The sequence below is a fragment of the Actinophytocola sp. genome (assembly GCF_036378875.1).
In the GTDB taxonomy this organism is placed as follows: Bacteria; Actinomycetota; Actinomycetes; order Mycobacteriales; family Pseudonocardiaceae; genus Actinophytocola.
On record NZ_DASUVO010000081.1, the window covers coordinates 1 to 55,290 of the forward strand.

58 protein-coding genes (1 of these 58 only partly in view) are annotated in these 55,290 nt (G+C 70.1%); 31 read left to right on the top strand and 27 right to left on the bottom strand.

Features of this window, described 5'->3' with window-relative positions; genetic code table 11:
* Together VF106_RS22995 and VF106_RS23000 are read left to right on the top strand one after the other, a co-directional pair.
* A partial coding sequence (locus VF106_RS22995) for a winged helix-turn-helix domain-containing protein (protein ID WP_330841864.1) occupies window positions 1–369 on the top strand: 369 nt, incomplete at its 5' end.
* A 56-nt stretch (window positions 370–425) separates the two neighbouring features.
* Window positions 426–1,577 (top strand): sensor histidine kinase, encoded by a 1,152-nt coding sequence (locus VF106_RS23000; RefSeq protein WP_330841865.1) that lies wholly within the window; start codon window positions 426–428, stop codon window positions 1,575–1,577.
* On the opposite strand, the gene VF106_RS23005 is transcribed toward VF106_RS23000, so the two are convergent.
* The gene (locus tag VF106_RS23005; protein ID WP_330841866.1) at window positions 1,549–2,145 is read right to left on the bottom strand and encodes a nucleotidyltransferase family protein; all 597 of its coding nucleotides are present in this window, start codon (window positions 2,143–2,145) and stop codon (window positions 1,549–1,551) included. The genes VF106_RS23000 and VF106_RS23005 overlap by 29 nt on opposite strands.
* Before the next feature lie 59 nt (window positions 2,146–2,204).
* On the opposite strand from VF106_RS23005, the gene VF106_RS23010 reads away from it, so the two are divergent.
* The 11 genes from VF106_RS23010 to VF106_RS23060 all read left to right on the top strand — a co-directional run bounded on the left by VF106_RS23010 (window position 2,205) and on the right by VF106_RS23060 (window position 11,405).
* Window positions 2,205–3,338, top strand: coding sequence for an NAD(P)/FAD-dependent oxidoreductase (locus VF106_RS23010; protein WP_330841867.1), 1,134 nt, complete (start codon window positions 2,205–2,207; stop codon window positions 3,336–3,338).
* Window positions 3,335–3,595, top strand: a complete 261-nt coding sequence (locus tag VF106_RS23015; protein WP_330841868.1) for a (2Fe-2S)-binding protein — start codon at window positions 3,335–3,337, stop codon at window positions 3,593–3,595. The genes VF106_RS23010 and VF106_RS23015 overlap by 4 nt, the downstream gene beginning before the upstream one ends.
* Window positions 3,585–4,916 (top strand): FAD/NAD(P)-dependent oxidoreductase, encoded by a 1,332-nt coding sequence (locus VF106_RS23020; RefSeq protein ID WP_330841869.1) that lies wholly within the window; start codon window positions 3,585–3,587, stop codon window positions 4,914–4,916. The genes VF106_RS23015 and VF106_RS23020 overlap by 11 nt, the downstream gene beginning before the upstream one ends.
* Window positions 4,917–5,073: 157 nt before the next feature.
* Window positions 5,074–5,964 (top strand): dihydrodipicolinate synthase family protein, encoded by an 891-nt coding sequence (locus tag VF106_RS23025; RefSeq protein ID WP_330841870.1) that lies wholly within the window; start codon window positions 5,074–5,076, stop codon window positions 5,962–5,964.
* A gap of 3 nt (window positions 5,965–5,967) precedes the next feature.
* Window positions 5,968–6,969, top strand: coding sequence for a proline racemase family protein (locus tag VF106_RS23030; protein WP_330841871.1), 1,002 nt, complete (start codon window positions 5,968–5,970; stop codon window positions 6,967–6,969).
* Window positions 6,966–7,853 carry an ornithine cyclodeaminase family protein gene (locus VF106_RS23035; protein ID WP_330841872.1) on the top strand — a complete coding sequence of 296 codons (888 nt, stop codon included), beginning with the start codon at window positions 6,966–6,968 and terminating at the stop codon, window positions 7,851–7,853. Before VF106_RS23030 ends, VF106_RS23035 begins: the two co-directional genes overlap by 4 nt.
* Complete coding sequence (locus tag VF106_RS23040; protein WP_330841873.1) at window positions 7,850–8,509, top strand: GntR family transcriptional regulator; 660 nt, start codon at window positions 7,850–7,852, stop codon at window positions 8,507–8,509. Before VF106_RS23035 ends, VF106_RS23040 begins: the two co-directional genes overlap by 4 nt.
* Before the next feature lie 3 nt (window positions 8,510–8,512).
* Complete coding sequence (locus VF106_RS23045) at window positions 8,513–9,034, top strand: AAA family ATPase (protein WP_330841874.1); 522 nt, start codon at window positions 8,513–8,515, stop codon at window positions 9,032–9,034.
* Window positions 8,977–9,753: a tRNA(His) guanylyltransferase Thg1 family protein gene (locus tag VF106_RS23050; protein WP_330841875.1), complete on the top strand. Its 777-nt coding sequence runs from the start codon at window positions 8,977–8,979 to the stop codon at window positions 9,751–9,753. Before VF106_RS23045 ends, VF106_RS23050 begins: the two co-directional genes overlap by 58 nt.
* Window positions 9,750–10,208 carry a GNAT family N-acetyltransferase gene (locus VF106_RS23055; protein WP_330841876.1) on the top strand — a complete coding sequence of 153 codons (459 nt, stop codon included), beginning with the start codon at window positions 9,750–9,752 and terminating at the stop codon, window positions 10,206–10,208. The genes VF106_RS23050 and VF106_RS23055 overlap by 4 nt, the downstream gene beginning before the upstream one ends.
* A gap of 12 nt (window positions 10,209–10,220) precedes the next feature.
* The gene (locus VF106_RS23060) at window positions 10,221–11,405 is read left to right on the top strand and encodes a metal-dependent hydrolase family protein (RefSeq protein WP_330841877.1); all 1,185 of its coding nucleotides are present in this window, start codon (window positions 10,221–10,223) and stop codon (window positions 11,403–11,405) included.
* A 44-nt stretch (window positions 11,406–11,449) separates the two neighbouring features.
* Here VF106_RS23060 and VF106_RS23065 read toward each other — a convergent pair whose 3' ends face one another.
* Window positions 11,450–12,655: a serine hydrolase domain-containing protein gene (locus VF106_RS23065; RefSeq protein ID WP_330841878.1), complete on the bottom strand. Its 1,206-nt coding sequence runs from the start codon at window positions 12,653–12,655 to the stop codon at window positions 11,450–11,452.
* 194 nt (window positions 12,656–12,849) lie between these two features.
* Here VF106_RS23065 and VF106_RS23070 point away from each other — a divergent pair, with 194 nt between their 5' ends.
* A complete protein-coding gene (locus tag VF106_RS23070) occupies window positions 12,850–13,215 on the top strand; it encodes a hypothetical protein (protein ID WP_330841879.1) in 366 nt (121 codons plus the stop codon).
* Between the two features lie 3 nt (window positions 13,216–13,218).
* Here the strand turns inward: VF106_RS23070 and VF106_RS23075 are convergent, their stop codons facing one another.
* The 3 genes from VF106_RS23075 to VF106_RS23085 form a co-directional block, all read right to left on the bottom strand.
* Window positions 13,219–14,853 (bottom strand): DUF6461 domain-containing protein, encoded by a 1,635-nt coding sequence (locus tag VF106_RS23075; protein WP_330841880.1) that lies wholly within the window; start codon window positions 14,851–14,853, stop codon window positions 13,219–13,221.
* Between the two features lie 76 nt (window positions 14,854–14,929).
* On the bottom strand, window positions 14,930–16,645 hold the full coding sequence (locus VF106_RS23080; protein WP_330841881.1) for a hypothetical protein: 1,716 nt from the start codon (window positions 16,643–16,645) through the stop codon (window positions 14,930–14,932).
* Window positions 16,646–16,659: 14 nt separating this feature from the next.
* Window positions 16,660–17,868 carry a lipase family protein gene (locus tag VF106_RS23085; RefSeq protein ID WP_330841882.1) on the bottom strand — a complete coding sequence of 403 codons (1,209 nt, stop codon included), beginning with the start codon at window positions 17,866–17,868 and terminating at the stop codon, window positions 16,660–16,662.
* A gap of 135 nt (window positions 17,869–18,003) precedes the next feature.
* Between VF106_RS23085 and VF106_RS23090 the strand changes: the two genes are divergently transcribed.
* Window positions 18,004–18,993: an NAD(P)-dependent alcohol dehydrogenase gene (locus VF106_RS23090; RefSeq protein ID WP_330841883.1), complete on the top strand. Its 990-nt coding sequence runs from the start codon at window positions 18,004–18,006 to the stop codon at window positions 18,991–18,993.
* Between the two features lie 36 nt (window positions 18,994–19,029).
* Here VF106_RS23090 and VF106_RS23095 read toward each other — a convergent pair whose 3' ends face one another.
* The 8 genes from VF106_RS23095 to VF106_RS23130 form a co-directional block, all read right to left on the bottom strand.
* On the bottom strand, window positions 19,030–19,242 hold the full coding sequence (locus VF106_RS23095; protein WP_330841884.1) for a hypothetical protein: 213 nt from the start codon (window positions 19,240–19,242) through the stop codon (window positions 19,030–19,032).
* A 541-nt stretch (window positions 19,243–19,783) separates the two neighbouring features.
* Entirely contained in the window at window positions 19,784–20,017 is a 234-nt protein-coding gene (locus tag VF106_RS23100) for a ferredoxin (RefSeq protein WP_330841885.1), read from the bottom strand.
* Complete coding sequence (locus VF106_RS23105; protein ID WP_330841886.1) at window positions 20,014–21,156, bottom strand: NADH-ubiquinone oxidoreductase-F iron-sulfur binding region domain-containing protein; 1,143 nt, start codon at window positions 21,154–21,156, stop codon at window positions 20,014–20,016. Before VF106_RS23105 ends, VF106_RS23100 begins: the two co-directional genes overlap by 4 nt.
* Window positions 21,153–21,716 (bottom strand): ferric reductase-like transmembrane domain-containing protein, encoded by a 564-nt coding sequence (locus tag VF106_RS23110; RefSeq protein ID WP_330841887.1) that lies wholly within the window; start codon window positions 21,714–21,716, stop codon window positions 21,153–21,155. The genes VF106_RS23105 and VF106_RS23110 overlap by 4 nt, the downstream gene beginning before the upstream one ends.
* On the bottom strand, window positions 21,706–22,638 hold the full coding sequence (locus VF106_RS23115; RefSeq protein ID WP_330841888.1) for an FAD:protein FMN transferase: 933 nt from the start codon (window positions 22,636–22,638) through the stop codon (window positions 21,706–21,708). The genes VF106_RS23110 and VF106_RS23115 overlap by 11 nt, the downstream gene beginning before the upstream one ends.
* On the bottom strand, window positions 22,638–22,892 hold the full coding sequence (locus tag VF106_RS23120; protein WP_330841889.1) for a hypothetical protein: 255 nt from the start codon (window positions 22,890–22,892) through the stop codon (window positions 22,638–22,640). The genes VF106_RS23115 and VF106_RS23120 overlap by 1 nt, the downstream gene beginning before the upstream one ends.
* A gap of 17 nt (window positions 22,893–22,909) precedes the next feature.
* Window positions 22,910–23,536, bottom strand: coding sequence for a hypothetical protein (locus tag VF106_RS23125; protein ID WP_330841890.1), 627 nt, complete (start codon window positions 23,534–23,536; stop codon window positions 22,910–22,912).
* A 148-nt stretch (window positions 23,537–23,684) separates the two neighbouring features.
* Complete coding sequence (locus VF106_RS23130; protein ID WP_330841891.1) at window positions 23,685–23,852, bottom strand: hypothetical protein; 168 nt, start codon at window positions 23,850–23,852, stop codon at window positions 23,685–23,687.
* 163 nt (window positions 23,853–24,015) lie between these two features.
* On the opposite strand from VF106_RS23130, the gene VF106_RS23135 reads away from it, so the two are divergent.
* From VF106_RS23135 to VF106_RS23170, 8 genes are all read left to right on the top strand, one after another.
* Entirely contained in the window at window positions 24,016–25,293 is a 1,278-nt protein-coding gene (locus VF106_RS23135) for an extracellular solute-binding protein (protein ID WP_330841892.1), read from the top strand.
* The gene (locus VF106_RS23140; protein WP_330841893.1) at window positions 25,293–26,174 is read left to right on the top strand and encodes a carbohydrate ABC transporter permease; all 882 of its coding nucleotides are present in this window, start codon (window positions 25,293–25,295) and stop codon (window positions 26,172–26,174) included. Before VF106_RS23135 ends, VF106_RS23140 begins: the two co-directional genes overlap by 1 nt.
* The gene (locus VF106_RS23145; RefSeq protein ID WP_330841894.1) at window positions 26,171–27,001 is read left to right on the top strand and encodes a carbohydrate ABC transporter permease; all 831 of its coding nucleotides are present in this window, start codon (window positions 26,171–26,173) and stop codon (window positions 26,999–27,001) included. Before VF106_RS23140 ends, VF106_RS23145 begins: the two co-directional genes overlap by 4 nt.
* Window positions 26,998–27,999 (top strand): LacI family DNA-binding transcriptional regulator, encoded by a 1,002-nt coding sequence (locus tag VF106_RS23150; RefSeq protein ID WP_330841895.1) that lies wholly within the window; start codon window positions 26,998–27,000, stop codon window positions 27,997–27,999. Before VF106_RS23145 ends, VF106_RS23150 begins: the two co-directional genes overlap by 4 nt.
* A gap of 17 nt (window positions 28,000–28,016) precedes the next feature.
* Complete coding sequence (locus VF106_RS23155; protein ID WP_330841896.1) at window positions 28,017–29,129, top strand: glycoside hydrolase family 53 protein; 1,113 nt, start codon at window positions 28,017–28,019, stop codon at window positions 29,127–29,129.
* 92 nt (window positions 29,130–29,221) lie between these two features.
* Window positions 29,222–29,851 carry an L-2-amino-thiazoline-4-carboxylic acid hydrolase gene (locus VF106_RS23160; RefSeq protein WP_330841897.1) on the top strand — a complete coding sequence of 210 codons (630 nt, stop codon included), beginning with the start codon at window positions 29,222–29,224 and terminating at the stop codon, window positions 29,849–29,851.
* Between the two features lie 44 nt (window positions 29,852–29,895).
* Window positions 29,896–30,762 carry a class I SAM-dependent methyltransferase gene (locus VF106_RS23165; protein WP_330841898.1) on the top strand — a complete coding sequence of 289 codons (867 nt, stop codon included), beginning with the start codon at window positions 29,896–29,898 and terminating at the stop codon, window positions 30,760–30,762.
* A gap of 207 nt (window positions 30,763–30,969) precedes the next feature.
* Complete coding sequence (locus tag VF106_RS23170) at window positions 30,970–34,638, top strand: nSTAND1 domain-containing NTPase (RefSeq protein ID WP_330841899.1); 3,669 nt, start codon at window positions 30,970–30,972, stop codon at window positions 34,636–34,638.
* A gap of 2 nt (window positions 34,639–34,640) precedes the next feature.
* On the opposite strand, the gene VF106_RS23175 is transcribed toward VF106_RS23170, so the two are convergent.
* Entirely contained in the window at window positions 34,641–35,525 is an 885-nt protein-coding gene (locus VF106_RS23175) for a LysR family transcriptional regulator (protein ID WP_330841900.1), read from the bottom strand.
* Between the two features lie 88 nt (window positions 35,526–35,613).
* On the opposite strand from VF106_RS23175, the gene VF106_RS23180 reads away from it, so the two are divergent.
* A complete protein-coding gene (locus VF106_RS23180) occupies window positions 35,614–36,822 on the top strand; it encodes a serine hydrolase domain-containing protein (RefSeq protein ID WP_330841901.1) in 1,209 nt (402 codons plus the stop codon).
* Window positions 36,823–36,838: 16 nt separating this feature from the next.
* On the opposite strand, the gene VF106_RS23185 is transcribed toward VF106_RS23180, so the two are convergent.
* The gene (locus VF106_RS23185; protein ID WP_330841902.1) at window positions 36,839–38,743 is read right to left on the bottom strand and encodes a heavy metal translocating P-type ATPase; all 1,905 of its coding nucleotides are present in this window, start codon (window positions 38,741–38,743) and stop codon (window positions 36,839–36,841) included.
* Window positions 38,744–38,809: 66 nt separating this feature from the next.
* On the opposite strand from VF106_RS23185, the gene VF106_RS23190 reads away from it, so the two are divergent.
* The gene (locus VF106_RS23190; protein ID WP_330841903.1) at window positions 38,810–39,148 is read left to right on the top strand and encodes an ArsR/SmtB family transcription factor; all 339 of its coding nucleotides are present in this window, start codon (window positions 38,810–38,812) and stop codon (window positions 39,146–39,148) included.
* Here VF106_RS23190 and VF106_RS23195 read toward each other — a convergent pair.
* A complete protein-coding gene (locus VF106_RS23195) occupies window positions 39,125–39,292 on the bottom strand; it encodes a hypothetical protein (RefSeq protein ID WP_330841904.1) in 168 nt (55 codons plus the stop codon). The genes VF106_RS23190 and VF106_RS23195 overlap by 24 nt on opposite strands.
* A 139-nt stretch (window positions 39,293–39,431) precedes the next feature.
* Between VF106_RS23195 and VF106_RS23200 the strand changes: the two genes are divergently transcribed.
* Genes VF106_RS23200 through VF106_RS23210 form a run of 3 tightly spaced genes read left to right on the top strand, consistent with a single transcriptional unit; the run spans window position 39,432 to window position 42,061 of the window.
* Window positions 39,432–40,304 (top strand): helix-turn-helix domain-containing protein, encoded by an 873-nt coding sequence (locus tag VF106_RS23200; protein WP_330841905.1) that lies wholly within the window; start codon window positions 39,432–39,434, stop codon window positions 40,302–40,304.
* Complete coding sequence (locus VF106_RS23205) at window positions 40,258–40,419, top strand: DUF397 domain-containing protein (protein ID WP_330841906.1); 162 nt, start codon at window positions 40,258–40,260, stop codon at window positions 40,417–40,419. Before VF106_RS23200 ends, VF106_RS23205 begins: the two co-directional genes overlap by 47 nt.
* 22 nt (window positions 40,420–40,441) lie before the next feature.
* Window positions 40,442–42,061 (top strand): glycoside hydrolase family 13 protein, encoded by a 1,620-nt coding sequence (locus VF106_RS23210; RefSeq protein ID WP_330841907.1) that lies wholly within the window; start codon window positions 40,442–40,444, stop codon window positions 42,059–42,061.
* Between the two features lie 345 nt (window positions 42,062–42,406).
* Here the strand turns inward: VF106_RS23210 and VF106_RS23215 are convergent, their stop codons facing one another.
* From VF106_RS23215 to VF106_RS23250, 8 genes are all read right to left on the bottom strand, one after another.
* Window positions 42,407–43,378 (bottom strand): oligopeptide/dipeptide ABC transporter ATP-binding protein, encoded by a 972-nt coding sequence (locus VF106_RS23215; RefSeq protein ID WP_330841908.1) that lies wholly within the window; start codon window positions 43,376–43,378, stop codon window positions 42,407–42,409.
* Window positions 43,375–44,193, bottom strand: a complete 819-nt coding sequence (locus VF106_RS23220; RefSeq protein WP_330841909.1) for an ABC transporter ATP-binding protein — start codon at window positions 44,191–44,193, stop codon at window positions 43,375–43,377. The genes VF106_RS23215 and VF106_RS23220 overlap by 4 nt, the downstream gene beginning before the upstream one ends.
* A 16-nt stretch (window positions 44,194–44,209) precedes the next feature.
* On the bottom strand, window positions 44,210–44,893 hold the full coding sequence (locus tag VF106_RS23225; protein ID WP_330841910.1) for a GntR family transcriptional regulator: 684 nt from the start codon (window positions 44,891–44,893) through the stop codon (window positions 44,210–44,212).
* 3 nt (window positions 44,894–44,896) lie between these two features.
* Window positions 44,897–45,727, bottom strand: coding sequence for an ABC transporter permease (locus VF106_RS23230; protein ID WP_330841911.1), 831 nt, complete (start codon window positions 45,725–45,727; stop codon window positions 44,897–44,899).
* Window positions 45,714–46,655: an ABC transporter permease gene (locus VF106_RS23235; RefSeq protein WP_330841912.1), complete on the bottom strand. Its 942-nt coding sequence runs from the start codon at window positions 46,653–46,655 to the stop codon at window positions 45,714–45,716. The genes VF106_RS23230 and VF106_RS23235 overlap by 14 nt, the downstream gene beginning before the upstream one ends.
* Before the next feature lie 107 nt (window positions 46,656–46,762).
* Complete coding sequence (locus VF106_RS23240; protein ID WP_330841913.1) at window positions 46,763–48,040, bottom strand: NAD(P)/FAD-dependent oxidoreductase; 1,278 nt, start codon at window positions 48,038–48,040, stop codon at window positions 46,763–46,765.
* Between the two features lie 19 nt (window positions 48,041–48,059).
* A complete protein-coding gene (locus VF106_RS23245) occupies window positions 48,060–48,734 on the bottom strand; it encodes a haloacid dehalogenase type II (protein WP_330841914.1) in 675 nt (224 codons plus the stop codon).
* Between the two features lie 9 nt (window positions 48,735–48,743).
* A complete protein-coding gene (locus VF106_RS23250) occupies window positions 48,744–50,282 on the bottom strand; it encodes an ABC transporter substrate-binding protein (RefSeq protein ID WP_330841915.1) in 1,539 nt (512 codons plus the stop codon).
* Window positions 50,283–50,634: 352 nt separating this feature from the next.
* Here VF106_RS23250 and VF106_RS23255 point away from each other — a divergent pair, with 352 nt between their 5' ends.
* The 3 genes from VF106_RS23255 to VF106_RS23265 are packed head-to-tail and all read left to right on the top strand — an operon-like array spanning window position 50,635 to window position 53,771.
* The gene (locus VF106_RS23255) at window positions 50,635–51,144 is read left to right on the top strand and encodes a GNAT family N-acetyltransferase (protein ID WP_330841916.1); all 510 of its coding nucleotides are present in this window, start codon (window positions 50,635–50,637) and stop codon (window positions 51,142–51,144) included.
* Window positions 51,141–52,313 carry an N-methyl-L-tryptophan oxidase gene (gene solA / locus VF106_RS23260; RefSeq protein WP_330841917.1) on the top strand — a complete coding sequence of 391 codons (1,173 nt, stop codon included), beginning with the start codon at window positions 51,141–51,143 and terminating at the stop codon, window positions 52,311–52,313. The genes VF106_RS23255 and solA overlap by 4 nt, the downstream gene beginning before the upstream one ends.
* Before the next feature lie 9 nt (window positions 52,314–52,322).
* The gene (locus VF106_RS23265; protein ID WP_330841918.1) at window positions 52,323–53,771 is read left to right on the top strand and encodes an NAD-dependent succinate-semialdehyde dehydrogenase; all 1,449 of its coding nucleotides are present in this window, start codon (window positions 52,323–52,325) and stop codon (window positions 53,769–53,771) included.
* A gap of 9 nt (window positions 53,772–53,780) precedes the next feature.
* Here the strand turns inward: VF106_RS23265 and VF106_RS23270 are convergent, their stop codons facing one another.
* The 3 genes in view from VF106_RS23270 to VF106_RS23280 are tightly spaced (at most 9 nt apart) and all read right to left on the bottom strand, a layout consistent with a single transcriptional unit that may run on beyond the window.
* Complete coding sequence (locus tag VF106_RS23270; protein WP_330841919.1) at window positions 53,781–54,185, bottom strand: hypothetical protein; 405 nt, start codon at window positions 54,183–54,185, stop codon at window positions 53,781–53,783.
* A gap of 9 nt (window positions 54,186–54,194) precedes the next feature.
* Window positions 54,195–54,806, bottom strand: a complete 612-nt coding sequence (locus VF106_RS23275) for a hypothetical protein (RefSeq protein WP_330841920.1) — start codon at window positions 54,804–54,806, stop codon at window positions 54,195–54,197.
* A gap of 7 nt (window positions 54,807–54,813) precedes the next feature.
* Window positions 54,814–55,290, bottom strand: the 3' portion of a protein-coding gene (locus VF106_RS23280) for a WXG100-like domain-containing protein (RefSeq protein ID WP_330841921.1). It continues 225 nt past the right edge of the window; only the last 477 of its 702 coding nucleotides appear in the window; its start codon lies beyond the right edge, outside the window; the stop codon is at window positions 54,814–54,816.

Sequence of the window (55,290 nt, forward strand, 5' to 3'; positions counted from 1 at the left end):
GACTACCTGCCCAAGCCGTTCGCGTTCGTCGAGCTGTCCGCGCGGGTGCACGCGTTGCTGCGCCGCGCCCGGCCCGCGACGCCGCCGGTGCTGAACCGCGCCGGCATCCGGCTGGACCCCGCCCGCCGCGAGGTGAGCCGCGACGGCCGGACGGTTCCCTTGGCGAACAAGGAGTTCGCGTTGCTGACCGAGCTGATGCTGGCCGGCGGCGCCGTGGTGTCGAGCGAGCGGCTGCTGGAGAAGGTGTGGGACGAACACATCGACCCGTTCACCAACGTGGTGCGGGTGACGACGATGAAACTGCGCCGCAAGCTCGGCGACCCACCGGTGGTGGAGACCGTGCCCGGCGTCGGCTACCGCATCCCATGATGTTCTTGCCAAGGAACTGGACCATTCGCGGACGCCTGACCGTCCTTTATGGTGGCTTGTTCTTCCTTGCTGGCGCGGTGTTGTTGGCGCTCACCTATGTGTTGGTGTGGCAGGGGCTCAACGCCCGGCTGGGGACCAGCACCGACCTGCCCGCGTTCCGGCTCGGCGCGAACTTCCCCGGCATGACGGACGGCATGCTGGAGCTCGCCGACGGCACGAAGGTGAGCGTCACCGAGCTGGCGACGCTGATCCGGGAACGCGAGGAGGCCACCCGCGACGCCGTCCTGGGCAACCTCCTGGCGCAGGGCGCGGTCGCGCTCGCCGGGGTGGGTCTGGTGGCGATCACGCTCGGCTGGCTGCTCGCCCGGCGTGCCCTCGCGCCGGTGTACCGGATCACCGAGACCGCCCAGCGCATCGGCCGGGCCGACGGGCGAGGACTGCACGAGCGCATCCAGTGGACCGGTCCGCGCGACGAGGTGGCGAAGCTCGTCACGACGTTCAACGCGATGCTCGAACGGCTGGACCGCTCGTTCGACGGGCAGCGCCGGTTCGTCGCCAACGCCTCGCACGAGATGCGCACCCCACTCGCCGTGCAGCGGGCACTGATCGAGGTCACCACCACCCGGCAGGGCACCTCGGCGGACGCGAAGCAACTCGGCGACGGGCTGCTGGAGATCAACGTCCGACACGAGAGCCTCATCGACGGCCTCCTCACGCTGGCTGACAGCCAGAACGAGGTGACCGAGTCCGTGCCCGTAGACCTCGCGGAGGTCGCCGCGCGTGCGCTGGAGGTGGCGGCGGAGCCGGCGCGGGCACGAACACTGCGCGTCGAGTCGTCGTTGGAGGAGGCCACCGTGCACGGCGACCCGGTGCTGCTGGAACGGCTGGCGCACAACCTGGTGGAGAACTCCGTGCGGCACAACGGTTCTGGAGGTTGGCTGCTGGTCGAGACCGAGGTCCGCGCCGGGGCCGGGGTGCTGGTGGTGAGCAACAGCGGACCGGTGATCCGTGCCTACGACGTGGAGACGATGTTCCAGCCGTTCCGCCGGCTGGACCGCGAGCGGCTCAGCGGGGAACGCGGGTTCGGGCTCGGCCTGTCGATCGTGCGGGCCATCACGCACTCACACGGCGGCGAGGTGACCGCCGTGCCAAGACCCGACGGCGGCCTGGTCGTCACCGTCACCCTGCCGGCCAGGGCAGCACCGTGAGCTCGGGCCACTGTTCCCGCCACCGCCGGGCCTTGGTCTCGTAGACCTCGCGCGGCGCGAGCACGGGATTGGGGCGCACGACGAGGTTGAACACGTCGGCGAGGCCGTGCGGTGCGTACACGCGCCACCGGTCACCCGGGTCGAGCCGGATACCGAGGCAGCAGGTCGTCATGGCGAACGAGTCGATGGCGGCTTCCGAGGACTGGTAGGGCGGGCACGGCACACCGAACCGGTCCTCGTACCACAGATGGACCCGCGCCTCGTTGCGGATCTCCACCGGCAGATCACCGAACACGCGCCGGCCCGCCCGGATGACCTCGTCCTCGGCGTCCCACCCGAGATCGGTGTCGTCGAAGTAGAACAGGTCGTAGTCCCTGATGCCAGCGGTCGGCGGCCGGTCCGTGACCACGTTCCACACGGTCTGGACCAGGCAGCCGGCCGTCAGGTACCAGTCGGGGAGAGCCAGCGTCGCGGCCCGGGCCAGCACCTCCGTCAACAGCTCGTTGCGGGACAGAGCCGCGCGAAGCTCGTCGAGCTGTTCGGTTATCGGAAGCCGGCCGATCGTCATGGGTCAGATCTAGCAGAGCAAGCCTTCTCCCCGGCTGTGCCATGTGACATAGTACTGGCGTGGATGTGCTCGTGATCGGCGCCGGCATGGTCGGGGCCGCCTGCGCGTACTACTGCGCCGAGGCCGGGTTGCGGGTCGGCGTGGTCGAGCGTGGTGCGGTGGCCGGCGGCACGACCAGCGCCGGCGAGGGCAACATCCTGGTCTCCGACAAGGAACCCGGCGCGGAGCTGGACCTCGCGCTGCTGTCGGTCGGGCTGTGGCGAGACCTGGGTAAGCGGTTCGACGACCGGTTCGAGCTGCACGCCAAGGGCGGTGTCGTGGTCGCCCGGACCTCGTCCGCAGCCGCCGGGTTGGCGGGTCTGGTGGTCCGGCAACGGGCGTGCGGGGTCGACGTGACCGAGGTCGACGCGGCCGGGTTGGCCGAGCTGGAGCCGAACCTCACGCGGGACGTCGCAGGCGGGGCCCACTACCCGCAGGACATGCAGGTGCAGCCCATGCTCGCGGCCGCGGAACTGCTGCGCCACGCGCGCTCACTCGGTGCGACCGTCCACACCGGAACGTCGGTGCTGGAGTTCCTGCGTGACGGGGACGGCGCGGTCACCGGCGTTCGGACGAGCGCGGGGAAGCTGGCCGCGCGGTGGGTGGTCAACGCGGCCGGCACGTGGGGTGGGTCGATCGCGGAGCTGGCCGGCGCGCCCGTGCCGGTACTGCCGCGCAGGGGGTTCATCCTGGTCACGGAGCCGCTGCCGGAGGTCGTCCGGCACAAGGTCTACACCGCCGACTACGTGGCGAACGTGGCGAGTGACGACGCCGGGCTGGAGACGTCGGTGGTCGTGGAGGGCACCCGCGCGGGCACCGTGCTGATCGGCGCCAGCCGCGAGCGGGTCGGGTTCGATCGGACGATGTCGTTGCCGGTACTGCGAAAGCTCGCCGCCCAGGCGGTCGGGCTGTTCCCGTTCCTCGCGGAGGTGAACCTGTTGCGCGGCTACGTCGGCTTCCGCCCGTACTGCCCCGACCACCTGCCGGTGATCGGACCGGACCCTCGGGTGCCGGGGCTGGTGCACGCGTGCGGTCACGAGGGCGCGGGGATCGGGCTGTCCGTCGCCACGGGACACCTCATCGCACAGACGTTGACCGGGACCACACCGGACCTGGACCTCACCCCGTTCCGCCCGGACAGGTTCGCGGCATGACCACCTTCTCGTTCGACGGCAAGGAGATCGTCGCGGCACCCGGCCAGAGCATCGGGGCGGCGCTGATCGCGGCCGGGTACCGGTCGTGGCGAACCACCCGGCACGCCGGAGCGCCCCGTGGCGTGTTCTGCGGGATCGGCATCTGCTTCGACTGCCTGGTGGTCGTGAACGGGCGACCGAACCAGCGGGCCTGCCTGACCGAGGCCGACGCCGGCGACGAGGTCACACCGCAGGAGGGCACCGGCCATGGTCGCTGACATCGCCGTTCTCGGCGCCGGGCCGGCCGGGCTCGCCGCCGCGGTCGCCGCGTACCGGGCCGGGGCGCGGGTCACCCTCGTCGACTCCGCGAGCCGGGTCGGCGGCCAGTACTGGCGGCACCGCGACGGGGACGACGGTCGCGGACACCACCTCTGGCCGACGCTGCTCACCCTGCGGGACACCCCGCTCGACCTCCGGTCCGGACACCAGATCTGGCACGTCGAGCGCACTGGCGCCGGGTTCACCATCCACACGAGTGCCGGCGAGATCCGGGCCGGGAAGGTCATCGTGGCCACCGGCGCCTACGACCGCCAGCTGCCGTTCCCCGGGTGGACCCTGCCGGGTGTCTACACGGCCGGCGGTGCGCAGGCACTGCTCAAGGGCCACGGTGTCGTGGTCGGCAGGCGGGTCGTCGTCGCCGGCACGGGCCCCTTCCTGCTGCCCGTCGCCGCGGGACTCGCCGAGGCCGGTGCCCGGGTCGCGGTCTTCGAGGCCGGCTCGCCGCTCGGCTTCGCGCGCCACCCCGGCGCGGTGGCGCGTAACCTCGGCAAGCTCGTCGAGGGCGCCGGGTACCTGCGGGTACTGCGGCGTCACCGAATCCCGTTCCACACCAGGAAAACCGTGGTCGCCGCACACGGTGACGACCAGGTTCGCGCGGTGACCGTCGCGACGCTGGACAGTGCGTGGCACGTGGTCGACCGGCGGGAGATCGAGTGCGACGCGGTGGCCGTCGGCTACGGTTTCACGCCGCAGCTGGACATCCCGCTCCAGCTCGGCTGCGACACGCATCTGGACGTCGACGGCAGCCTGGTCGCCACGGCCGACGACCACCAGCGAGCGTCGGCGCCCGGTGTGTACCTCGCCGGCGAGGTCTGCGGCGTCGGCGGCGCCCAACTGTCCCTTGTGGAGGGCGAGCTGGCCGGGCTGCACGCGGCGGGCGGCACTCCTGGCACCCGGCTTCCTCGGCGCCGGGACACGCTCCGGGCGTTCGCCGCCGCCATGCACCGCGTCTACCCTGTCCAGCCGGGCTGGCAGACCTGGCTGGACGACGACACCCAGGTGTGCCGGTGCGAGGAGGTCCCCCTCCACGTCATCCGCGAGTCCATTGTGGAGCTGGGGGCGACGGACCCGCGTGCGGTCAAGCTGTTCTCCCGAGCCGGCATGGGGTGGTGTCAGGGCAGGGTGTGCGGGTTCGCGACCGCGTGCCTGGCCGCCCGTGACCGCTCGGTGACCGCCCACGACCTGCTCGGCCTGGCGGCTCGCCCGATCGCCCAGCCGGTCACCCTCGGTAGTCTCGCACAATTCATGGAGGAAGGATGAGACACCCTCTGTCGATCTCGAGGTCACATCAGGCCGAGTGCTTCGGAGCCGCACCTCAGGGGAACGTGACGCAAGCCAGCCACAAGTACGTGACCAAACAGAACCCTTCGTCCGCCAACGCGACCAACACATTGAATTCCGGGGAGGCGGACCGACGATGAGCAGCAGCCCATGGCACGGAGTTCTGGTGGCGACCGCGTTGCCGCTCGACGACTCGCTGTCCGTCGACTACGACCGGTACGGCGAGCATGTCGCCTGGCTCGCCGCGCACGGCTGCCACGGCGTCACTCCCAACGGTTCGCTCGGCGAGTACCAGACCCTCACCCCTGAGGAACGGGCCCGCGTGGTCACGACCGCGGTCGAGGCGGCGCCAGACGGGTTCACCGTGATGCCCGGCGTCGCCGCGTACGGCTCTGCCGAGGCCCGGCGCTGGGCGGAGCAGGCGGCCGAGTCCGGCTGCCAGGCCGTGATGTTGTTGCCGCCCAACGCCTACCGCGCCGACGAGCGGGCCGTGCTCGCGCACTACCGTGAGGTCTCCAAGGCCGGCCTGCCGATCGTGGCGTACAACAACCCGATCGACACCAAGGTCGACCTCGTGCCCGAGCTGCTCGCGGAACTGCACCGGGAAGGGTTGATCGTCGGCGTCAAGGAGTTCACCGGCGACGTCCGCCGGCCGTACCGGATCGCCGAGCTGGCACCGGAGCTCGACGTCCTGTGCGGTGCCGACGACGTGGTGCTGGAGCTCGCGGTCGCCGGCTCACCGGGTTGGATCGCCGGCTACCCCAACGCGTTGCCCGAGTCCACAGTGGAGCTGTGGGAAGCGGCTTCCGCCCGTGACCTGGACAAGGCGCTGCCGCTGTACCGGTTGCTGCACCCGTTGCTGCGCTGGGACTCCCGCACCGAGTTCGTGCAGGCCATCAAGCTCAGCATGGACATCGCCGGCCGCTACGGCGGTCCGTGCCGTCAGCCGCGCGTGCCGCTCACGCCCGAGCACGAGGCGGCGGTGCGGCAGGCCACCGAACACGCGCTCGCGAAAGGACTGTCCTGAACCATGCGTGCCAAGCGGGTTTTCCAAGCGGTCGACTCCCACACCGAGGGCATGCCGACCAGGGTGATCACCGGCGGGGTCGGTGTGATCCCCGGTGACACCATGTTCGACCGCAGGCTCTACTTCGTCGAACACCTCGACCACATCAGGAAACTGCTCGTGAACGAGCCGCGTGGCCACTCCGCGATGAGCGGCGCGATCCTGCAACCGCCCACGCGGTCCGACGCCGACTGGGGTGTGGTGTACATCGAGGTGTCCGGGTGCCTGCCGATGTGCGTGCACGGCACGATCGGCGTGGTGACGGTGCTCGTGGAGACCGGCATGGTCGAGGTGACCGAGCCGGTCACGACGGTCCGGCTCGACACACCGGCGGGGCTCGTCGTGGCCGAGGTCGCGGTCACCGACGGCGTCGCGCGCTCGGCCACCATCCGCAACGTGCCGTCGTTCTCGCTCGGGCTCGACCGCGTGGTCGACGTGGCCGGGTTCGGCGAGGTGCGCTACGACATGGCCTACGGCGGGAACTTCTACGCCATCCTCGGCCTCGACCAGTTGGGCCTCCCGTTCGAACGCAAGGCCAAACAACACCTGCTCGACGCCGGACTGTCCATCATGGACGCCATCAACAAGCAGGACAAGCCGGTGCACCCGGAGAACCCGGACATCGCCGGCTGCAAACACGTCTACCTCGCCGCGCCGGGCTCCACCGCGGAGCACTCCCGGCACGCCATGGCGATCTACCCCGGCTGGTTCGACCGTTCGCCGTGCGGCACCGGGACCAGTGCCAGGATGGCGCAGTTGCACGCCCGAGGTGAGCTGGCGCTGCACACCGACTTCCGCAACGAGTCGTTCATCGGCACGAACTTCATCGGCCGGCTGGTCGAGGAGACCACGGTCGGCGGACTGCCGGCCGTCGTGCCGACCGTCACCGGTCGCGCGTGGCTCACCGGCACCGCGCAGTACTTCCTCGACCCGGCGGACCCCTTCCCGGAGGGGTTCGAGCTGTGATCCCGTTCCTGGGCGAAGCCATCGCGATGCCCGACGCCGTCGCGGCGCTGCGCACCGCACTGCGCGACGGCCTCGACCCGGAGGCGGACTGGGTCCGCTCGAGCGTTCGGTCCGCACATGGCGAACTGCTGCTGATGCCGTCGGAGTGGGGACGCTACGTCGGGTTCAAGCTCGTGACGGTGGCGCCAGCCAACCCGGCCCGCGGACGCCCTCGGATCCAGGGCACCTACCTGCTGCACGACGCCGAAACCCTGACCCCGCTGGCCATGCTGGACGGCACGGCACTGACCGCCGTGCGGACCGCCGCCGTGTCGGCACTGGCCGTCGACGCGCTGGCCGTGCCGGCCGTGTCCCGGCTGGTGGTCTTCGGCACCGGCCCGCAGGCGCGAAGCCACATCGCCGCGGTCCGCGCGGTCCGCCCGGTCGAGGAGGTCGCGGTCATCGGCCGGGACGCCGGCCGCACACGCGAGTTCGCGTCCTCGGTGGACGCCAGGATCGGTGCGGTGGCGGACGTTGCGCACGCGGACGTGGTCGTGTGCGCCACCACGGCACGCACCCCGCTGTTCGACGGCGCCCTGTTGTCGAACAACGCCACCGTCGTGGCGGTCGGCTCACACGAACACAGCGCGCGGGAGGTCGACGACGCCACCGTCGCGGCGTCGACCGTGGTGGTCGAGGCCCGTTCGGCGGCACTGCGCGAGGCCGGCGACGTGACCCAGCCGGTGCGGGCCGGTGTGCTCGACCCGGACACACTGGTCGACCTGGCGAGCGTGGTCCTCGGCACGGTCGAGGTCGCCATGGACCGGCCGAGGCTGTTCAAGAGCGTCGGCATGGCATGGGAGGATCTGGTGATCGCCGCGGACAGCTGGGAGAGGCGACAGTGAACGAGCTTGCCCTGCCGGCACTGGCCACGCGCCGCAACCTGCGCGAGGAGATCACCGAGACCCTGCGGGCGGCGGTGATCTCCGGCGAGCTGCGGCCGGGAGTGGTGTACTCGGCACCGAGCCTCGCCACGCAGTTCGGGGTGTCGGCCACCCCGGTGCGGGAGGCCATGCTCGACCTGGCCGGCGAAGGCCTCGTGGACGTGGTGCGCAACAAGGGTTTCCGAGTCACCGAACTGTCCGAAAAGGACCTGGACGAGCTGAGTGAGCTGCGTGCGCTGATCGAGGTGCCGACCGTGCGGCGCATCGCCGAGGCCGGTGTCTCCCCAGCCGTGCTGGACGAGCTGCGGCCCCTGGCCAACGAGATCGAGGCCGCCGCCGCACGGCGCGACCTGATCGCCCACGTCACCGCGGACATGGAGTTCCACCTGAGACTCCTCCGGCTCGCCGGCAACCAGCACCTCGTGGAGACGGTCCGCTCACTGCGCGCCAGGTCCCGCATCTACGGCCTGCGCAGGCTCGCCGAACGCGACGCGCTGGTGCCGTCGGCCCACGAACACGCAGAACTGCTCGACCTCCTGGCCGCCGGCGACGCGGACGGCGTGGAGCGGTTGATGCGCCGCCATATCGGCCACGTGCGCGGCATCTGGGCGGAGTAGACCGTGCCCGAGGTCGTCATCCTGATCGGGCTGCAGGCATCCGGGAAGACGACGTTCTACCACCAGAGGATGGCCACGACACACGAGCACATCAGCAAGGACGTCTTCCCGAACGCCCGCCGCCCGCAACGACGCCAGATGCGGATGATCGAGGCCGCACTCGACGCGGGACGGGACGTCGCGGTGGACAACACCAACCCGTCACCCGAGGAGTGGCAGCCGATCATCGCGGCCGCCCGCGCGCATGGGGCCCGGGTCGTCGGTTTCTGGTTCCCGCCGGACCTCGCCGTCTCCCAGGTCCGCAACGCCGCCAGGACCGGCAAAACCCGGGTGCCCGACGTCGGCCTCTATGCCACGCTGAAACGCCTGCGCCGCCCGCGTCTGGTCGACGGCTTCGACGCGTTGTTCGCCGTCCGGGGTGACGGTCGCGGCGGGTTCGACGTGCGGCCCATGCACGAGGAGGACGGATGCGGGGAGACGAGTTCGAAGCGGCACAACGGGCACGGGAGTGGTTCCACGGCCTGACGGTCCCGGTCGGGGTGTGGACGGTCGTGCGGTTGGACGGCCGGGCGTTCTCCCGGTTCACCGAGCAACACTTCGACAAGCCGTTCGACCCGAGGTTCGCCGACCTCATGATCGAGACCGCGCGGGCCGTGCTGACCGAGTTCAACGCCACCTACGCTTACACCGAGAGCGACGAGATCTCCGTGGTGTTCCCGCCGTCCCGCTCGGTGTTCGCGCGTGGTGTGGAGAAGATCGTGTCGATCTCCGCCGGTGTCGCGTCGGCCGCCTTCACCCACGCCGCCGGTCTACCGGCTCATTTCGACAGTCGCATCTGGATCGGCGCCGGTCCCGACGACGTGGTCGACTACTTCTCGTGGCGGCAGGCGGATGCCGCGCGCTGCGCGCTGAGCGGCTGGTGCTACTGGACACTCCGCAACGCCGGCGTCTCGCGCCAGGAGGCCACCCGTCACCTGCACGGCACGACGACCGCGGCCAAGAACGAGCTGCTGTTCGCGCACGGCGTCAACTTCAACGAGCTGCCGGCCTGGCAGCGGCGCGGCGTCGGGCTCTGGTGGTCGGCGCACGAGCATGCCGGTCACGACCCAGTCCGTGGTGTCGACGTCACCACCACCCGGCGGCGCGTTCACGTCGAACGCGAGCTGCCCATGAAGGACGCATACCGTGAGCTGGTCAACAACATTGTCAGTAAGGGGCAGAACCACGATAGGGTCATGACATGACGCGGGTGCGGCAGGCGGTGGCGGACGACATCCCGGAGCTCGTGCGTTTGCGAGCCCTCCTGTTCGAGACGCTCGGGGACGGGTCGTCCTCGGGCGGCGACTGGCGCGAGGCCCTCGTCGAGGTGTTGAAGGAGGACCTCGACGAGGACACCAAGCGGATCCTCGTCGTGGACGGCGATGGTGGGCTCGCGGCCTGCGGCGTCGGCTTCATCGAGCTGCGGCTGCCAGGACCGCGCCTGCGCAACGGCCGGCTCGGACAGGTGATCAACGTGATCACCGACCCGGCGCACCGGCGCCGAGGGCACAGCCGCGCGATCATGAAGCAGCTGCTCGACTGGTTCGCCGAGCGTGACGTCGCCAGGGTGGACCTGCACGCCTCAGCCGACGGCGAGCGGCTCTATCGCGCACTCGGCTTCGTCGACCACCCGGAACCCGCGCTGTACTGGCGTCCGTAGAGGAGCACACACATGAGTTTGTCGATCATCAACGCCGTCGTGTTCGACGGGGAGTCGGCCGAGTTGGTGGACGGTCCGGTGCACGTCGAGAACGGCCGGATCGTCGACGTCGGCGGGAGTTTCACGGCGGACCGGGTGATCGACGCGCGTGGTGGGACGGTCCTGCCTGGACTGATCGACGCGCACTGCCACGCCTACGGCATCTCGTTGGACATGCTCGCTATCGAGGGCCGGCCGCTGAGCTACGTCGCGCTGGCCGGCGCCCGCCGGCTGGCACGGGCACTGCGCCGCGGCTTCACGACCGTGCGTGACGTCGCGGGCGGGGACGCCGGCCTGGCCAGGGCGATCGACGAGCGGCTGATCCCGGCCCCTCGCTACCTGTACACCGGGGCGGCGCTGAGCCAGACCGGCGGGCACGGCGACCCGCGTGGGGTCGACATGGACGTCTGCGGCTGCCACAGCCACGGCACCGAGGTGGTGGACGGCGTGGACGCGGTGCGGGCGGCGGTCCGCGACCGGTTCCGCCGCGGCGCGCACGCGATCAAGATGATGACCTCGGGTGGGGTCATGTCACTGGCCGACCCGATCCGCGTGCCGCAGTACTCGGCGGAGGAGATCCGCGCGGCCACGGACGAGGCGAGCCGGCGGGGCAGCTACGTGGCCGCGCACGCGTACTCGCCGGAGGCCGTGCGGCACTCCGTGCTGAACGGCGTGCGGTCGATCGAGCACGGCAACCTGCTCGACACACAGACCGCCGAGGTGATGGCCGCGCACGGCGCGTTCCTGGTCCCGACGCTGGCCGCGTACGACGCGATCGCCCGGCGCGGCAAGGAGATCGGGATCGCGCCGGTCTCGGCGCGGAAGAACCTGGAGGTGCTGGACGCCGGCGCCGAGGCGGTGCGGTTGGCCAGGGCGGCCGGGGTGCGGGTCGGCTTCGGCACCGACCTCATGGGGGAGCTGGAGGACGAACAGCTCCAGGGCATCCGCCTGCAGGTGGAGGTGGACGGTCCACTGGACGCGCTGCGCAGCATGACCTCGGTGAACGCCGACCTGGTCGGCCGCCCCGACCTGGGTCGTGTCCGCGTCGGCGCGGTCGCGGACCTTCTCGTCCTCGACGGCGACCCGTTCGCGAACCCGTCCCTGCTGTGGGGCGAGCACCGCACGGTCATCCAGGCCGGCACGCCAGTGAGCCAGTGACGCCGGCCGGCTGCGCGGCTGGACGCCGCGCAGCCGAACCCTGCTCACATGGCGGCTAGCTGGGAACGCAGAGGCGTGCCGTTCGCCGGGGGACTGTCGCAGATCGCCGTGGTCAGCATGTCGCCGTACGCGGCCTGGATCCGCTCGAAGACCGCCGGGTCCTCGAGGTCGGCTTCGCCCAGGGTGACCGAGAACTCCAGGCGAGTGCCGCGGTCCGCGGTCGCGTACATGAACGACAGGTACCCGGGCAGGCCACCGGTGTGTCCGAAGTAGACACCGCCGCAGGTCGGGCCCGCGTCCAGCAGTCCCAGGCCAAGACCGTACGGGTTGTACTCGGACGGGGTCGTCATCTCGGACAGCAGGTCGGCGGGCAGCAACCGGCCGCCCAGCAACGCCGTGATGAACCGGTCGAGGTCCCGGGTCGTGGAGATGATCTCCCCGGCCGACGATGCCCAGCTCGGGTTGATGCGCGTCACGTCGGCCACCTCGAGGTCCCCACCGTCCCGGTAGGCGAAGTAGCCGTGCGCGTGTGGTCCGGGGATGCCCGTTCGGTCGCCTGGAAGGACGGTCTCCCGAAGACCCAGTGGGCCCAGGATGCGCCTCTTCACCTGGGTCGCGTACGGCGTGCCGGTGACTCGCTCGACCAGTTGCCCGAGGACGATGTAGCCGGTGTTCGAGTACGACCAGTTGGTACCCGGCTCGAAGCGTGCCGGCTTCGCCAGTGAGACCGCGATCAGTTCCTCCGGTGTGTACCGGCGGAACTGGTTGTCCACGTAGTCCTGACCGGCCAGCGGAATCCCCGGCTCGTACGAGCCGTCCGCGTTGACCTCGCCCGTGTAGTTGAACAGCCCACTCGTGTGCTGCAACAGCATGCGCACGGTGATTCGCTGGTCGAAGCCGTACTCCGGCAGGTACTCGGCGATCGGGTCGTCCAGTGCGACCTCGCCCTCGTCGACCAGTTGCAGCACGACGGTCGACACGAACGTCTTCGTGATGCTGCCCGCCCGGAACCGGCCGTCCGTCGGCACCTTCCCGCCCGACAGCTCACGGAACCCCGCCGATCCGGTCCAGTCCCCTTGGTCGTCGTGGATGCGCAGCTGTACTCCGCCCACGCCTGCCTCGGTCAGCGCCACCATGGCCTGCCATAGGTCCTGGCGACTCCCTGCATCGGCGTTCGCCGTGCCGCTCGTGACACCGGTGACCAGCACCGCCGCCAGCAGCGCGCCGCCGAGTCCTCTTCTCGCCCCCATTGGCGAATTCCCTCCGTCGTCGAATGTGTGGGGACGATCCTCTCGGGCACGGGCCGTGCACACATCCCCGTCGGGAATGACATTCGGTGTCGTCCTCAGGGATGAGGCGAATGATGACGCTGAACGGCGCATTGTGCCGCACCCTCCGCCTTGCGAAGATCTGAATAGGGTTCATGTTCGGCGAGAGGATGGTTATGGCACAACGGGTTCGACGCTGGGCGGCGGCGGCCGTCGCGGCGGTGGCGGTGACTGTGCTGGCGGCCCCCGCGGCGTCAGCGGCTCCGATGACGTTGCAGGGGCCGTTCTGTGAGACCAGCGCGTTCGACGGGGTCAAGGTCACGATGTACTGCGTCGCGCTGGCGCAGGACGGCGTGGCGCCCTACACCTACGGGTGGGACCGCTCGAAGGGCGTCGCCCTCGGGTCCTACACCAGTTCCGCGACCACCGCGGTGTGCACGTACCGGACTCAGTACCGGCTGGTGGTCGCGGCCCGGGACGCGAACCACGCGTACCGCGAGAACGACACCGGCTGGCGGACCTGCATCCCAATCTACGCCTAGGAATCACTCCAACATGTAGGCCTGGTCCGCGGCGTGGATGGCGTCCATGTCGGCCGCTGTCACACCGCGACCGGCGAAGCGGGCGAGCACGGTCAGACCCTTCGCCACACCGTGCCGGTAGTCGTCGAAGTCGAGGTCCTCGGTGTGCGGGGCGCCGGGGTCGTGACCGGGTTCGCCCGTGAACAGCAACTCTCCGCGCTCGGCGAGGATGAGCCGGAAGTTGCCGTTGATGTTCCAGTACAGACTCGCGGCCTTTCCGTTGCGGGACAACGCGACCATCGTGTCGTTGTCAGCGCCCCGGAAGCCGTTCTCCTCGACGGCCAGCACGACGCCGTCCACCGCGAGCACGGTCAGCGCGGCCGCGAAGTCGTCGAACTCGGCGAGCGACTCGATCGACACGGGTTCGGTCGGGTCGCCGCCGAGGGCTCTGATCACCTCGTCCGGGGCCACCCCCTGGACGACGGTGATCGTGGCGGCTTCGTCGAGCGAGCTCTTCTCGATCCACCGGTACTCGGCGTCGGGTGCGACCACCGGCAGTGGTTCGGGTTCCCGACGCAGGCGGTGGCCGAGTCGATCCGTCTTCTTGTACACGACCTGGGGCGCGGCCGGCGCCTGCCACATGACCAGGTGGTAGGAGTCCTCGGCGTCGTCGCGACCGGTCGCGTGCACGCGGACCCGGTAGTCGCCCGGCCACGGCGGTGTTTCCCAGCGGCGCCGGCGAGGCATCGGTGTGTCGCCGAACAGGACCGCGCCGCCCTCCGGGGCGGTCCAGCTGATCTCGACCACCTCGTCGTGGCCGGTCAGGTCGATCTCGGGAGGTGGTCCGGCCAGCACGATCATCGACAGGTGCACGTGGCCCTCCGCCAGGCCGGTGCGGATCGTCACGCCGTCCGGGACGGCGGCGACCAGGCCGTTGGCGGAGAAGTCGACGTTCGCGGGCGTCGAGCCCTCGGTGATCCAGAACTGGTGGTTCTTCACCAGTGCGGACGTCCCTGAGTGCCGCGGCAGCAGGTATTCGGCGCGCCGCTTGGCAAGCACGGCCGGCGCGTAGCCGTGCGGCTTGGGCACGGTCGGCAGCACGATCGCCGCGGCGCCCAGTGCCACACCGACGATCGCGGCCGAATCACCGGCCACGGCGGTGCCCAGCGAGCGCAACACCGCGGTCGACACGACCACAGCCAGTGCGAGGTGCGTGGCACCGTGCCGGGCGGCGATCTCCGCCTCGTCACCGGCCGCGTCCGGCACGGAAGCCATGTCCCGCAACGCTTCTACCAGATCCACGACGACATCGGTCGCACCTGGGTGCACCTGCTCGACGATGGACACGGCCTGCTTCGTCGCGGACTGTTCGCTCATCGTCATGACGCCGAACGAGGCGACCGTCGGCCGTGCGAGGCCGGCGACGAGATCGGACGGGACGTCCACGACCAGCCGATCGACGGTCAGTTCCAGCGCGCCGAGCAGACGTTCGGGAAGTATGTCGCCAAGCTCGTCCAGTGCCGTCTGGACTCTCGTACCCTGCGGCCGACGGCCCGTCGGCTCCCACCGACCGAGCCGGGCGGCGGGCGCGCTGGGCACGAGCGCGACGATGTCCGGCAGCGCGGCCGACACGAGCGGTTCGAAGTCCTTGATCCCCATCGCACCATGATGCCAACACCGCGAAACAGGCCGAACGCGGCGGGGAGGGACGCCCCTCCCCGCCGCGTTCGCGTTGCTACGACACCGCGAACCGCGCCAGGTTCACCGCCACCTGTTCCGGGCGGCCGTTGTTCTGGCGTGGTGCCGCGGTCAGCACGTCAAGGTGCTGGTAGCCGGGCATGACGATGGTCTCGGTGCTCGCGGTCGGTGAGCCGGTGAAGCTGTCGCCCGCGAGCAGCCGGATCGTCGGGTTCGCCGTCAGTCCCACCTCGTGCACCGCGTCCTCGCTCACCTGCGGCGCCTCCGACTGGAAGAGGTCGGTCGACAGCTTCGTCGGGAAGTACTGCTCGGTGAAGTCCAGCGGGTGCTCGGCGAGGCTGCGGGCCAACTCCTGGATGTCGGTGACCTCCTTGCCGGCACCGGTGAACGGCTGGCCGTCGCGGCGCTTGTACACCGGGTCGTCCGGCGCGCCGATCCGGTTGTAGTTCCGCCACGTGTACAGCGGACCGCGCGGCGTGTCCGGGATGGCCATCGGCTCCACCCCCAGCTGGGCCGTCAGGCCCTCCAGCCCTGGCACGCTCTTCAGCTCGTGCGGCAGCGGGAAGTCCTTGTCCACCACCGGTCCGCCGTCGAAGAACCCGACGCTGGTCTCCAGGAACGCGAGCGGCTGCGAGTGGTCGTCCAGCAGGGCGCCCAGCGCGGCCTCGTTCGTGAGCCGGAAGTCCTTTGTGGTCGGTGTGCCGGCGAGGAACGTCAGCAGGTCCTTGGAGAACAGGATCCGCTGTGTGGTGTCCACGTTGAGGTTCGACGGGAGGGACCGCGCCAGGTCGCACTCCGCGCCGGGTGCCGTGACCGCCGCCAGGCCGGCGATGCCCAGCAGGTTCATGGTCTCCGCGTTGATCAGTATCGGGAGCGACAGGGACCGGGTCAACAGCCCGGTTTCCAGCGCGACCTGCGTCGCGGCGTAGCTCAGGTCCGGGTTCTCCACCGGCATGCCGCCGGTGAGGTCGCCGAGCGAGGTCGAGATGCTGGTGTCGAGCGCGAAGTAGCCGCCGCACTGCCGGTAGCCCGCGTCGGCGGTCGTGGCGTGGTTGCCGTCGAAGTCCCAGACGGAGAAGAACCCGGTGAGGATGCCGCCGAGGGAATGCCCGCCGCACAACACCTTCTGCCGGCGCACGGCCGGGTCCGGCAACTCGGCGACGAGCAGGTCGTACTGGTCGCGGACGGTCTGTTCGAGGCCGACCCGGCCCAGCCAGCCCAGCTGCGAGTTGTCGAGGAACCCGGCGAACGTGCGGCCGGCGACCGGCCGGCTCCGGTAGTAGTAGTCGACCGCGACGTGGAAGTCCCGAGCGGCCAGACCCGCGCTGAGTCCCGTGTGGTCCTCCAGGCAGTTCGACCGCCGGTCCAGCGCCCAGAACTCGATGTGGCTACCGCGCCGCGCGGCCTCGACGATCGTGTTCCGTGCGACGCTGTCGAACGCGCCCGCGCCCTCCAGGATCCCTGGCTGGGCGACGAGCACCCGGTCCGCGTCGGCCGAGCGCGCCGGTCCGCTCGCGTGGCGGAACCGCAGGTACGACAGCCAGTCGCAGGCCGCCGGGTGCGGACCGGCGGAGGCCGGGAGCGGGACGTGCACCCGGACCGCGGTCTCGATCACCTCCGTGATGGGCGAGCCGGAGGCGACGGGTGTCTCGACCCGTCCGGCGGCCGCTCCCGCCGTCGTGGGCACGGCGGCGCCCGCCCCGAGCAGAGTCGCGCCCGCGGCGAGGGCGGTGAGTTTTCGCTTGACGTCCATATGGATTCCCCCGATCAGCAGTTCGATGTCGCCGGCAGGCCGGCGATACGGTCCTGGACGAACCGGAACGAGTCCTCGGCACCCGCGACGATGCCGATCACGTGCTCCCCGATGTACGTCTGCCACGTCAGGTTCACGCCCTTGGCGCAGTAGGTTCGCATCAGCGCCTCGGCCTGTGGCGTCGCGACGACCTCGTCGAGGGTCGCGTGGTACTGGAACACCGGCACCCGGATCCTGGTCCGCCCCAGCTTGTTCTCCGCGAGGCGGGCCTGCCATCGCGGTGTGGCAAGGGGATTGCTGGTGGTGAAGTCGCTGATCTTCTTGAACCCGTAGTTGACGATCAGCTCGGCGACACAGGCGTCCTGTTTGGCCTTGGCGATCTCGGTGCGTCCGGTGTCGTTGAGGTACGAGTCGAGGTCCAACTCCGGGTAGGCCGCGTCGAGTCCCGAGGCGGCGAAGGCGAGGACACCGAAACCGAGCCCACCGTCGAGCAACGTGGCCACCTCGACCAGATCACCCGGCACCCCACCAGCGGCCACGCCGACGAGGTTGAGTTCCGGCGCGTAGGTCGGGTGTTTCTCGGCGGCCCACAACGCGGCGCCGCCGCCCTGCGAGTAACCCTGGAGCGCGACCTTGGTGCCGGCGGACAACCCGGTCGCCGGCAGGCGCTGCGCGGCACGCACCGAGTCGAGCACCGCGGGCCCCTCGGACTGTCCGGTGACGTAGGTTGGTGTGGTGGTGGGGGAGTAGCCCTCGTAGTCGGTGATCGCGACCGCGAAACCGGCTTCTAGCAAGCGGTTCACGGAACCCTGGTCGTACAGCGTGCCGCGCTCGATGGCCTTGGACGCGGTGCACTTGAACGCCGGACCCTGTGTGCCAACGGCGAAACCGACGATCGGCGCGGTGGCCGGCGTGACGTTCTTCGGCACCAGGACGGTGCCCGTTACCGTGTTCCGCTGTCCGAGAGCGTTCGTCGAGAGGTACATCACCTGCCAGGCGTTGGCGTTGGCCAGGTTCAGCAGTGCCACGGAAGGCCGCCAGCGCACGATGTCGCCCGGCGCTCCCGAGGGCAGGGGTGACGGTGGCAGGTAGAATGAGTCGTCGAACGGGCCGGGTAACGCCGGGGCGGCTGTCGCGACCGGCGTGCTCACGACCACGCCGAACGCGGCCAGGCAAGCCGTGATCAACGCGGCGAGGAGTCTCCGGAACGTCCCGGGGGTCATCGTCGACCTCCTGTTACTCGTGGGTAATACAACCCGTTCGAAATTAGCGGGATCCCTTCCGGCCGCAATAGCTGACGGATAAGTTGGACGCTCGCTGACAAATTCCTGTCGCCGGATTGAGCTGAGGAGAGCGTTATGAAGGCCATCCGTTACCACTCCTACGGCTCGCCGGACGTACTGCGGTTGGCCGACGTGGACATGCCACCGGTCAACGAGAACGACGTGCTGGTCCGCGTGCGGGCAGCCGCGGTCAACCCGCTCGACTGGCACTACTTACGCGGCCTGCCCTACGCCGTCCGTGGGCAGGTCGGCCTCCGCAGACCCAAGGCGCATGGTCTCGGCGGCGAGTTGGCCGGCGTCGTCGAGGCCGTTGGCAGCGCGGTCACGACCTTCAAACCGGGCGACGAGGTGTTCGGCGGCAGAGGGGACAGGCTCGACGAGCGCGCGGCGGCGTTCGCCGAGTACGCCAGCGTGCCCGACTCGTGGCTGGTCGCGAAGCCGGGCGGGTGGACGTTCGAGCAGGCGGCGGCGACCCCGGTGGCCGGCGTGTCGGCACTGCAGGCCCTGCGCGACAAGGCGAACGTCCAGAAAGGACAGAAGGTGCTCGTCAACGGCGCGGCGGGCGGCACCGGCACGTTCACGGTGCAACTGGCCAAGGCGTTCGGCGCCGAGGTGACCGGTGTGTGCGGCACGGGCAACGTGGACCTGGTCCGCTCACTCGGCGCCGACGAGGTGATCGACTACACCACGGAGGACTTCACGAGGAGCGGCAAGCGGTACGACGTCGTGATCGACAACGCGGCCAGCCGATCGCTCGCGGACATCGCCCGCGTGCTGGCCCCGAAGGGCGTCCACGTGGGCGTCGGACTGGCGAGCACCGGCCGCTGGCTCGGCCCGGTCATCCGCCCACTCGCCATGGTCGTGCGGAACCTGTTCGTGGGCCAGCGGATCACGCCGATCCTGGCGCACAACAGCAAGGACGACCTCGCGGCGCTGGCGGCACTCGCCGAGGAGGGCAAACTCACGCCGGCCATCGACCGAAAGTACTCACTGACCGAGGTCCCCGACGCGATCCGCTACGTCGAGACGGGCCACGCCAAGGCCAAAGTGGTCATCACTGTCTGATCGTCCCGCCCCGCGCGGCGGGCGAATCCCGCGGGGTCATGTCCTGAAAGACGCGCTCATGTCGTTGAGCCCCAGATCCACCGATGGTCTTGATGGCCCGGTGGACTGCCGCGCGGTTTCGGGCGCTTCGCGCCCCGAAACCGCCTGAGGTCGCGGTGCGGTGGCGACGTCGGCCGGCAGCCGTGCGAGGAGGGCGTCCTTCATCACACCGTTCTCGTCGCGCTGGCCGCGCACGAATGGCGGTTTCACGCCACGGGTGATGTCTCGAAAGACGCGCTCGTGTCGTTGAGCCCAGATCCACCGATGGCCTTGGTGGCTTGCGGTGTGCGGCGGTGGACCCGCCCGTAGTCAGGGGCGGTCGCGTCTTCGGCCGGCGGCCATGCGAGGAGGGCGTCCTTCACCATACCGCTCACGTCGCGCTGGCCGCGCACGAATGGCGGTTTCACGCCACGGGTGATGTCTCGAAAGACGCGCTCATGTCGTTGAACGTCCCCATCGCGTCTTTCAGGACACCAACCATGTCCCAAACGCGTCCTTCGCGGCGCGGCACCCTGCGGGCGCGCGTCGGGCGCTGCGCGCCCGGCGCCCGCGAAGCGGGCACTGACCAGGCCTGCACCTCCTGCAAGGTGCGACACCCGACAAGATCATCGGTGGATAGAGGTTGACCGTTCCATCACGCCGTTCGAGACACCGGCCATGTCATCACAGCGTCTTTCATGGCACCGCACCCTGCGGGCAACTGCCGGACCCCGCAGCGCCCAGCTCCCGCGAAGCCGCCCTGCGGGGTCGCTCACGCCGCCGCGGCTGGCGGGTGTGCGGGGTGCTGGAGCCGTAGCGCGAGGAGTGGACACAGGGTGGCGGCTTTCTCCGCGTGGCGGATGAGGTTCTCCGGTACCTGGATCGGGCCGGGCGTGTGGGGGATCGGGTAGCCCCACGGGTCGCGGCCGAGGACTTCGGGGAGCAGCTCGACGCAGAGGCCGCGACCGTCGCAGGCGGTCCAGTCGATGTGGAGTCGGGCGGTCATGCGATCACTCCGGTGGTGCAGTGGCCGTGCCGGTGTGCGTCGACCTCGGCGGTGAACGTGGTGAGGGTGCTGCGGACGAACCGGACGGTGCCGTCCGGGTGGTGGCAGGCGCCCCGGCCGGTGACGAGGCCGGTCAGCCAGTCGAGTCTTCTGGCCTCCGCGCGTCCGGCGGCGAGCGCGGTCATGGTGGCGGCGATGGCCGGCAGGCCGTTCAGGCACGGCCCGCATTTCCCGGCGCTCTGCTCGGCGAGGTAGCGCGTGGTCTCGGCGGCGAAGCGGAGCGGGCACCTGCCGGCCGGCAGTGCGTGCACGATGCCGGCGCCCGGTGAGCCGCCGTACGGTGCGAGGCCGGCACGGGACAGCGGCGCCGGCCCGGCGGGCACCCACACCCCGTGATAGCCGCCGACGAGCACCGACCGCACGGACGGGGCCGCGCCGGCCATGGCGAGCAGGTCGTCGAGCGGGATGCCGACCGGCGCCTCGTACACCCCTGGCATGGCAACGGATCCGCTGACCGTGGCGAGGAACGTGCCTGGCTCGTCCTGGGTTCCCGTGCGGCGGAACCAGGACGGTCCGTTCCGGGCGATCATCGCGATGTGGGCGAGGGTCTCCACGTTGTGCACCACCGTGGGCCGTCCGTCCACTCCGGACATCGCGGCCGGTCGGGTGCGGAAGCGGGGCAGCGCGTCGCGGCCCTCGACCGCGGCGATGACGGCGGACTCCTCCCCGGCGACGAACCTGTCCGGTGCGTGCACGACGGCCACGGACACCCGGTCTCGACGCTGGGCGAGCGCGGCGGTGATCGTGTCGGCACCCGGCCCCGCCGGCACGTAGACGTACGCGCGCGTGGCGTTGACCGCTTCCGCGGTGAGCGCGAGCCCGTCGAGCACGAGGTGCGGGTTGCGGAGCAGCAGCGTGGCGTCCTTGCGGCTGAGCGGTTCCCCCTCTGCGCCGTTGGCGATCACGACCGCCTCGCAACCGCTCAGTGCGGTGGTCGCCTTGCGCCAGGCGGGAAAGCCGGCACCGCCGCGACCGGTGAGGCCCGCGGCCGCCAGATCGGCGATCAGGTCGCCACCCCGCGAGGGCATGGGGCCCGGCGGTGTCGCGCCGAGCAGATCGGTGTCGATCGACGTGGTCATGGGTGGATCTCCAGAGGTGTCACGGCGTCGCGCTCGGAGAACGAGGCCGAGAGGCGCCAGGCGAGCGCCCCGGCGACGGCGACAGCGCAGGCGCCAGCCAGGACGAGGAACCAGCGGGTGCCGGCGTCGCTGCCGGAGCCGAGCGCGTGCACGAGCGAGATCGGCCACGCGGCGTAGGCGGTCCAGTGCACCGCCCGCCACGTGCGGTGGCCGATCCGCTGGCGCAGCAGGCTGGTGACGACCAGTGCCAGGAGCAGGTCGAGTGCCAGCGTGCCGAGCCCGACCCAGAAAGGCGCGTACCCGGCGAGGAACGGCAGCACGGTGTCGACGACGGTCAGCTGCGCGTAGGGGTCGAACAGCAGTAGCACGACGTGCAGTACGAGGAACACGGTCGCGAGCAGGCTCGCGTTGCGGTGCAGCGTGGTCACCGCGAACCGCGGCAACCACGGCGCCGGCCGCCCGGACCTGGTCCCGATCCCGAGCACGAGCGACGCGGTGAACAGGACGAGTGTGACCACGCCGGACCCGCGTCCGAGGTACCAGAGGGCGTCAGTGCTCATCGTGACCCTCCTGTGTGGACGGCCAGCCACCGACTTCGTGGACGTTGCCGTGGTTGTCGACCAGTCGTGCCGCGACCCCCGACCTGCCGAGCACGGTCATGGCTTGCGTGCCGCGGACGAGCGCGGCGGTGCTGTGGGTGTTGGCGATCACGCAGCGGTCGGCCGCCACGGTGACGCTGCGCCAGACCCGGGACGACGGCATGCCCGTGCGCGGGTCCAGGACGTGGTGGAGCAGCCGGCCGCCGCGGTGCCAGGTGCGGCTCACCGTGCTCGAGGTCGCGATGGCGGTGCCCGCCGTGACCCGGACCGTCACCGGCGGGTCGATCGGCCGGTCCTGCACGTGGATGGTCCAGCCGCCGGCCGGGCCGTCACCCGCGGTGGCGATGTCGCCGCCCAGCTCCACGAGTACGCCCGTGCCAAGGCGCTCGGTCACGAGCCGGGCGCACCGGTCCGCGGTCAACGCCTTCGCGGTCGCGCCGAGGTCCAGCCGAACCCCCGGCGGCACGGTCAGCGTCCGGCCCGCCAGTGACACGTCGCGCCACGAGACCGCGCGCCGGATCGGGACCGGGACCGGCGGGCCGTCCGGCTCGATCTCCGCGATGTCGCGGTCGTAGCCCAACCGGGCCAGGTCGGCGCCGAGCGTCGGGTCCACGTCGCCGTCGCTGATCTCCGCCGACGCCAGTGCGGCACCGACCAGTTCGGCCAGCAGCGGGCTGACCGTCACCGGCCTGCCGAGCCGCTCCGCCCGCGCCAGCTCGGAGTCCCGGCGGAACCGGCTGCATGCCACCTCGACGGCCGCGAGCTCCGCCTCCACGAGCTCACGCGCGGGGGCGAGCAGGTCCGGCTCGGTGACCACGACGCTCGCGCTCGTGCTCCACACCCGCCAGCGCGCGACGCTCCTGCCGACCCGGAGGGTGGCCATCACGAACCTCCCGTGCTCGCGTCGGCCTGCCCGCTCGACGAGCCACCGTCGGTGACGCTGCCGCTGTAGTCGCTGCCCGACGATGAGCTGTCCGAAGTGGACGAACTCGATGTGCTCGATGTACTCGATGTGTCGGTCGAACTGGACTGGTTGCCGACCGCACAGGCCACCAGCACCGTCCCGGCCACGCCGGCGGCCGCGAGGGCGGCGGTGATCCCGCCGACCCTGCGCAGACCGCTCTCGCGTGACGTCACCTCCCCTCCTGCCATGGCTAGTTGCCGCTACTCGAGCTGTCCTGCGACGTGCCGTCGGTGCTCTGGCCGGGCGGGGCCTGTCCCATCTGGCCGGTGGCGGTGCCTTCCTCGACGACGGAGTCGACGGTGGCGGTGTCCCCGTCCACGGTGGCGATGATCGTGACGTCGTCGCCGGTCGCGATGTCGGACAGGTCGGAGGACAGTGCGTCCGCGTCGATCGTGTACGTCTTGCTGTAGCCGTCCTCGCTCTTCGCCGTGATGGAGGTGTCACTGATCGCGGTGACCTCGCCGTTCTGCAGCACCTCGGTGGTGTAGCCGCCGTTGCCGTCGGACACCACGTACTCACCGTGCAGTGCCTGGGAAAGCGCCCCCATCCCGCCAGGACCGCCGCCCGATCCGCCGGGGCCACCCATCCCGCCGCCCGTGCCGCCAGGCCCCTGCTCGGTGGCCGACGTCGAACCACTCGCGGCGTACACGACCCCGGCGCCGGCCCCCGCGATCCCGAGCGCGACGGCGACGGCGATCGCGGCCTTCTTGGCCGACCGCTTTCCCTTCGGCTGCCGCGGCTGTCGTGCGGCACCCCACTCGGCACCGCCGTCCACAGTAGACGGCACGGTCACGGGCTGTTGCTGCTCGCTGGACATCCTGTCGCACTCCTCACTCGGTGGCGGCACTCGCGCCGCCGTTGACACCAGGTAAGGCGTGCGGCCTGTGAGCGGGCTGTGCGGACGTGCGGGCCGCGCTGTGACCCGTCAGCCGAGCGCGTTGATCCGTGCCAGGGTGCTCCCGGCTCTAGCCGAAGTAGCGGGTCAGGAGACGGTCGTTCACGCCCACGGCGCCGGTCCAGAAGCGGACCGGGTACTGCCAGTCGCTCTTCCGCTCGGGGTACTGGGAGTTCGCGAAGTCGTCGGTGTCCCGGACGATCTCGACAGCCTGCCGGACAACGTCGTCGTGGTGCATGGCGGTGATCATGCCAGCGCGGGATGGACTGTGAGCGCTCACAGCCGGCTTCCACTTCGCTGGCCAGGAGCTTCACCTCTTGACAGCGCTGCCTCGGGAGGCCAAAACTGGGAGCGCTCACAATTCCTCAGTCCACCGCAACGACGCGAAACGAGGCCGTGTGATGCGTTCCCTGCTTGCCGGTTTAGGCCTGGTCACCGCCCTTGTCGCCGGTTGTTCCGGCGGTTCGGGGGATTCCGGCGACCGGATCGAGCTCACGTTCTGGACCTGGGCGACCAACATCGAGAAGGTCGTCGAGAAGTGGAACGCGAGCAACCCGGACGTCCACGTCACGGTCAGCCGGCAGTCGCAGAGTGACGAGCTGGTGACCAAGGTGCTGACCGCTGCCAAGACCGGCAACGCGCCGGACCTGTTCCAGGCCGAGTACCAGGCACTGCCGACCTTCGTCAGCAACGACGCCACCGCCGACCTCGCCGAGTACGCCGGCGACGCGAAGGACGCGTTCGTCGACGGCGTGTGGCAGCAGGTCACGCTCGGCACCGAAGGCGTATACGCGATCCCGCAGGACAGCGGGCCCATGATGCTGTACTACCGCGCGGACCTGTTCGCCCAGTACGGCCTGACCGTGCCGACGACCTGGGACGAGTTCGCGCAGACGGCCAGGACGCTGCGGACGAAGACCACGACCAGCTACCTGACCACGTTCTCCGCCAACGATCCCGGCTGGTTCGCCGGGCTGGCGCAGCAGGCGGGCGCCGAGTGGTGGAGCATCGACGGCGACACCTGGACGGTCGGCATCAACGACGAACCGACCAGGAAGATGGCCGACTTCTGGGGCGGGCTCGTCGCCGAAGGCGCCGTCGACGACCAGCCGATGTACACCCCGGAGTGGAACAAGGCGCTGGGCGACGGCACCTTGCTCGCGTGGCCGAGTGCCATCTGGGCGCCGGGTGTGCTCGGCAACGTCGCCGCGGACACTCAGGGCAAATGGGCCATGGCGCCCCTGCCGCAGTGGACGGCCGGCGAGAACCGCACCGGCAACTGGGGCGGGTCGTCGACCGCCGTGTCGGCCGGTTCCGAGCACGTCGAGGCGGCCGCGAGGTTCGCGATCTGGCTCAACACCGGCCCGGAGGCGACCGAGGCACTCGTCACCGAGGGCGCGCTCTACCCGGCCGCCCGCGACGCGCAGTCCGGCCCCGGGCTCTCCGCGCCACCGGCGTTCATGCCCAACCAGGCCGACTTCTACGCCGAGGCCAAGGCGATCGCCGACAACGCGGTCGGCTGGACCTGGGGCCCGAACGTGAACGTCACCTACCAGGCGTACAAGGACGCCTTCGGCAAAGCCGTCACCGACCGGACCCCGTTCTCCGACGCCGTCGAGGAGATGCACGACTCCACTGTGGACGACATGCGGGACACCGGCTTCAAGGTGAAGGAATAGTGCGGCAACCCGGCCGGCGGGCGGTGCCGTACGTCTTCCTCACCCCCGCGATCGTGTTGTTCACGCTGCTCGTGCTGGTGCCGATCGGCTACACCGTCTACCTGAGCCTGCACCGGACGAAGGTCAGCGGGATCGGGCTCGGCAGTGGCGCGCGCACCGAGGTGTTCGCCGGCCTGAGCACCTACTCCGAAGCCTTGTCACACCCGGAGTTCTGGCGTGGCACACTGCGGGTGCTTGGCTACGGCGTGCTCCTGGTGCCCACGATGATCGGGCTCGCGCTGCTGTTCGCGTTGCTGCTGGACCGGCCTCGCGTGCGGCTCGCCCGGTTCAGCCGGCTGTCGATCTTCCTGCCCTATGCCGTGCCCGGTGTGGTGGCGAGCGTGCTGTGGGGGTTCCTCTACCTCCCGGCGCTCACGCCGCTACCCGTGCCGGACGGCCTGCTCGGGCCCGGACTGCTGTTCGCCGTGCTCAACATCGGGCTGTGGGGCGGTGTCGGGTTCAACATGGTGGTGATCCTGACCGCGCTGCGGGCGATCCCGGCCGAGATCTACGAGTCGGCGCGGCTGGACGGCGCCAGCGAACGCCAGATCGCGCTGCGGATCAAGACACCGCTGGTGATGCCGGCCCTGGTGATGACCGGCATCTTCACGGTGATCGCCACCCTTCAGGTCTACACGGAGCCGACCACGCTCCAGCCACTGACCAATGCGATGCCGTCCACGTGGACGCCGCTGATGAAGATCTACAGTGACGCGTTCGTCCGCGGCGACATCCACTCGGCCGCCGCGGGCTCGATCGTGATCGCGGCGGCCACACTGACGCTGTCGCTGGCTTTCCTTCGTGTGATCGCGAAGTGGGGCTTCACCGGGGAGGAACGGTGACGCGCCCCGGTCGCCTTGCCACCGTGGTACTGCTGATCGGCGCGGCGTACTGCCTGCTGCCGGTGGCGTGGGTCGTGATCGCGGCGACCAAGAGCAGTTCGGACCTGTTCAGCACCTCGACGTTGGTCCCTGGCGGCGCGCTGATCGACAACATCGCGCGGCTCTCCGGTTTCCGGGACGGCCTGTTCTGGCAGTGGGTCGCCAACACCGCGCTCTACGCGGGCGTCGGGGCCGCGCTGTCCGCGGCACTGTCCGGCATCACCGGCTACACGCTGGCGAAGTACACCTTCCCCGGGCGGGCACTGGTCTTCAACGTGCTGCTGGCGGGGATCCTCGTGCCGGGCGTCGTGCTGGCCGTGCCGCAGTACCTGTTGCTCGCGAGACTCGGGCTCGCCGACACCTATCTCTCCGTGCTGCTGCCGAGCATCGTCAGTCCGTTCGGGATCTATCTCGCGCGGGTGTACGCGGCGGCGGCCGTGCCGGACTCGGTGCTCGAGGTGGCGCGCACCGACGGCGCGGGCGAGTTCAGGATCTTCCTGACGGTCGGGCTGCCGATGATGGTGCCGGGCTTGGTGACCGTGTTCCTGTTCCAGTTCGTGGCCATCTGGAACAACTTCCTCCTGCCGTACATCATGCTCGGCGACGACCGGACGTTCCCGCTGACCGTCGGCCTGGTCACGATGCTGAAGCAGGGCAACGCACAGCCCGCGCTGTACAACCTGGTGATCACTGGCGCGCTGCTGTCGGTGCTGCCGCTCGTCGCGTTGTTCCTCACCCTGCAGCGGTACTGGCGGATCGACCTGATGACGGGAGCGGTGAAGGGATGAACGTGCACAGGCGCAGACGTCCCACCATGGACGACGTGGCCACCGCGGCCGGAGTGTCGCGGGGCACCGTGTCCCGCGCCCTCAACGGCGGCAGGAACGTCAGCGGGCCGGCACTGTCGGCCATCAACAAGGCGATCCGGCAGATCGGTTACGTGGTGAACCCGCACGCGCGAAGCCTTGCCACGCAACGGTCGATGTCCGTTGCGTTCGTGTTGTCCGAGCCGCAGGACCGCCTGTTCGAGGACCCGAACTTCCACATCCTGCTGCGTGGCTGCACGCAGGCGTTGGCGGACAAGGACATCACCGTCCTGCTCACGCTCGCCGGCACGCCGGAGGAGCGCAAGCGGGTGAGCCGGTTCGTCACCGCGGGACACGTCGACGGCGTGCTGCTGGTGTCCACACACACCGGCAACCCGTTGGTCGAGGAGCTGTCCGACGTACCGGTGGTCGCGTGCGGCCGGCCACTGGGGCACGAACGTGACGTGTCCTATGTGGCCGCCGACGACCGGGACGGCGCCCGGCAGATGGTGACGTACCTGCGTGCCAAGGGTTACCGCCGGATCGGCATGGTCACCGGTCCGCCGGACACCCCGGGCGGCGTCGACCGCCTCGCCGGGTACCGCGACGTGCTGGTGGACGTCGACGACGCCATGATCGTGCGTGGCGACTACACGCAGACGAGCGGTGAGGCGGCGATGACGCGGCTCCTGGCGCGGGTCCCCGACGTCGACGCGGTGTTCGTGGCGTCGGACCTGATGGCCGCGGGCGCACTCGCCGCGCTGCGCCGGGCCGGCCGCCGGGTGCCAGAGGACGTCGCGGTGGCCGGTTTCGACGACTCACGAATCGCGGCGGCCTGCCACCCGCCGCTGACCACGATCCGCCAGCCGTGGGCCCGGATCAGCACGGAGATGGTGCGGTTGCTGCTGCGGCTCGTCGACGGAGAGGAGCCAGCGGCGATGATCCTCCCCACGGAGTTGGTGATCCGAGAGTCCGCGTAGTCCACAAAGGAGTGACGATGCGCAGGCGTACCATTCTGGCCGCCCCACTGGCGGCCGCGTTCAGTTCCCTCGTCGTACCACCGGCGTCCGCCGCCACCGGGCCGCGAATCCGGGGTGGCGACATATCCTTCACCTTGCAGGAGGAGGCGATCGGCAAGGTCTACCGCGACGGCGGCACCACGGCGCCGATCGAACGCATCCTCACCGGCCGCGGTGCGAACTACGTGCGGCTGCGGGTGTGGACGGCGCCGCCCTCCGGCTACAGCACGCTGTCCTCCGCGCTGACGCTGGGACGCCGGGCCCAGCAGGCCGGCATGCGGATCCTGCTCAACCCGCACTACGCGGACTTCTGGGCGGACCCGGGCAAGCAGCCGACCCCGGCGGCGTGGGCAGGGCAGAACCTCTCCACGCTCGCGACGACCGTGCGCAACTACACCCGCGACGTGGTCGCCGCGTTCGCCCGGCAGGGCACCCCGGTGTCCATGGTGCAGGTGGGCAACGAGATCACGAGCGGAATGCTGTTCCCGCTGGGGGAGATCTACCGTTCCGACGGCGAGCACTGGGCGGAGTTCACGACGTTGTTGAAGGCGGGTATCGCGGGTGCGCGGGAAGCCGGCGCCCCCTCGATCATGGTCCACGTCGACCGCGGCGGCGACAACGGCGGCGCCCGGTACTTCTACGACCACGTGCTGGCACAGGGTGTGCAGTTCGACGTGATCGGGCTGTCGTACTACCCGTTCTGGCACGGTGCGTTGTCCGCCTTGCGCGGCAACCTGAACGACCTGTCCAACCGCTACCGCAAGGATCTGGTCGTGGTGGAGACGTCGTATCCGTGGACGCTCAACAACGGCGACAGCCTCGGCAACTTCATCACGACGCCGAGCCAGCTCCCGGACGGCGCCCGCTTCCCCGCGACGCAGGCCGGGCAGGCGGCGTTCTTCGAGGAGATACGTAACGTGCTTGCGGCCGTGCCGGGCGGGCGGGGCGCCGGTTTCTTCGACTGGGAGCCAGGTTGGCTGCCCGGCGTTGGCTGGGCCCCTGGCGAGGGCAACCCGAACGACAACCTGACGATGTTCGACTGGTCGGGCAACGCTCTGCCCTCCCTGCGTGCGTTCCGCGCCGGCGCGTAGGCTGTGACCTTGTAACTGACCGTTTTGTCAGCGCCTGGTAGGTCGGTGGTGTGCGCTGGCGTGCTTAGTCATGCCAGAAAGGAAAGCACGTCATGACCACCGACCACTATGTACCCGACCCCGAGGCGGAGACCGCCGCACTGGTCGAGGCCTTCCTGGAACACCTGGACGTTTCCGCGTCCCGACGCGCCGACATCCAGGCCCGGCACGAGAAGCTCGTGGCCGCCAACCAGCACCTGGTCGTGGACGACCTCGCGCGCCACAGCCTACGCCTGACGCTGGTGGTGGCGGCCGCGTACGAGCTGCTGCGTCCGTCCCTTGGGCAGGCCAGGGCCATGGCGGCCGTCGAGGCGGCGCTGGTCGAGCCGCTGGCCCCGTTCGTCCGTGCGGCGACGCGGGCCATGCTCGACCACGCGCCCGACCCGTACCAGGCGATGGTCGAGATGGCGAAGTCCCGCGAAACCGAGTCGTTCGGCGCGGGCTTCGAGTTCCGGCACGCCGTCGACGACGGTGAGCGCTTCCACCAGGACGTTCATCGTTGCCACTACCACGATGTGCTGGTGGCCAACGGAATGGCGGAACTCACGCCGGCCCTGTGCGCCTTCGACCGCAACTGGATCGACGTGATCGACCCGGCCCGCCACGGTTTCCGCTTCGACAGGGAAACCACGATCGGCACGGGCGGCACGCACTGCCCGTTCCATTTCACCAGGGTGCGGTGAGTTGACGACTGCCTCTGCCCACGCGGGCAGAGGCAGTACCCTGGATGGAGACGCACGGTATCTGGGGGTGTGTCGCCATGCGGGTCGACCCGTCGAACGCCGCGCAGTTTCGCTACTGGGACGGCGAGGAAGGCGCGTACTGGGCGAAGCGTGCCGCACGTTTCGACATGAGCGCCAACGACTACTGTCGTCCGCTCCTGGACGCGGCCGCGATCGAACCGACCCACGCCGTCCTCGACATCGGGTGTGGAACAGGCGTGATGACCCGCCTCGCCGCCCAAAGAGGCAAACTCGCGCTCGGAGTGGACCTCTCCAGGGCCATGATCGGTGTCGCCCGGCGCGAGGCCGCGCACGAGCACCTCTGGAACGCGATGTTCAGGCACGGTGACGCGCAGGTACATCCCTTCTCCGTCGGGCGCTACGACGTCGCGATCAGCCGGCACGGCGCCATGTTCTTCGGCGATCCGCATGTCGCGTTCACCAACATCGCCCGCGCCCTACGCCCCGACGGCCGCATGGCGCTGCTGTCCTGGCAGCCGTTGGCGCGCAACGAGTGGCGCTTGGTCATCCGCGACGCGCTGTCCGCCGGCCGGGAAGCGCCCGCACTGCCACCACAGCCGCCCGGTTCCCTGGAGGATCCCGACGACGTGTTCGCGGTGCTGACCCGAGCCGGCTTCACCGACGTACGCGTCTCCTCCGTCGAAGCCTGGATGTACTTCGGCTCCGACGCCGACGACGCGTGCCGTTTCCTCACCGGCCAGTACGCCCGCACCCTCAACGGCCTCGACCCGGAACTGAAGGCCCGCGCGCGCTACGCCCTCCACGACAGCATGGCCCGCCACCAGACACCCGGAGGTGTACGGCTGGGCTCGGCGTCCTGGCTGATCGAGGCCCGTAAACCGGCGCGTTAGCGTTCACGATTTCACGAATGCCCAGGTTCGTGAGGAACTTCAGGTAAGCCGTTGTCCGGTGTCGGGAGGTTGGTGGCGGACAACCTCTTTCGATGGGACGGTGATGTTCGGTCGAGGAACTGGGAGGTGACAGGGATGCCGCGTCCGGAGCAGCCCGTGGACCCGGCGGATGGGCCCGTCGCTCAATTCGCCGTGCGTTTGCGGGAAATGCGGCGGTCGGCAGGTGGTCCGGGGTACCGGGAGCTGGCGCGGCACGCGCATTATTCGCCGACGACACTGGCGCAGGCCGCGCGTGGTGTGAGTTTTCCATCGCTGCCGGTGACGCTCGCGTACGTGCGGGCGTGTGGCGGCGACGTGTCGGAATGGGAAGAGCGGTGGCGTGCCACGGCCGCGGAGCTCCATCCCCCTCTCGGCGACGTGCGGGAGTCGGCCGAGCGGGGACCGTATGTGGGGTTGGCGGCGTACGGTCCGGATGACGCGGAATGGTTCCGCGGCCGGGAACAGCTCGTGGCCACGCTGGTGGATCGCGTGGCACGACAGCGGTTCGTGGCAGTGGTGGGGGCGTCCGGGGCGGGTAAGTCCTCAGTGTTGCGGGCCGGGCTGCTGCCCGCGATGGCCGCGAAGAACGACCGAACGTCGACGTTGGTGGTCACGCCGGGAGCGCATCCGTTGCAGGAATGCGCGATCCGGCTCAGTACGCGGTTGGGGACCACCGCTGGGCGGTTGGCGGCTGAGTTCGCCGAAGGTCCGCAGCATCTCGGTCTCGCGGTGCGCCAACTCGTGGCGAACCGGCCAGACGGCGCCGACTTCCTGTTGATCGTGGACCAGTTCGAGGAGTTGTTCACCCTCTGCCAGGACTCGCACGAGCGCGATCGGTTCATCGACGCCCTGCTCGATGCGGCCGAGTCTCCGGACAACCGTGTCCGCGTCGTCGTGGGCCTGCGGGCCGATTTCTACGCCCACTGCGCACGGCACGCGAGGCTGGTGGCGGCGCTGCAGGACGCACAGGTGTTGATCGGGCCCATGAGCACCGACGAACTGGTCGAAGCTATCACGCAACCGGCGGCCCGGGCCGGTCTGATGGTGGAAAAGGCGCTGGTCGTCAGAGTCGTGAACGACGCGGCCGAACGGCCGGGCGCCCTGCCGTTCGTGTCGCACGCGTTGTGGGAGACCTGGCGCCGCCGGCACGGCAACGGTCTCTTCCTGGCCGGATACACAGCGGCCGGTGGGCTGGACGGCGCGGTCGCCCAGACCGCGGACCGCGTGTACGACGACCTCGACGAGCGGAAGCAAGGAATCGCCAGGGAGATCTTGTTGCGGTTGACCGCGCTGGGCGAGGGCACCGAGGACACCGGCCGCCGGGTATCCCACGAAGAGTTGCTGGACAGCCCCGACCGGGACGCGATTGTCGCCGTGCTGAGCAGGCTGGCGGCGGCACGCCTGGTGACCGTGGGAGCCGACACGGTCGAGGTGGCGCACGAGGCGCTGATCCGGTCGTGGCCCACGCTGAGATCATGGCTGGCGGAGGACCGGGAGACGGTGCTGGCACACAGAAGGCTGACCGAGGCGGCCGCCGAATGGACCCGCCACGACCACGACGACAGCCTGTTGTACCGCGGCGCACGCCTGGCAGGATGGCGGGACCGCTCACCCGACCGTCTCAACGACGCCGAACGCGCGTTCCTCGCCGCCAGCATCGGCGCCGAGAGCCGCGAACATCGCCTGCGCCGCCGCCGGATCCGGTGGACGATCGGCGGTCTCGGTACGACGACCGCCGCCGTCATCGTCCTCGCGGTGATCGCCCTGCTGATGGCTGGCCGTGCCGAGGACGAGCGGGCACTCGCACAGAACCGTCAACTGATCGCCGACGCACGCGCCCAACTCCAGGTTGACCCGGAACTCGCGCTGCTACTGGCTCGCGAGGCGTTCACCCAGTCGCCGAACGAGAACACCGAAGCCATGCTGCGCCAGGCCGCCGCCGACTCGCGCCTCCGCACCACGCTGCCCGCGCATCCTCGTGACTCGATCGAGTACCAGGACTCGGTCACCGGCGTCGTGTTCACTCCCGACGGGAAGCACCTGCTCACGAGCAATGCCTTCGGTTTGTTCCAGCTGTGGGACTGGAACGGTGGCCGTGTGGCTCCGTCGCCGTCGCGAGTGTTGCGCGGCCCCTACGACTATCCACGGAGCCTCGCCCTCAGCCCGGATGGTGACCACTTCGCGGTGGCCACGCCCAACGGTGTGCTGTCGGCGCGGGGTTGGGCTGGCGGTGCCCGGCCGGCGTACGTGCGAGGGCGCGGGGACGACCTGTGGTGCGTGGTGTTCAGCCCGGACGGGCAGCGCATGGCCAGCGGCGGTGAGGACGGCACCGTCCGGGTCTGGGAGGTTGCGGGAGGAGCGCCATCGCAAGTGTTCCCCGGCCACGACGGCGGGGTCTACGGAGTGGCGTTCAGTCCGGACGGCCGGCTGCTGGCCAGCGGAGGAGAGGACGGCACCCTCCGGATCTGGGACCTCGCGGGCGGCGGGAGTCCTCTCGTGCTGCAGGGCCAGGAAAGCGAGTTCCTGGACGTGGCCTTCAGCCCGGATGGCGGTCACATCGCCACCGCGGGTGCCGAAGGCGCGATCGAGGTCTGGGATCCCGCGGGCCGGACGTCGGTCGTGCTCGGCAACCACGACAACGTCGCGCAAACCGTGGCCTACAGCGCTGACGGTCATTCGATCGTCAGCGGTGGCAACGACGGCACCGTGCGGATCTGGAACGCGGACCGTCGCGGTGCACCGGTCGTGCTGCGGGGACACCGGAACGGGGTTGCGGCTGCCGTGTTCAGCCCGGACGGAAAGGCCGTGGTGAGCGCCGGCGGCGACGGCACGGCGAAGGTGTGGGATGTCGACGAGGTCGAGCAGTCGACGGTGCTCCGTGGCCACGACGGGATGGCTGGCCGCGCCGCGCCGAGCCCGGACGGGCGCCGCGTGGCGAGCGGCGGTCGAGACGGCACCGTCCGGCTGTGGGACACGAATGGGAATGGTGTGCCAACTGTGCTGACCGGCACCGGCCGGATCATCGACCAGGTGGCGTTCGGCCCCGGCGGGCGCCACCTCGTCGCCGTCGACGAGGCGGGCGCGGTGCTCGTCTGGGACACCGAGGAACTTCGGTTGCGGTCGTCGGACCTGGGCGTAGAAAGCGTGACGGTCAGTCCGGACGGCACTCGGCTCGCGGTCGCGACTTCCGATTCCACCGTGTCTGTATGGGACATATCGGCGATCGGCTCAGCTGACCCGTCCGCGACCCTGCAACTCCCATCCGGTAGCCATGGCCAGCTGTACGACGTCGCCTGGAGTGTGGACGGGCGCCACATCGCGGCCGCTTCCGACGAGTCCGTCGTGATGTGGGATCTCCTCACCCGCGCAGAGCCCGCCGTGTTCTCCGGGCACCGGGGGCAAGTCTGGACGCTGACGTTCAGCCAGGACGGCACGCGCCTCGCCGCCGCCGGCGACAGCGACTCCATCCATCTCTGGGATGTCGACAACCCCACCAGGCCAACCGTGCTGCGTGGCCAACAGGGCCGGGTCTCGAGTATGACCTTCAGCGAGGACGGGCGGCACCTGGTCACCGCCAGCTCCAGCGCCGCGGTCAGGATCTGGAAAGCCGACGGTGCTGCCGAACCGCTGGTCCTCGACGGGTTCGGCTCCTCGGTGCAGTCCGTCGCGGCACTCGGTGAAGACCGTTTTGTCACCGCTCACGGCGACGGCTCGGTGCGGATCTGGCGTTGCCCGGCCTGCGGCCCCATCGCGAACGTCCTCGCCGACAGCCGCGGGCACACCACTCGCCAACTCACCGAGGACGAACGGAGGATCTTCGGCCTGGCACGGCGGTAGCCCTAGCCCTTCAGGGTGCCCAGGTCGCGGGCCACCTGGGCGAGTGCGCGGGTCATCTCGTTCTCCTCGCGCCACACCAGGCCCCAGCGCAGGCCGGGCCAGTCGTGGATCGGGAGGTACAGGATGTCCGGGCGGGCGTGGTAGCGCGTGACGTGGGCGCCGAGGTTGTGGATGAAGTCCCCGGTGCTGACGTAGGTGAACATGTCGTCCAGGCTGGCCATGCCGGGTGGCAGGCGGTCGATCGGACGGCCGCTCGGAGATTGGAAGGGAGTGAACGCGTTCTCCCAGTACTGGGGGCCCGCCGGGCCGTCGATGACGCCGTGGTCCGCGAAGACCTCGATCGACACCGACTCGCGGACGGCCAGGCGGTGGTCCGGGGACATCAGGGCGACGCAGTGCTCCGTGTACAGAACTGGTCCGGCCGTCAGATCGGGTTCCTCGACCGGCAGCCACGCCACGAGCACGTCGATGTCGCCGTCCCGGAGGGGGCCGAACGCGTTGACGAACGGGTTGTGCCGAATGCGCAGGCCCCACTGGGGATGGCGTGCGCGGAACGCCTCCCAGAACGGACGCAGGTCGTGGGCGTTGCTCGGCAGCATGCCCACCCGCAGCACGCCGGTCTTACCCTCCGCGGCCAGACGGGCTTTCGCCATGCCGTCGCGCAGGCTGCGGTACGCGGGCAGCAGCTCGTCACGCAGCTGCTCACCGACCACGGTCAGCCGGACGCTGCGGCTGGTGCGTTCGAACAGCGGCGCGCCCACGGCACGTTCCTGTTTCTTGATCGCCTGGCTGACCCTCGCCTGCGACACGTGCAGCCGTGCCGCGGTCCTGCTGAAGTGGAGCTCCTCGGCCAGCGTCAGGAAGATCTCGATGTCCCGTAGCTCCACCGTGCTCCTTGATCCATAACCGCTGTGTTATGACGACTATACGAAAGCTCCCGTTGTTCGGGTTGCCGTCGCGGCCAAAGATGATCACATGTCACAGACAGTGAGTTGGGACAAGACGGGTAACTGGACGATGACGGGCGACGGAGGTCTGTCCACTGGACGAATGCGGGACGTGCTGGCCAGACATGTCGAGGTCGGCACCGTTCCCGGGCTGGTCGCGCTGGTCGGCCGGGGCGAGGAGGTCGAGGTCGTCGCGTTGGGGGCGCACGGGGACACGCCCATGCGCCGGGACACAATCTTCCGGATGGCGTCGCTCACCAAGCCGGTCACGGCCGCCGCGGTGATGATCCTCGTCGAGGAGTGCCGGCTACGGCTGGACGATCCGGTGGAGACGTGGCTGCCCGAGCTGGGCAACCGACACGTCCTCCGCACCATCGACGCGGAACTCGACGACACCGTGCCGGTCGCGCGGTCGATCACCGTGCGCGACCTGTTGACGCTCACGTTCGGGATCGGGCTGGTGTTCACGCCATGCCCGATCCAGGCCGCGATGCTGGAGCTGGGCATCGTCGGCGACGGCACCGCGAACTGGCCGACGCTCGACCAGGACGAGTGGCTGCGCCGGTTGGGCACGCTCCCACTGATGTACCAGCCGGGGGAGCGCTGGCAGTACCACGTCGGCTCGGACGTGCTCGGGGTGCTCGTCTCGCGGGCGGCGGGCCAGTCGTTCGAGGCGTTCCTGCGGGAGCGGCTGTTCGAACCGCTCGGCATGGTCGACACCGGGTTCCACGTGCCGGCCGGCAACCTCCACCGCCTGCCGCCGAGCTACGCGCACGACCCGCTGACCGGTGAGCTGACCGTCTGGGATAAGACCGACGGCAAGTACAGCAAACCCCCGTCGTTCCAGGCAGGCGGCGACGGGTTGGTGTCCACTGTGGATGACTATCACAGGTTCTTCCGGATGCTCGCCGACAAGGGCGGGCGGGTGCTGTCGCGGGCGTCCGTCGCGCTGATGACCATGGACCACCTGACCCCGGCGCAGAAGGTGGAGAAGGACCTGTTCGGCGACCACTTCGGCCGCCACGGTGGCTACGGCTTCGGCATGGCCGTCCGCACGCACCGCCGTGACCTGGCGTCCGTCGGCCAGTTCGGCTGGGACGGCGGCCTCGGCACGACCGCCTACGCCGACCCGGCCGAGAACCTGGTCGGCGTCCTGCTGACCCAGACGGCCATGGACTCCGCGGACACCCCACGTCTGCACCAGGACTTCTGGACCACCGCCTACCAGGCCATCTGAGGATCGGGCGGCGGGGTCAGGACGTTTCGCGGACGGCGCGGCGCCACGCGGACTTTCGGAGCAGTCGTAGGCCGTTGAGGCCCACGATGACCGTGGAGCCCTCGTGGCCCGCGACGCCGAGGGGGAGTGGCAGGTGGCCGACGAGGTCCCACACCACCAGCACCGCGATGAACGTCGCCGCGATGGCCAGGTTGGCGGTGACCACGCGGCGGGCTCGGCGGGACAGGGCGATGGCCGCGGGGATCGCGGCCAGGTCGTCGCGCACGACGATCGCGTCGGCCGTGTGCAGTGTCAGGTCCGCGCCAGCGCCGCCCATCGCGATGCCGGTGTGGGCGGCGGCCAGGGCCGGGGCGTCGTTGATGCCGTCGCCCACCACCGTGACGTGGTGGCCGCCGGCCTGGAGTTCTTGTACGGCACCGACTTTGTCCTCCGGGAGCAGGCCGGCGCGTACCTCGCCGATGCCGACGGCGGTGGCCAGCTGGTGTGCGGCCGTGTGGTTGTCGCCGGTGAGCAGCACCGGGGCCGCGCCGGTCAGCCGGGTCACCGCGGCCACGGCCGTGCCTGCCTCGGTGCGGACCTCGTCCGTGACGCCCAGCACCGCGACCGGGGTCCGCTCGCACAGCACGACCACCGCCGTCTGGCCCAGCTCACGCAGCGAACCGACCGCCTGCCACGGGGCCACGTCCACTTCGGACAGATAGGCGTCCGGCGAGCCCAGCTGGAGGTAGTGGTCGTCGACGCGGGCGGTGATGCCGCGGCCGGGATGGGCGGCGAACTCGTCGGCGTCGGCCAGGTCCAGGTCGCGTTGCCGGGCGGCGCGCACGACGGCCGCGGCCAGCGGGTGCTCGCTCTGCCGTTCCGCGGAGGCCGCGAGCCGCAGCAGCTCGTCCTCGGTGAAACGCGGGTCGAGCAGCCGGATCTCGGCCAGGACGGGGGTGCCGCGGGTCAGCGTGCCGGTCTTGTCGAACGCGACCCGGGTCGTCGCACCGAGCTGTTCCATCACCACCGCCGACTTGGCGAGGACGCCGTGCCGGCCCGCGTTGGCGATCGCGGCGAGCAGGGGCGGCATCGTGGCCAGCACGACCGCGCACGGCGACGCCACGATCATGAACGTCATCGCCCGCAGCAGTGAGTCCTGCAGCGCCTCGCCCCACAGCAGGGGGAGGACGAACAACGCGATCGTCGCGGCCACCATGCCGATCGAGTACCGCTGCTCGACCTTCTCGATGAACAGCTGCGTCTTCGCCTTGGTCTGCGTGGCCTGCTCGACCAGCGTGGCGATCCTGGCCACCACCGACTCGCCGGCCAGCCGGTCCACCCGCACCCGCAGCGCGCCGGTGCCGTTGAGCGTGCCCGCGAACACCTCGTCGCCGGGCGTCCTGTCCATGGGCAGCGGCTCGCCGGTGATCGTGGCCTGGTCCACCTCGCTGGCGCCGGACATCACCGTGCCGTCGGCGCCGATCCGCTCGCCGGGCCGAACCTGGATGACGTCGCCGACCGCCAGGTCCGTCACCGGCACGGTTTCCTCGCCGGACGGGCCGACGCGGGTCGCGGTGTCCGGCGCGAGGTCGAGCAGGCCGCGGACGGAGTCCTCGGTGCGGGCCGTGGCGAACGCTTCGAGGGCGCCGGAGGTCGCGAAGATCACGATCAGCAGCGCACCGTCGGTGACCTGGCCGATCGCCGCCGCCCCGATGGCGGCGACGACCATCAGCAGGTCCACGTCGAGGGTCTTCTCGCGTAGCGCCGCAAGCCCGGCGAGCCCCGGCTCCCAGCCGCCGGCCGCGTAGCAGGCGAGGTACGCCGCCCACCACGACCAGGCCGGCGCGTCCAGCAGTTGCAACGTGAGACCGACGAGGAAGAGCACCACGGCGGCCGCTGCCCAGCGAACCTCGGCCAGGGCGAAGAGGCGTGTGCGCGTCATGCCATGGAACATATCAGAACATATGAAGAGGTCTTCAAGTGTTCTGGCGCACGGTAGGGTGCGGGCATGGGTCACGGGACCGAGAACCGGCCGGTCGCGAAGCTGGACGCGGAGAGCGCGGCGACGGTAGCGGCCACGCTGCAGGCGCTGGCCACGCCGAGTCGACTGCTGATCCTCACCCAGTTACGGCAGGGGCCGCTGCCGGTCTCGGAACTCGCGGAGGCCGTCGGTATGGAGCAGTCCGCGGTGTCCCACCAGTTGCGACTGCTGCGCAACCTCGGCCTGGTGACCGGCACGCGCCACGGCCGCAGCATCGTCTACAGCCTGTACGACAACCACGTGGCGCAACTGCTGGACGAGGCGGTCTACCACGTCGAGCACCTAGGCCTCGGCCTCACCGACTGAGAGCGCGTCCACCTCCCGCAGGGCGTCCGCGCTGACCCGGAGGAACTCCCGCAGCGCCCGCGCGTTGAACACGAACTCGAACGGGTCGTACCGGCCGCCGAGACTGAACTCGATGTCCTCGTTCCCGGTGACGCGGAACTTCATCGGGCAGCCCTCGCGAATGATGACATACGAGCTGACTTTCAGGCTGGTGTGCAATTGTCGCTCCCTTCTCGAACGGTTGTCGGCCAGAAGCTACGCTCCTTCGAGAAATCGCGTCATGACTTGCCAGAGGTGACAGAAGATGAGCAGGAACGCCCCTCGTGCGCGCGATCGGATCATCGGCGCGAAGGTGCGTGCAATCCGCACGGAGCGGGCCGGAATTTCCCTCGAACGCGCGGCGGAGTTGGCCGGTTGGGCGCCGAGCAAGCTGAGTCGCACCGAGCGGGGACTGCGTCACATCACGACGGACGAGGTGGCTACTCTCCTTACGGCGTGGCAGATCCCGGTCGCCGAGCGGGAGGAGGTCGTCGCGGAGGTGCAGGCCGGCTCGTCGTCGGGTTGGTGGGATCGCCCATTGCCCGGAGTGCCGGCAGAGGTGGGTGCCCTCGTCAGTTATGAGGCCGACGCACACGAATTGGTAGACGTATCTGTCACAATTGTTCCAGGATTGCTCCAAACCTATGGGACGGCAATCGGAGCCATGTGGTCGGATGGTGTTCCGCGGACGGATTTGGAAACCCGTTGGATGGCTCGCCTGCGTAGGCAGCAGATTCTCGGGACTGTCGACTACACCGCATACATCGGCGAGGCCGCGCTCCACACTCCCTATGGTGGAGCCGACGCCTTGCGTGGCCAACTGGAGCACCTTCTGCTCGCTCAGGACAGAGCGATCCGGGTTCGGATCATCCCCGCTCACCAGCCTCGGGTCTTCCTCACGCACTCGTGGTTGTTGATGCGCTTCCCGAAAACCAACCCCGTGGTGCATGTCGAGCTGACCGAAGCGGCGTTCTACGTCCACGACGACGGTGTGGCGCCCTACTTGGCAGCCCTTGAGCGGCTGGACAACGTTGCCCTGTCCCAGGGCGACAGCCGTAGGCTGATGAGTGGTCTGTTGAAGGGATGCGAGCATGTGGCGCAAGTCGAGCAAGAGCAACTCGGGCGGCACCTGCGTTGAGGTGCGGCATGACCTGGCCGCTCTTCGGGACAGCAAGCAGCCGGAGGGTCCGCGGCTGGCGGGGCCGGTGGCCATGTTCGTCAAGAACATCAAGGCCGGCCGTTTCGATCGCTGATCCTCCGGGGTAGTAGTAGGGGGTGGACGTTCCTCACCAGTGGTGGCGTGACGCCGTCGTCTACCAGATCTACCCGCGCAGTTTCAGCGACGGCACCGGTGACGGGGTCGGTGACCTCGCCGGCATCCGGTCCAGGCTGGGCTATCTGCGCACGCTCGGCGTCGACGCCGTCTGGCTCACGCCCTGGTACCGCTCACCCATGGTGGACGGCGGCTACGACGTGGCCGACTACCGCGCCATCGACCCGCTGTTCGGCGGGCTCGACGACGCCGAGGCGCTGATCGCCGACGCGCACGAGCACGACCTGCGGGTGATCATCGACCTGGTGCCCAACCACACCTCCGACCAGCACGCCTGGTTCGGAGAGGCGCTCGCGGCCGCGCCTGGTTCGCCGGAACGGGACCGCTACATGTTCCGGCCCGGCCGTGCCGCCGGTGAACCGCCCAACGACTGGCGCAGTGTCTTCGGCGGCCCCGCCTGGACACAGCTGCCGGACGGCGAGTGGTACCTGCATCTGTTCGCGCCGCAGCAACCCGACCTGAACTGGCAGAACCCCGAGGTGCGGACGGAGTTCACCGACATCCTGCGGTTCTGGCTGGACCGCGGCGTGGACGGCTTCCGCATCGACGTGGCACACGGGCTGGTCAAGGCCGACGGGCTGCCCGACCTCGGCACCGACCACGAGGACCTGATCGAACCACCGGACCGCACCGACCACCCGCACTGGGACCACCCCGACGTACACGAGATCTACCGCGAATGGCGGCGCGTCGCGCAGGAATACGGTCCGGACAGGATCTTCGTCGCCGAGGCGTGGGTCGCGCGGCCGGACCGGCTGGCCCGCTACGTCCGGCCGGACGAGCTGCACACCGCGTTCAACTTCGACTTCCTGCGCTGCTCGTGGCAGGCGTCGTCGTTCCGGGCCGTGATCGACTCGAGCCTCCGCACGCTCGGGGCGGTCGGCGCACCCGCGACCTGGGTGCTGTCCAACCACGACGTGACCAGGCACGTCACCCGCTACGGCCGGCCACACACACGCGGCACGGGTCCACAGCACGAGCCGCGGGAGCCGGCCGACCGGGCACTCGGCACCCGCCGGGCCCGTGCGGCGCTGCTACTGATGCTGGCGCTGCCCGGCGGTGTGTACCTCTACCAGGGGGAGGAACTCGGACTGGAGGAGGTGGAGGACCTGCCGGCCGAACTGCTGCAGGACCCCACCTGGCACCGGTCCGGGCACACCGTCCGCGGCCGCGACGGGTGCCGGGTGCCGTTACCGTGGGAGGGCGCCGCGTCACCGTTCGGCTTCTCACCCGGCGGCGTCGAGCCCTGGCTGCCGCAACCCGCGCACTGGCGGGACCTTTCCGTGGCAGCACAGACGGACAAACCCGACTCCATGCTCACCCTGTACCGCGACGCCCTCAAGACCCGCCGCCACCACAAGGCCCTCGGCGACGGCGACCTGACCTGGCTCGACTCGCCACCCGAGACACTGCTGTTCCGCCGCGAGCCGGATCTGCTGTGCGCGGTCAACCTCGGCAGCACGGACTGGACCCTGCCGGTGCACAACCGGGTCGTCCTGGCGAGCGAACCACTCCGCGACCAGAAGCTGGCACCGGACACAGCGGCCTGGCTGGCGACCTGAAAGACGCGTTCGGGACATCGCCGAAGCCTCGAAAGACGCGCTGATGGCGTTCAACGACCTGAAAGCGTCTTTCGAGACAGCGCCGGTGGCACGAACGCGCCGTTCGCAGCAGTGGGCTTCACTGGCGACGTCGTCCTTCATCGCACGGACACCGCCCGCGAAGCGGGCTTCGCCCGCCGGATCCGCAGAACCGCACGTGGGCAGCACTTTCATCGGTGGATTCGGGTTCAACGTCCTGAAGGGCACCTTCAGGGCATCGACCAGCGGGACACCGTGCAGGCCCGGGTGCGCGGCCAGCACGGCCCGAGCGTGTGGCGAAGGACGCTCACGCTGGCGGTGCGGCGATCACACCTGCACGCTCACCGGCACCTCGCGCCAGCGGTGGCAGCGGACCTCGTGCCCCGGCTCGATCTCCACCAGCGGCGGCATGACGGTCCGGCACTGGTCGGCCGCGAGGGGGCACCTCGGGTGGAAGCGGCAGCCGGCCGGCGGGTTGATCGGTGACGGTGGCTCCACGGCGCCCGTGTCCGGTTCGCCCGTGACCCGTCGAGGGGTCGCGGCGTCCAGCAGCGCCAGCGTGTACGGATGGCGAGCGCCGGTGAACAGGTCGTCACGGGCCGCGGTCTCCACGATCTGCCCCAGGTACATGACCGCGACCCGCTCGGCCATGACCCGCACCACCCGCAGGTCGTGGGAGATCATCACCATCGTGAGCTGGTGCTCGCGGCGCAGCCTGCGCAGCAGGTTGAGGATGCGGGCCTGCACGGAGGCGTCGAGCGCGGACGTCGGCTCGTCGCAGATCAGGACCTTCGGCGCGAGCAGCAGCGCGCGTGCGATCACCGCCCGTTGCAGCTGCCCGCCGGAGCACTCGCCCGGCACCTTGTCCAGGTACGTGCCGTCCAGGCCCACCTCCTCGAGCGCGGACGACACGGTCGCGGCACGTTCCTCGCGGGTGCCGATCCGGTGCTGGGCCAGCACGGCGGTGAGGCTTTCGCCCAGTGTCATGCGGGGGTCCATGGCCGCGTGCGGGTCCTGGAACACCAGCTGCGCCGTGCGCGCGAGCTGCCGGCGGCCGGGACCGGTCAGGCACGTGGTGTCCAGACCGTCGACCCGGACCCGTCCCGACGTCGGGCGGACGAGCCCGAGGATGATCCGCGCGAGCGTGCTCTTCCCGGAGCCGGACTCGCCGACCAGGCCGAGCACCTCGCCGGGCGCGACGTGTGCGCTGACGCCGTCGACCGACCGCACGTGCTCGCGCCGGCGTAAGCCACGGCGGGCCAGCGGGAAGTGCTTCACCGCGTCCTCGACGGAGATCATGCGGGCTCCAAATCGCGGTCGGAGATCGTGTACAGCTCGCCGGAGTCGTTCTGCCGCAACAGGGAGCACGCGATGAGCGCCCGCGTGTACGGGTGTTCCGGGGCTTCCAGGATCTGGCTGACCGGTCCCTGCTCGACGATCCGGCCGGCGTACATGACCGCGATCCGGTCCGCGATCGACGCCACCACACCGAGATCGTGCGAGATGAACAGCACCGACATGCCCAGCTCGGCCTTCTTCGCCGCGATGAGGCGCAGGATCTGCGCCTCGACCGTCGCGTCGAGGGCCGTCGTCGGCTCGTCCGCGATCAGGAGCCGGGGCTGGCCGGCGAGCGCGGCGGCCAGCATGACGCGTTGGGCGATGCCGCCGGAGAGCTGGTGCGCGTACGCACGGGCACGGCGGGCCGGTTCGGGAATGCCGACGTCGCGCAGCAGGTCGACGACCGCGTCCCTGGCCTCATGGCGGGACATGCCGCGGAACCGGCGCAGCGGTTCGGCGACCTGTGCGCCGACGGTCGCGGTGGGGTCGAGCATTCGTTTGGGCTGCTGGAACAGGACGCCGACGCGGCCGCCTCTGATCGTGTTCATCGTCGGCTCGGACGCGGTGAGCAGGTCGACGCCGTCGAGGGTCATCGTCGTGGCGTCGACGACCAGGGGCCGGGGGAGCAGGCGCACCACCGACATCGCGGTGAGGCTCTTGCCGGAGCCGGACTCGCCGACGAGCGCGAGCACCTCGCCCTCGGCGATGGTCAGCGACACACCGTCGAGCAGGGCGACGTCACCGGCGGAAACGGTCAGGTGCTCGACGGTGAGCATGGCTCCCCCCTTTCTCTCAGTCCGTGGGGTGTTCGTGGCGGTGGTGGTGCAGGGTGGTCATCGCGTCGCCGAAGTGCCGGTCGAGGGCGGTCAGCAGGGCGTCCCGGTCACCCGCCGCCAGCAGCCTCATCAGCTCGTCGTGCTCGTCCACCAGCTCGGTGCGGCCCTTGTAGGTGCCCAGCATGATGTTCAGGCACAGCCGGGTCTGGTCGGCGAGCGACGCGTACATCGCCGACAGCCGTTCGCTGCCGGCCGCGTCCACGACGTGGCTGTGGAAACCCAGGTCGGCCACCGCCACGTCGACCCACCGGTGCTCGTCGACGGCCAACGCCATCCGCCGCACGTCCTGCTCCAGCGTCGCGAGCAACGCGGCAGGCGCGCCACGCTCGGTCAGCCGTGTCACCGCGGCCCGTTCCAGTGCTGCGCGGGCGAAGTACAGATCGTCGAGGTCCTCGCTGGTCATCGCGCGGACCGTGATGCCCTTGTGCGGCGCGCTCAGCAGCAACCCGTCCTGGACCAGCCGTTGCAACGCCTCCCGCACCGGGCCTCGGCTGGTGGCGAACCGCGTGGCCAGCTCGACCTCGTTCATCTGCGTGCCCGGCGGGTACGTGCCGTCGAGGATGCGGTCCCGCACCTGCGCGGTGACCACCGCCGCCAGCGTGGGTTTGGGCACGTCCTTGCGTCTCGTCGATGTCCTCATGTCTCACGCTCTCCGGTTACGGCGGACGTTGATGCCCTGTCCTATCAGCGTGACGCTGAGCGCGGTCAGGAAGATCGCCAGACCGGGGTAGAGCACGAGCCCAGGGTCACGGGTGAGGTACGGCTGTGCCGCCGCGAGCATTGATCCCCAGTCGGCGTCCGGTGGTTGTACGCCGAGACCAAGATACGACAGCGCGCCCACGGTGATCAGCTTGTGGCCGAAACGCAGAGCGGCGTGCGCCAGCAGCGGGCCGAGCGCGTTCGGCAGGATGTGCCGGAACACGATGAACCACCGCCCGCAGCCCAGTGTCCTGGCCGCCTCGACGAAGTCGCGGGCCTCGATCTCCAGCGTGACCCCGCGGGCGAGCCGGGCGAACGGCGTCCACCCGGTGATCACCAGCGCGAGGATCAGCGTCAGGTAGTTGGTGCCGAGGATCGCCACGAGGAACATCGCGACGATGATCTCCGGGAAGGCCAGCAGCACGTCGCACATCCGCGTGACCAGCTCGTCCAGCCAGCCACCCCGGCGGGCGCACACGATGCCGACCAGGGTGCCCGTCACCGCCGAGATGGCGAGCGTGGTCGCGGCGATCGAGACGGAGAACCGGCCACCGTCCAGCAGGCGGCTCAGCACGTCCCGGCCGAGGTGGTCGGTGCCGAACAGATGCGTGCCGTCGGCCGGGGCGAGCCGGTTGTCCAGGTCCTGCGCGGCCGGGTCGAACGGGATGACCCATGGCGTGACCAGCAGGACCAGCAGGATGACGGCGAACAGGCCGGTGCCGACCACCAGGCTCGGCGGCCACGGCCTTCGCCGCGTGCGCTCAAGCAGCACCATGACTGGACCTCACAGCCGGGTTGACGAGCCGGTAGACGACGTCGGTGACCGTGGTGATCAGCACCGCCAGCGCCACCAGGCACACGATGGCCGCCTGGATCGCTGGCACGTCGTTGTTGACCACCGACTCGTACATGAGCCGGCCCATGCCGGGGATCGAGAAGATCACCTCGACCACCACCGAGCCGCCGAGCAACCCGGCGAGCCAGACCGAGAACAGCGTGATCACCGGCAGCAGCGCGTTGCGGATGCCGTGCCGCAGCATGGCGACACCGAACGGCAGACCGCGAGCGCGTGCCGCCGTCATGTGCGGCGCGGCGAGCACGTCGATCATCGACGCCCTGGTCACCTGGGTGAAGTAGCTCATCGGCCGCAGCGCCAGCGTGAGGCACGGCAACACCATCGACGCGGGCCCGGCCCAGCCGGCGGACGGCAGCGCGCCGAGGTGCAGCGCGAAGACGAGGATCAGCACCGGCGCCAGCCAGTACTCGGGAAGCGCGACGAACCCCTGCGTGACGGTGGTGATCGCGGTGTCGGTCGGCCTGCCGTGCCGCACGGCCGCGAGCGAGCCGAGCGGAACGGCCACGACGATCGCGATGAGAAGCGCGGTGGCCGCGAGCATGGCGGTGATGGTCAGCGCGCTACCGATCATGTCGATGACCGGGGTGCGGCTGGTGTAGGAGAGCCCGAAGTCGCCGCGGACCGCGTTGCCGAGCCAGTCCCAGTACTGGCTCAGCAGCGGTCGGTCCAGCCCGTACTCGTGGCGCAGCGCTTCGAGCGCGGCGGGGTCGACGTCGAGGTCACCGAGCCGGGCGCGGAGGATCTTGCGAGCCGGGTCGCCGGGGGTGAGGTAGGGAATCAGGAACGCCACGAACGACACCACGAGCAACGTCACGGCGAGCACACCGACCCGCTTGAGGACGAACACTCACCCACCTCCGCCCGGGTGTTCCCGAAAACGCAACTCGCGGGGGCCGAACGCGCGACTCGCCGGGGCCGAACGCGCGACTCGCGAGGTCATGGGGGACATGGGCCTCAGCTCACCCGGTCGAGGAACTTGAAGAACGCGCCAGCCGGCGGCAGGAACCACGGTGGGCCGAAGTGGCCCGGGACGGCGCGGAAACGAAGGTCCTGCCAGATGTTCGCGCTGGCGTCGCCGCCGAGCATCTGTGCCATGACCTTTCCCATGTGGGTGGCCATCTGCACGCCGTGACCGCTGTAGCCGACCGAGTAGAAGACGCCGTCGTGCTCGCCGGCGTGGACCATCTGGTCCAGGGTCATGTCGACCAGGCCGCCCCAGCAGTAGTCGATCCCCGCGCCGGCCAGCTGGGGGAACACCTTCACCATGCCGCGGCGCAGGATTCGGCCGCTCTTGAGGTCGGAGTCCCGGTTGGACACGGCGAACCGGGCTCGGCCGCCGAACAGCAACCGGTTGTCCGGGGTGATCCGGAAGTAGTACAGGAGGTGGTTCGAGTCCGAGGCGACCCTCCTCTTCGGCAGCAGCTCCGCCACCACGTCCTGGTCGAGTGGTTCGGTGACCACGATGAAACTGCCGATCGGCACGATGCGCCTGCGTAGCCATGGGGTCGCCGAGCCCGTGTAGCCGCTGGTGGCCATCACGACCTGGCCGGCGCGGATCGTCCCCATGTCGGTCCGCACGTCGTGGGAGTACCCGTCGCGCCGGACCAGCTCGACCACCCGGCTCTGTTCGTGGATGGACACTCCGCGTCCCGCCGCCGCGGTGGCCAGGCCGGCGGTCAACTGTCCCACGTGGACGGCCGCGCCCAGCGGGTCGACCATGGCGCCATGGTAGTACGGGCTACCGATCTCTTCGGACAGTCGCGACCTCGGGACGAGCTGGACATCCTGACCCGCCAGCGAACGCATCTGCTCGGCCGACCGTTCGAAACCCCGGTAGTGGGACGGCTTGCACGCCAGCGTGAGCCGGCCGGTTCGCTCGAACGAGCAGTCGATCCCCTCGGTCGCGACGACGTCCTCGACCGTGTCGATGGCGTCGTTGTACGCCTGGAACATCGCCACGGCCCGGTCCGCGCCGTAGCGGCGGACCGCCTTGGGGAAGCTGATGGCCAGGCCCGGGGTGGCCATGCCGCCGTTGCGGCCCGACGCACCCCAGCCCACGGTGTTGGCCTCCAGCAGCACCACGTCCGCGCCGTCGCGTGCCAGGTGCAGCGCGGTCGACAGCCCGGTGAGGCCGGCGCCCACGATCACGACGTCCGCTCGCGCCGGCAGCTCCGTGCGGCGGAAGTCGCCGGCGGGTTTGGCGGTGTCCAACCAGTACGAGACCAGCTTCACGGCTTCCCCTAACGGGTTGCTACAGGCCCAGCAGGGCGGGAACCCCGGTGAGGTCGGAGGTTTCGGCGTACTCGTAGTACGGCGTCGACGGGTCGTAGCCTCGGTTGACGTACACCTTGTGCCTGATCCTCAGCTCGTGCGCGGGGATCAGGTCGTACCAGATGTGCGACGACACGTGCAGGATCTCGTCGGGCCGTGCGCCCAGCTGGTCCAGCATGTACTCGAACGCGGCGAACCTCGGCTTGTAGGCCCGTGCCTGCTCTGCGGTGAACACGCGGTGGAAGTCGACGCCGAGCCGCGCCACGTTCTCCTCCAGGATCGCGTCGACCGCGTTGGACAGGATCACCAGCGGGTACGCCGACGCCAGCTTCGCCAGCGGTTCCGGCACGTCCGGGTGGGGGCCCCACGTGCCGAGCGCGGCGACGATGGCATCCACATCGGACTGTCGGAACTGGATCCGCCAGCGGTTGCAGGTCCGCTGCCACGCGTCCCGCAACACCGTCGGGTAGAGCTTGAACTCACCGAGCACCTCGTCGATCCGGTAGGCGCGGAAGTCCGCCAGGAACACCTCGACGTCCGACGGCGCGACGCGGTCGGCGATCAGCGGTCGCACGGTGTCGTTCATCTGGAAGTGGGTGAGCGTGCCGTAGCAGTCGAAGGTGATGTACTTCGGGGTGTAACCGAGAAGTTCCATGATCCTTTCCTAGCCGATCGTGACGGTCGGGGTCGCCGCGTAGCGGCCCAGCGGGTCGTCGACGAAACCCTTCACGGTGTTGGCGTGCGCGGCGACGGTCTGCTCGTGCACGAGGAACACGGTCACCGCCTCGTCCTGCAGTTGGCTCGCGACCTCGGCGTAGAGGGCGTTGCGGTCGTCCGGCTCGGTCATCTCGTTCGCCGACGCGATCTTGGCGTCGAGGGCCGGATCGCAGAAGTGGCTGAGGTTGAAGCCGCCGTCGCAGGTGTAGTCGGCGGTCAGGAACCCGATCGGGTCGGCGATGTCGGTCAGGTGGTTGCGGGACAGCAGCGCGAGGTCGAAGTCGCCGGCCAGCAGCGCAGGCTCCATCGAGGCGTACTCGCCGGTCTGGATCGTGACGGTGACGCCGATCTTCGCCAGGTCGGCCTGGATCACCGTGGCGAGGTCGGCGAACTCGGGCCGCTCGTTGTAGGCCAGCAGCGTGAGGTTGAGCTGTCCTGGTTGGACACCCGCCTTGGTCAGGAGGGTCTTCGCCGCGTCGAAGTCCTGCTTGGCCGGTTCGGCGTTCTTCGGCGCCCACGGCTCGTCGGGGGCGAACGGGCCCGTCGCGGGTTGGGCGCCGCCGTCGTAGACGCTCTTCGCGATCGCCGCCAGGTCGATGGCGTCGCGGATGGCTTTCCGGGTGTCCGGGTTGTCGAACGGCGCCTTGGTCACGTTGAAGTACAGGCCGGACGTGCGTGGGATGTAGGACTTGGTCACCGAGAGGTCGGCGTCGCTCTCCAGTTCCGGCAGGCTGGTCGCGGGGATGCCGAGGGCCACCTGGGACTCACCGGTCCGCACCTGGGTCGCGCGGGTCGCGCCCTCGACGATGAAACGGCCATCGACGTGGTCGAGCGCCGGCCGGCCGTTCCAGTAGTTGTCGTTGCGGTCCAACGAGATCGACTGTCCTGGCGCGACGGACGCCGGGGTGTACGGACCCGTGCAGTGCCGGATCGGGTCGATCTTGGCGCCCTGGTACGCGGCGGGCGCGAGGATCCCGGTGTTGACGCTCGCGAGGCGGAACGGCAGCAACGCGCTCGGCGCCGGCGTCGTGATCCGCACCGTGGTCGGGTTCACCGCCTCGACCTTCGACACCACCTTCGGCGTGAACGCCCGAGGTGGGGTCGCCGCGGTGAGCACGTGGTCGAGCGCGCCGGCGACCGCGTCGGCCGTCAGTTCCGTGCCGTCCTGGAACTTCACGCCGTCGCGCAGGGTGAAGTCCCACGTGGACGGTGTGCTCTGGGTCCATTCGGTGGCGAGCATCGGCTGCAGCTCGCCGGCCTCCTCGTCGTAGGTGAGCAGCGTCTCGAGACAGCCGACCTGGCTGAGCACGTACGCGTCGTCGGTCTCGAGCGCGAAGTCGGCCTTCGGGGTGAACTGGAGACTGATCGTCAGGGTCCGGCTTTCCGAGTCGCCGGAGCCCCCCTGGTCGAAGGTGCTGCACGCGGACAGCGCGAGCGCGACAGTGATCGCGAATGTGCTCGTGCGAATGGATCGTGAGTTTCTCATGGGGAACCCGCCTGTGCCGCTGGGCCGGTGGTCGTCGAGGGACGGTGATGTCCGTCCATCATTGGCAAGGCTCACCGAAGTTGTCAACAATCGTTCTAGCTGATCATTTTGTTGACACTGCTGAAACATCACGACCGGTCATGGCCATCAGAGAATGTGCATGTAAACACGGATGCATACATCCGAGTAGCCCATTGACGGCAGGCGTGTCGACTTGCAATGGTGATTGTTAACAATCGACTGCTGAGGAGCGTGCGATGGTCGTGCTGACGCGCGTGGTCGACGGAGCGCCTACTGCCGTCCGGAACGGACTGTCTACTGTAGATGGGCACGAAGTGGCGGCGAGGGGCTGATGGCGATCATCCGGGAGTTGGCGGTCGAGGACGTCCCCGAGGCACGCGAGGTCATGCTCCGCACCGTCCGCGAGGACCTCGGCGACCGCTACGACCCGCGCATCCACGCCGACATCGACGACCTCGTCTCGTGGTACCTCGAGCCGGCGGGCCCCTTCATGCTGGTCGCGGTCGACGGACCGGTGATCGTTGGCACGGCCGGCATCCGCGGCGGCGCGCTCAAGGAAGGGCTCAGCCCACCCCACCTGGTCGAGCGCTACCGGGACGGCCGCACCGGCCAGTTGGTTCGGGTGTACGTGCTGTCCGAGCACCGGCGCCGCGGCATCGCCCGGCAGCTGGTGGACGCGGTCCTCGACCGGGCACGGCGCGAGGGCCACTACGACACGATCGCCCTGCACACCTACCGGCACTCGCCGGGCGCGGTGCCGTTCTGGCTGTCGTTCGGCTCGGTCGTCGTCGAGGACGACTCCGACGGCGCGTCCCGCGCGCTGTTCATGGAGATCGCGTGACCTCCAACAGCGCCGACGCGGACGTCGCGGTCGTCGGGCTCGGCACGGTCGGGTCCATGGCCGCGTGGCGGCTGGCGGCACGCGGCCAGACGGTGCACGGCTACGAGCGGTTCGGGATCGGGCACGACCGCGGCGCGTTCTCCGGCCAGACGCGGCGGTTCTCCGTGCAGAGCCAGCGTGAGCCGAGGTGGACCCCGCTCGCGCTGGCCGCGCTGGACCTGTGGCGGGAGTTGGAGGTCGCGACCGGCCGGCCACTGCTGCACCTGGTCGGCGGCGTGATCCTCGGTCCGGCGGACGCGCCGGCGCTGCGCGCCGCCCTGCGGTCCGCTGTGGATGGTGGGCTCGCGCACGAGTACCTGGACGCGGCCGCGCTCGCGGACCGGTTCCCGCAACACCTCGTCAGACCGACCGACGCCGGCGTGCTCGACCCGTTGGCCGGGTTCGTCCGGCCGGAGGCCGCCGTCGTCGGCGCGGCCCGGCAGGCGCGGGAACTCGGCGCGACCCTGTTCGAACACACCAGGGTCCTCGACGTGTCGGCCGACGCCGGCGGGGTCGTCGTGCGGACCGAGGCGGGGACTCGCCGGTACCGCACGGCGATCGTGGCGCCCGGCGCCCGGGCCAGGGACGTGCTGGCGCACGCCAAGGCGACCGTGTTGCCCCGCCGGCTGGTGCAGGCCTGGTACGTGCCGCACGACGTCGACCGCTACCGCGCCGAGGTGTTCGGCGTGTTCGAGCGGGTCGGGGACGTCAACGTCTACGGGTTCCCCACGGTCGACGGTGCCACCGTCAAGGTCGGCGTCTACACCGAGGGCCACCCGGTCGTGTACGACACCGACAACGTGCCCCTGACCGTCGGTCCGGCTCTGCTGAGCCATTTCCGGGACACGGTCGCGGCGTACCTCCCCGGCCTGCACCCGGAACCGGTCGCGACGACGGTCAACCTGGAGGGCTACACGACCGACGGCCAGCCGTTGCTCGGACCGGCGCCCGGGACGGACCGGATCATCCTCGCGTGCGGGTTCTCCGGAGCGGGCTTCAAGTTCGCCCCGGTCGTCGGCGACGTGCTCGCCGACCTCGCCATCACCCGGCACACCAAGCACGACATCGGGTTTCTCGCGCCGGACCGGCCACTCGCCACCTGGCCGGCCGAGGTAGTCGTACCAGCATGAAAGGACAGCATGTCCCACCCCACTGACCACAAGGGACTGTTCATCGGCGGCCGGTGGAGCGACTCGGCCGACGGCGCCCGCATGCCGGTCATCAACCCGGCCAACGGGGAGACACTGTGCACGGTCGCCGACGGCACACCGACGGACGGCCGGGCCGCGGTCGCCGCCGCCGTGGCCGCGCAGGCGTCGTGGGCGAAGACGCCGCCCCGCGTGCGCAGCGAGATCCTGTACCGGGCGTACGAGGCGATGGTCGCCGACATCGAGCAGTTCGCGACACTGATCACCCTGGAGATGGGCAAGCCGCTCGCCGAGGCACGTGGCGAGGTCCGGTACGCCGCCGAGTTCTTCCGCTGGTTCGCCGAGGAGGCGGTGCGGCTCGACGGCGACTTCGGCCACACACCGGACGGCAGCACGCGGGCGATGGTGCTGGCACAGCCCGTGGGGCCGTGCCTGCTGATCACCCCGTGGAACTTCCCGCTGGCCATGGGCACCCGCAAGATCGGCCCGGCGATCGCGGCCGGCTGCACCATGGTGCTCAAGCCGGCGCCGCAGACCCCGCTGTCCAGCCTGGCGCTCGCGGCGGTCCTGACCGAGGCCGGCCTGCCGGACGGCGTGCTGAACGTGGTGCCAACGAGCCGTGCCGCCGCGGTCGTGGAGCCGCTGCTCAAGGGCGGCGACATCCGCAAGCTGTCGTTCACCGGCTCGACCGAGGTCGGCAGGCTACTGCTGGCGCAGGCCGCGCACGCGGTGGTGAAGACGTCGATGGAGCTGGGCGGCAACGCGCCGTTCCTCGTCCTCGACGACGCGGACCTCGACCGTGCCGTCGACAGCGCGATGACCGCCAAGATGCGCAACATGGGGGAGGCGTGCACGGCGGCCAACCGGTTCTTCGTGCACGAGGCGGTGGTCGACGACTTCGCCCGCAAGCTGGCCGAACGCATGGGCGCGCTGGTCGTCGGCCCAGGCCTGGAGGCGAACACACAGGTCGGCCCGCTGATCGACCCACCCAGCCTGGCGAAGGTCACCGCACTGGTCGACGACGCGGTGTCCCGGGGCGCACGGGTGGTGACCGGCGGCAAGGCGGACCGTGGCCGCGGCTACTTCTACCGCCCGACCGTGCTGGTCGACGTGCCGGCGGACGCCAACCTGTGCTTCACGGAGATCTTCGGCCCGGTCGCGGCGATCCAGTCGTTCAGCGACCTCGAGGACGCGGTGCGGCGCGCGAACGACACCGAGTGGGGCCTGGTCGGCTACGTGTTCACGCAGGACGTGGACAAGGCGTTCGCCGTGTCGGAGGCACTCGAGGTCGGCATGGTCGGCCTCAACGTGGGCATCGTGTCCAACCCGGCGACCCCGTTCGGCGGCGTCAAGCAGTCCGGCATCGGCCGCGAGGGTGGCCGGTACGGCATCGAGGAGTTCCTGGAACGCAAACTGATCGTGATGCCCCGGCGGGCGTGACGGCACCGGTCAGGTGCGGGTCTTCCCGGTCAGCACGTAGCGGTCGCCGTCGAGTTCGTCGAGGTCGACCGCGACCAGGCGGTCCTCGTCGGCGGTGACGAGGCGCCACCACTCGTCCGAGTCCGGAGTGTCCAGCAGCGCGCGTACCCCGAAACGGCGTGCGAGCGCCGCGGCGGTCTGCACGTCGGTGGGGCCGGTGACGGTGTCGTCGGCGCCGATGTCGACGCGCCACAGGAACTCGCCGCCGTCGAGGTCGATGTACGTGCAGCTCACCGTCGCCGGTGGGCCGCCGGCGTCCTCGTACAGCTTGCCGACGTGCACATTGGCTGGCGGCACCTTGAACACCTCGGCGACGGCGCGGTGCAGCTCGTTCGGGTCGGGCAGCTGGTCCAGGAGGAAGCTGTAGCTGAGCATGTCCTTCTTCTATTTCTTGTAGTGCTGGTAGACCTGGCTGGCCTTGTCGAACGACCCGGGCGGGATCCCGGGATCCCGCGAGACGCTCGCCTTCGCGGCTTCGACGTCTCCATCAAACCGGATCAGCGCCTGCAGTGCTTTGTACTCCGGCCGGTTCAGCTGCACGAAGCCCGGTCCGTCCACCGGGAACACGGTCCCGTTGGACTCCACCTTGTAGCGGCGGCCGCTCTCGGTGACATAGCTGTTCGTGTCCGGGTCCCAGCGTGCCTTGCCCGCCTGGATGTCGGCGACGTCCTGTCGGACGGCGTCCCTGGCCTCCGGCAGGATGATCGTGTTCTCGGCCTTGGCGGGACTCTTCGGGCTGACCCGGTTGAGCTGGTGGCGGTCGCTCGGCAGCCGCAGCTGGATCTTCCCGGCCGGGCCGGGGACGCTCGGGTTGACCGGCGTGCCCGAGCCGGAGCCGCCGGCCCGCCCGGCCTGTGCGTGCTGGTCGATGGCCTGGTGCGCGCTGGAGACGCCCTTGCTCGCGTCGACGCCGCCCGACACCTGGGAAGGCCGCTTCCCTGTGGTGCCGTCACCCCCGGTGCCGCCACCACCGGGCTTCTTGGGTTTGGGGGTCATGACCGCCCTATCCGTTGAGGAGCTTGGTGAGGTTCTGCAGGCTCGTGGTCAGGGCGGTCGTGTAGGTGAGGATGCGCCCGGCCCACTTGACCACCGCGGCCCCGATCTGCGTGATGATCGCCGGGATCGTGAAGACGAGGAGCGCCTCGGCCGCCCACACGATCACGCGCGCCACGAGGTCGGCGATGAGGTCGCGGACGAGCTCACGGGTGAGCTCCACGAGGCCCCCGGCGCCTTCGGTGGCCGCCCCCATCGCCGCCGCGGTCGCGCCGAGCCCGCCGATCGCCTGGACGTTGTTGGCCATCATGGCCTGGTAGGCGCTCGAGGCCTGCCCGGACCAGCCCGGCAGGTCCTTGCCGAGCGCGGCCTTCAGGTCCGCCGAGATGCCGGCCAGCTCGGTGGCCATGTTGTTCCAGGTCGCCGCGTGCGACCTGACCACGTCCGGCTTGCCGGTCACCTCGTCGAGCATCTTGCGCAGCGGCTC

Coding starts and splice junctions, on each gene's coding strand:
- VF106_RS23270 (WP_330841919.1), bottom strand. CDS start 54,185: ATGCTCAGCTACAGCTTCCTCCTGGACCAGCTGCCCGACCCGAACGAG.
- VF106_RS23255 (WP_330841916.1), top strand. CDS start 50,635: ATGGCGATCATCCGGGAGTTGGCGGTCGAGGACGTCCCCGAGGCACGC.
- VF106_RS23185 (WP_330841902.1), bottom strand. CDS start 38,743: ATGACGCGCACACGCCTCTTCGCCCTGGCCGAGGTTCGCTGGGCAGCG.
- VF106_RS23055 (WP_330841876.1), top strand. CDS start 9,750: ATGACGCGGGTGCGGCAGGCGGTGGCGGACGACATCCCGGAGCTCGTG.
- VF106_RS23135 (WP_330841892.1), top strand. CDS start 24,016: ATGCGTTCCCTGCTTGCCGGTTTAGGCCTGGTCACCGCCCTTGTCGCC.
- VF106_RS23205 (WP_330841906.1), top strand. CDS start 40,258: ATGTGGCGCAAGTCGAGCAAGAGCAACTCGGGCGGCACCTGCGTTGAG.
- VF106_RS23220 (WP_330841909.1), bottom strand. CDS start 44,193: ATGCTCACCGTCGAGCACCTGACCGTTTCCGCCGGTGACGTCGCCCTG.
- VF106_RS23110 (WP_330841887.1), bottom strand. CDS start 21,716: ATGAGCACTGACGCCCTCTGGTACCTCGGACGCGGGTCCGGCGTGGTC.
- VF106_RS23250 (WP_330841915.1), bottom strand. CDS start 50,282: ATGAGAAACTCACGATCCATTCGCACGAGCACATTCGCGATCACTGTC.
- VF106_RS23125 (WP_330841890.1), bottom strand. CDS start 23,536: ATGTCCAGCGAGCAGCAACAGCCCGTGACCGTGCCGTCTACTGTGGAC.
- VF106_RS23005 (WP_330841866.1), bottom strand. CDS start 2,145: ATGACGATCGGCCGGCTTCCGATAACCGAACAGCTCGACGAGCTTCGC.
- VF106_RS23225 (WP_330841910.1), bottom strand. CDS start 44,893: ATGAGGACATCGACGAGACGCAAGGACGTGCCCAAACCCACGCTGGCG.
- VF106_RS23015 (WP_330841868.1), top strand. CDS start 3,335: ATGACCACCTTCTCGTTCGACGGCAAGGAGATCGTCGCGGCACCCGGC.
- VF106_RS23150 (WP_330841895.1), top strand. CDS start 26,998: ATGAACGTGCACAGGCGCAGACGTCCCACCATGGACGACGTGGCCACC.
- VF106_RS23190 (WP_330841903.1), top strand. CDS start 38,810: ATGGGTCACGGGACCGAGAACCGGCCGGTCGCGAAGCTGGACGCGGAG.
- VF106_RS23050 (WP_330841875.1), top strand. CDS start 8,977: ATGCGGGGAGACGAGTTCGAAGCGGCACAACGGGCACGGGAGTGGTTC.
- VF106_RS23100 (WP_330841885.1), bottom strand. CDS start 20,017: ATGACCGCCCGACTCCACATCGACTGGACCGCCTGCGACGGTCGCGGC.
- VF106_RS23085 (WP_330841882.1), bottom strand. CDS start 17,868: ATGACCCCCGGGACGTTCCGGAGACTCCTCGCCGCGTTGATCACGGCT.
- VF106_RS23020 (WP_330841869.1), top strand. CDS start 3,585: ATGGTCGCTGACATCGCCGTTCTCGGCGCCGGGCCGGCCGGGCTCGCC.
- VF106_RS23130 (WP_330841891.1), bottom strand. CDS start 23,852: ATGCACCACGACGACGTTGTCCGGCAGGCTGTCGAGATCGTCCGGGAC.
- VF106_RS23195 (WP_330841904.1), bottom strand. CDS start 39,292: ATGAAGTTCCGCGTCACCGGGAACGAGGACATCGAGTTCAGTCTCGGC.
- VF106_RS23275 (WP_330841920.1), bottom strand. CDS start 54,806: ATGACCCCCAAACCCAAGAAGCCCGGTGGTGGCGGCACCGGGGGTGAC.
- VF106_RS23060 (WP_330841877.1), top strand. CDS start 10,221: ATGAGTTTGTCGATCATCAACGCCGTCGTGTTCGACGGGGAGTCGGCC.
- VF106_RS23025 (WP_330841870.1), top strand. CDS start 5,074: ATGAGCAGCAGCCCATGGCACGGAGTTCTGGTGGCGACCGCGTTGCCG.
- VF106_RS23080 (WP_330841881.1), bottom strand. CDS start 16,645: ATGGACGTCAAGCGAAAACTCACCGCCCTCGCCGCGGGCGCGACTCTG.
- VF106_RS23075 (WP_330841880.1), bottom strand. CDS start 14,853: ATGGGGATCAAGGACTTCGAACCGCTCGTGTCGGCCGCGCTGCCGGAC.
- VF106_RS23165 (WP_330841898.1), top strand. CDS start 29,896: ATGGAGACGCACGGTATCTGGGGGTGTGTCGCCATGCGGGTCGACCCG.
- VF106_RS23180 (WP_330841901.1), top strand. CDS start 35,614: ATGTCACAGACAGTGAGTTGGGACAAGACGGGTAACTGGACGATGACG.
- VF106_RS23230 (WP_330841911.1), bottom strand. CDS start 45,727: ATGGTGCTGCTTGAGCGCACGCGGCGAAGGCCGTGGCCGCCGAGCCTG.
- VF106_RS23115 (WP_330841888.1), bottom strand. CDS start 22,638: ATGGCCACCCTCCGGGTCGGCAGGAGCGTCGCGCGCTGGCGGGTGTGG.
- VF106_RS23245 (WP_330841914.1), bottom strand. CDS start 48,734: ATGGAACTTCTCGGTTACACCCCGAAGTACATCACCTTCGACTGCTAC.
- VF106_RS23170 (WP_330841899.1), top strand. CDS start 30,970: ATGCGGCGGTCGGCAGGTGGTCCGGGGTACCGGGAGCTGGCGCGGCAC.
- VF106_RS23265 (WP_330841918.1), top strand. CDS start 52,323: ATGTCCCACCCCACTGACCACAAGGGACTGTTCATCGGCGGCCGGTGG.
- VF106_RS23105 (WP_330841886.1), bottom strand. CDS start 21,156: ATGACCACGTCGATCGACACCGATCTGCTCGGCGCGACACCGCCGGGC.
- VF106_RS23155 (WP_330841896.1), top strand. CDS start 28,017: ATGCGCAGGCGTACCATTCTGGCCGCCCCACTGGCGGCCGCGTTCAGT.
- VF106_RS23065 (WP_330841878.1), bottom strand. CDS start 12,655: ATGGGGGCGAGAAGAGGACTCGGCGGCGCGCTGCTGGCGGCGGTGCTG.
- VF106_RS23215 (WP_330841908.1), bottom strand. CDS start 43,378: ATGATCTCCGTCGAGGACGCGGTGAAGCACTTCCCGCTGGCCCGCCGT.
- VF106_RS23030 (WP_330841871.1), top strand. CDS start 5,968: ATGCGTGCCAAGCGGGTTTTCCAAGCGGTCGACTCCCACACCGAGGGC.
- VF106_RS23160 (WP_330841897.1), top strand. CDS start 29,222: ATGACCACCGACCACTATGTACCCGACCCCGAGGCGGAGACCGCCGCA.
- VF106_RS23200 (WP_330841905.1), top strand. CDS start 39,432: ATGAGCAGGAACGCCCCTCGTGCGCGCGATCGGATCATCGGCGCGAAG.
- VF106_RS23090 (WP_330841883.1), top strand. CDS start 18,004: ATGAAGGCCATCCGTTACCACTCCTACGGCTCGCCGGACGTACTGCGG.
- VF106_RS23070 (WP_330841879.1), top strand. CDS start 12,850: ATGGCACAACGGGTTCGACGCTGGGCGGCGGCGGCCGTCGCGGCGGTG.